Source organism: Candidatus Poriferisodalis sp. (assembly GCF_965237655.1).
Lineage (GTDB): Bacteria > Actinomycetota > Acidimicrobiia > Acidimicrobiales > Poriferisodalaceae > Poriferisodalis.
The window spans coordinates 56,822-113,824 of sequence record NZ_CBDEGB010000002.1 but is presented as its reverse complement, the minus strand read 5'-3'; the positions used below and the strand labels follow the sequence as shown (position 1 = coordinate 113,824).

The window sequence follows — 57,003 nt, the reverse complement described above, 5'->3', positions numbered from 1 at the left end:
CTGCCAGCAGGCGCGTCCGTGACTCCTCGGCCTCTTCGGGTTCGAGCTCATCTCCTTGCAGCAGCGCGATGGCTTTCGCCATGACTTCGTTGAGCTTCTCCTCGAATTTGCTGTCGCTGGTCTGGCTCGCAGTCCCTGAGAAGCTGGCCCCGACGAGCCTCATAGCGAGCGAGTGGCATGTCAGCACCATCACGCCGTTCGCGTCATCACCGACCAGTTCGCGCAGACGCCGTCGAACGTCGGCCGCTGCATGCCGGTTGTAGGCGAGCGCCAAGATGCCCCGCGGGTTCTGGCGTTTCACCCGAATGAGATACGCGATGCGGTGCACCAGCACCCGGGTCTTGCCTGAGCCTGGACCCGCGAGCACCAACACATTCGTGGTTTCGCGATCATTTGCCACGATCGCTCGCTGCGCGCTGGACAGGTTCCCAACGATCGACTTCCACGACGCCGCCGTGGTCGGACGGTCGATCTCGGTGCGACGCCGAGGCAGCCAGCGGCGCACGAACTCGTCCTCGCCAAGCTCGAAATAGTCGAGCGACAAGCGCAACGCGTCGGCAACCTTGGTGAGGCCCTGCTCGGCGAATTCGGCCATCACATGGATCTGCCGCACAGTGCCGCCGTAGTGATCGTCAAGTTCGGTGAAGTCGGTTTGCCTGAAGCCTCGTGTCCCCGGCTCAAGCGAGATAGTCATCGCGGGGCGAAACACCGTGAGGCCTCTGTTCAGTCTGACAACCTCCTGTTCGTGGAGCCACATCAGTGCCCGCTCCATAAGCCTGCGGACATCCTTGGTGCCAGCACGCAGCGTCGAGTCAACCTCGATTGCCTCGTCGACGGCCTTCTGCAGGTCGCCGAGTGTCGTGGAGACGAGCAAATCGTTGCCTCGGCTTCCCGGCGGCAGTTTCGACAACAGGTGCTTCAGGAGCACGCCGGCTGCGCCACGGCGGCGCTGGGCGATGCTCTCGAGCGAGGACCATTCACGCTTGAGCGTCACCAAGACGCTTTCAACTCCGTGCTTGCGCACAGTGACGCTGCCTCTGCCGCCGCCATCGCCACGTCCGTCCTGGGCAATGCCCCCCAGGGTGCGGACGATGAGCTCAGGTCGTGCGTCGGCGAAACCTGCGTCGTGAAGTTCCTGAGCGGCTACCCGCAAGTTCAGCGGAGCAGAACCATCCAGAGGAAGATCAGGCGCCGACTCTTGCATCAAGCCGATCAGGGTTTCCTCCAAGCCGGAGGCCTCGGTGAGGCGGCTGTGAGACGGCCGTCGCACGCCGACATGAACGAACGCCGTCACGACGGTGTCATTCGTGGCGAGCCCGCGTTGTTCGAGGTCGTACAAGGCAGCTCGCAGCTTGTCCGAATTGAGACCGGCGACTCCCATCAGCGCGTCCGTCGAAATGCCGTCGTCAGGGTCCGCGTCAATCAGCGCCTTCACGATTGCCAACAGCGCAATTCGTTGACCCTCGTTGAGGTCACCACCGCCAAGCCTCGTGCGGGCCTCCTCGACGGTGCTGACGCGCAATGACGAAGGAAACACGCTCACCCGGTTCTCTTCGCGGGTCAGCAACTCCGCTTCTTCGAGCCATGCCACTGCTGTTCGCACCCGCGTGTCATCTGTTGATGAATCGCGGGTGAAGTCGTCCGCTTCATCCTCGGTGAGGATCTCACCGGACGTGGCCACGACCTCACCGGTTCGTCCGCTTCGGCGGTCGAGGGCGCGCAGCGACCGCAGCACCCCGTGGATCTCGCGCCGGGTGAGACGCGACCTCGCCGACAACCCGAACTGGCGCTCCACGTCATCTTCGGTGTAGAGCAGCACACAGTGCGCCTGCTGCTGGTCCCGGCCGGCCCGGCCTGCTTCTTGCAGGTAGTTCTCCAGTGAGGACGGGATATCGGCGTGGATGACCAGTCGCACGTCAGGCTTGTCGATGCCCATCCCGAACGCATTGGTGGCGGCGATGACCCGAAGCTCGCCGCCGATGAAGCGCTGTTGGATGGTCTTCTTCTCTTCGGGTTGCAAGCCGGCGTGGAAGCGGTCAGCGTCGATTCCTTGCGCCCCGAGGAATTCGGCGACCTCGCTGGTGCGCCTGCGGGTCGCGCAGTACACGATCGCCCCTCCCCGCAGGTGCTGCGGCAGATGGTGCTCCAGGGTCATCTTGATGTCTGGAAGCTTCATCGCAGTTGTCGTCGGCGACACAACAAAGTTCAGGTTGGTCCTGCGGGTTCCGCCGTCGAAAACGCGCATTTCGATGCCGAGGTGTCTGCGGAAGTACTCGCAGATTTCGGTCTTGACCTCCGGTTTGGCAGTTGCGGTCAGGCACAGCACCGGCGGCGCTCGCTCACTGTCGGACTTTTCGCGGATGAAACGCCCCACATAGCGGTAGTCGGGGCGGAAGTCGTGCCCCCATTTCGACAGGCAATGGGCTTCATCGAGCACCCAGGCACCGATTTCGCGTTGCGCTATGGCGCTGCGCACCGATGGGCTGCGCAGCTGCTCGGGGGAGATCAACACAATCGCTGCATCACCCAGCCGGACCTTGTTGAGCGCATCGGCGCGCTCGGGCAGCGACATCAACCCGTTGACGGTGACGCACGAGGTGATGCCTTGCTTCTCGAGACCGGCCACTTGGTCCGCCATGAGCGCCACGAGCGGCGAGATCACCACCGTCACCGCACCCGTCTTGTCGTAACGGGACAGCGCCGGCAACTGGTAGCACAGCGACTTGCCTGCACCGGTAGGCAGTATCGCCAGCACATCTTGGCCCGCCATCGCTGTCTCGACGATCCGCTGCTGCAATGACTCATCGGACTCCGGGTCAGCGGGCTGCTCTCGGAACGAATCGAAGCCGAACCATCGCTTGAGTTCCTGCACAGAGTTGTGGTGAGTGCGACACCATGCGCAGCGCTCGTCGTTGCATGCGTTGTCGCGCAGGCTCCGAACGAGCCGACTGGCGCCCGGGAACTGGTGGCGCACCCACGGCGGCATCACGGAGGCTCCTCCCGACACCGAGATCCATGCCACCGCGAACGCGAGGACCCAGCCGTGCTCAGGGGCGTCAGCGATCGCCCGTCGAAGCTGTGTCTGGCACGCGTGGTCGTCGAGGCAGCTGCGGATCGCCTCTCGCGCCCCGGACGCGCTGGGGCTCTGCGAGCCTCGCAACGCAGCGAAGAACAGGTCGAAGCCAGCCGATTGGGGGTCTCTGGTGGTCAGCCAGTGCCAAGCCGCCAGCGTTTCCGGCGGCACTTCGTGCAACGCCTCACGCTGATCGATGAACAACTGCAACGCCAGCCGTGCGTCGAGGTATGGATCGTTGCGTTCGCTGAGCGTCAGCGGAGCGTCCTTGTAGTGCTTGACGAGATGGTGGTAGGGGTTCCGAGGAAACGCCAGAGGATTGATCCACAGCGTGTCCAAGGCGGGCAACTGCAACAATCGCAGTCCAGGATCTGCTGTTCGCAGGATCGGCAGATCAAACTTGATCAGATTGTGGCCGAGTACAAACTCGGCACCTTCGGCCAGTGCGTCTAGCTCCCGAAGTGCCTGATCGGCAGAATCGACCCGCCTTTTCCCGACGACTTCGTCACCCTCGGTGACGACGAGGTTCGCATTGTCGGGCGCAGTCGATCTTGCATTCTTGAGCCTTCGTCTTTTTTTGGGATTCGGGCTGCTGGGCTCGGCGGGGTCAGGTTAGTAGCAGGCCGCGGGCTTCGAAGTTGGCGTAGTTGGTGAAGCCGTGGGCTCGGCGTCGCAGGACTTGGAGCAGGTTGTTCGTTCCCTCGATGCGTCCGTTGCTGGGCCGTCCTGTGTGGTGCCAGTCGAGGATCTGGGCATGCCAGGCGAGGAACGTGTCGACGGTGTCGCTGAACTCGGGTATCTGGCCGGTGCTGTAGATGTCCGCGAACCGGTCCAGGGCTGCCATCGCGCCGTCGTGGTCGTCGGCGAGATAGAGCTGGTGCAGCTCGCCGAGCGCTTCCCAGGCTGCTTTGAGCCGTGGATGGGCGGCGAACAGGGCGTCAAGGCGGGCCTGGTCGGCGGCGTCGAGCTTGTCGGGTCTGCGCATCAGCAGGAATCTCGCCCGGAACACGTCGCGGTCGAAAGCGGGCTTGGAGCCTTCGGGGCGGCGCTGGACGTCTCGGCGGACCGCGGTGAGCCCTGCTTGGAACCATCTGATGACGTGGAACCGGTCCAGGACGTGGCGGGCATGGCCGAGCTGGGCGTCGATCGCTGCTTTGTACGCCGCCGAGCCGTCGGACACCACGACCTTCACCGCCCGGCACCATCGGTGCCCTTGGGCGGCCAGGAACCCTGACAGTGCTGCCTGGCTGCGGTGGGGAACCATGGCGAGCACCTCGCCGGTGTCGCCGTTCACCAGTACCGTCACATAGCGGTGCCGCTTGCGGATCGAGGTCTCGTCCACCAGCAGCACCCGACACCTTTGCCGGCGCCGGCGGTCGCCGACCAGACCTGCATAGGCGACCACCAGCGCGTTGACCAGCTTCCAGCCCACTCCATGACGGCGGGCCGCCGAGCTGACCGTCATCGCACGGGCGTCTTTGACCAGCCGGCGCGCCAGACGCGCCGTGACACGGCCCTCGAACGCCGGGTGGTCCTCCATGAACCGCCGGCCGCCGCAGACCTCGCAGACCATGCGCCGCTGCTCGAACACCAGCACCACCGGCCGGCCCGACACCTCCAGGTCGCGGATCTCCCGGTCCCGGCGGTCATGGGCCTTCCCGCTCGGGGTCCCGCAATCAGGGCAACACGGGCGGCGCACCGTCGAGCGCACCCGCACCACCAGCCGCTCAGGCGCGTCGACCACCACCCCCAGCACCTCGACACGCGGCAGCCACAACCGCACCGACATAACATCACGCTTCATCGAGGCCCTCCAGGGTTCGGCGTCTGCAAACACCGATCCCAGCAGGGCCTCGACCCCTACAAGCGGACCCTCAACCCACCCTCATCCCAACAAAAGACGAAGGGCCGCATTCTTGGCCCACACGACACTCTGGCCGGTGTCGGCGCGCACACCCGCGAATGCGTAGATGCGGCCGCCATCGCCAGCGACTTCGAGGTCTAACGCCAGGCATCGGGACAGCGCTTCAGAAATAGTGGGCATGACTACGACATCATCCCCGATCTTGTCGGGACGTGACCACATAGGCGACGACTTCGCCGATTAGCCACACCTCCAGACGCGCGTAACGGCTGGAACAACCAACGGGCACCCGTCAATCGGGCTTGTCGGCCGAGACTGACGCAGGACTTCTGCACGTCTCGAGCGTGGCAACCCAACCTCGAGACGTTCGGCGCTCGGCCAGACTGAGCTTCTCAAGTTCAGCCATCGTCACGATGTCGTCGGACACATGCCGACCATGGGGCCAGCCTGATCGGGTCAAGCGGCTGATTTTCGCTGACATGGGGTGCCGAGGCGGTTCGCGGGGTCCGCTAGCAGTGTGGGACGCTGGCTCATGGCACGCATCACGGTCATTCCTGACGATGACTGGGACGGCGCGCTCGGCGAGCTTCATGCCCAGATCGTGGGTTACTGATCGGTTCGGCGAAGCCGCGATGCCATTCGCCAAGGGCCTCGATGGCCGCTTGACGGGAGTCACGCGATGAATATCCCGAAATGAGGCGTTGAGCCTCGGGTATACGATCCGCGGCATGCGCGAAGACGAGATCCGTCTCCGAGTCGGAGGCGAGGTCACCATCGAGCTCTTGTCCGGCGCCTTGGCGGAATTCACCAGAGCGCTGGATGCCGTCGAGGCGAGCCATGGCGCGAGCGTCCGCTGGGTCGTTGCCGGGCTCGACCATGGCAGTGCCACCGCCGTGGTGCGAGCCGTCCCCGCTGACGATCGCTCCGAAGCGCTCATCTTGCGCATGTGCATGAGCGTCGTAGAGGCCGGGCAGGCAGTCATGAGGGGCGAAGCCGACGTTGCATTGCCCGTGACCCGCCACATGACCAAGTTGCAGGCCTTCGCGAGCGGCGATCGGCCAGTCGCGATTGAATGCGCCAGCGGGGCGGTTGAGTTCATCTCTGGCGAAGCCGCCAAGCGAGCTGATGCCGAGATGGACCGCTTCGTGTCGTTGGGCACGATCCGGGGCCGCGTCGAGATGCTCTCGCATCGGCGCCGCCTTCACTTCAGCCTGTATGACCTCGTCAACGACTCTGCCGTGGCCTGCTTTCCCGCAGAGGACATGGAGCCCACAATGCGTGACGTGTGGGGTCACCTTGCCGACGTGACCGGCACAGTTCGACGCGACCCGGCGACCGATAGGCCGCACTCGATTCGAAACGTCACCAGCGTCGAGATCGTCGACGAGAGTCCCGGCACGTCCTACCGCTCGGCACGCGGCGTGCTCCAAACGCGGGAACCGGCTGAAGAGCTCGTTCGCCGAGTGCGGGATGACCAATAGCAGACAGCGCGTCTACCTTGACGCCAACGTGATCATCGCCTACCTGGCTGACGAAGCCGGCCGTGCGAGCGTCGCGGCGGCCTTGCTTGAAGATGCGCAGCGCGGGAACATTGAGCTGCTGACATCAGTTCTCTCAGTGACAGAAGTCGCGTTCATTGCGAGCGATCACGCGTCCGATGCCTCGAATGCCGACGAGAGCGCGATCGAGGCGCTTTGGTCCCCAGGGTCTCCGATCAGGCTGACGGACATCTCGATACGTATCGCTGAACGCGCTCGCTCCATCATCCGGACTGCCCGGTCAAAGGGCATGAGAAGTGTCAAACCTGCCGACGCGATTCATCTTGCATCGGCCGAAATCCACGGATGTGAACGGTTCTTCACATATGAACGCCAGACGACCCGAACCCAATGGGATGAACTCGTCGCGCCTGCGATCGCTGAGCCGTTCACAGACAGCCCGCAACTCGACCTCAGTTAGCGGGCCGGTGCTCAAGCGTGGCGACGGCTCGGCTGAACGATGCGAGCAGGCGCTCGACCCCAGCGGGATCACGCAGCACGCCGGACAGCAACGGGTGCACCGTCCAGCAATGCAGCAACAGACAAGGTGCCGTCGGTCGCACGCCGGGTTACCGGTCAGACGGGGTGCTCTTCGGGCGGTGCCAAGTTGATGCGCAGACGTGATGCCAGTTGCAGCAACTCCTCGTCGGTGCGGTCGGCGCCGAGGAACTCCACCAGCTCCTCTTGGCGCGGCTGGCCGAAGGCGAGGCGGTACGCAGCGAGGGACTTACGCAACTGCGGGACCGCTGCTGCGTCTCGGCTGAATGGCAGGACCGGCACATGGCGTTCGATCTTCGCTGGCCCTCGGTGGAACACCCAGTACGGCACCATCTCTCCGTCGGTCGGCCCCCTAGTGGCCGCCGCTGCGGCGAACAGTTCGTTCCAGAGATCGACGCCGGGGGCCAGGCCATTCGTGAGGAGGTCCGGGCCAAGCGTCGCGGCGATGTTGCGCCGGACGGCGTGGCCCTTGTACCTGTGAACGCGTCCCTCTCGCTGCTCCAAGTCCACGGGGTTGGAGGGCAGGTTCCAGTGGACCACTGCGTGACACCAGAGATGGAAGTCGAGGCCCTCTTGCCCGACTGAGGTGGAGGTGAGGACGAAGGGCCAGAACGGAGAGTTGAACGCCCTGGAAACGGATTCGACCCGGGCCTCGCCGCCCCCGTCCAGCGTCTGGTTGCCGAAGGCGACAGCGAATCGCGTGCGCATTGTGTGTCTGTCCAGGGCGACGCCTTGGCCGTTCCGCTCTCGGCGGGGGATGTCGACGCGGAACGAGGAGGTGCGAAGATCTAGGGCTTCCGCGACCGCGTAGCCGATGTCATCGGCTGCCGCAATGCGTCGATCATCGTCGCTCAAGCTCAGATGGCCGAGCCAGTCACGAAGCACATGGGCGTGCTCATCGAGTACGGCTTGGAGGTTGCCGTCGATCGAGTGTCGCAGGACATCGCGCCAGTATCGGCCGACGCCGTCTTCGGAGTCAGACTCGTCCGGCCTCCCGCCGACGACGACGCCTGTGACTTCCGGGGCGTTGAAGAAACCCCTGAACGCTGCGGCGATCCATGCAGCGTTCGACACCGTCGACTCGTGAGAGATCGGGAGCCCGACGGCCGCACTGACCGCCCGCAAGGCGCACTGCGCGGGCCCGCCGAGCGCAACCTCGGCGAGCACCTCCGCGAGGTCATCGGGTGGACGGCCGAGAGCCGTGTGGCCGTACTCGACCATCGACCGCGCCTCGGCAAGATGCGCTCGGAACGCGCTCCCGTCTTGGTCGCCCTCCCAGTGCGAGGCGCCGTCAGAGGCGAGCAGGAGGTCGATCGCCGAGGGGTGCAACTGCTGGTCGAGGTACAAGGGCGCAGCCCAGTACCACCTTCGATCCACGACGCCGTCGGTGGGCCCAGACCCAATGAGCGGTGCGATGGCGTCCGCTACTTGAGCTGCCACATCGGTGAGCACGTCCGAGACTTGGCGGCGCTCGCCTTGCCCCGTCTGTCGCGGGTAGCCAAGCTCGGCGAGACTCGGACTTGGCCATACGAAGAGAAACGCTGTCATCGTCGCTGCCCGGCGGGCTGCCCGCGCCTCCCCGGGTCTGGCCTCACTGGTGAAGCGCTCACTTGTGCGGAAATCGAGGCGCTGGCCACCACGTCGCCCGTATTCGGCTGTGTAACCGTGGCTGCGTCCGGCGAAGGCGTGACGCTCGGCCTCGAAACTAACGAGCGACGAGACGACCTTCGGCACAACTGCCCAGCTCGAGAAGATCAGGCGCTTTGTGAAGCTGGCAGCCTCAGGTGCCTCGTACACCGATCGGGTGTCGTAGTACCGAAGCGACGGGGGCATCCAGAGCAGCTCAAACGCACGATGGCGCTCCAGATCGTCGAGCAGCCAGCGAAGCCGCCCGTTCTGGGGGTCGATGCACTGATACGCCTCGACGTCCTCCCAACTCAATAGGCCAGGACCAGGATCGAACTTTCCATCGTCGGCGAGCCGGCCCTCGTCCGCGGCTTTCACGACGGCCTGCTTCAGCTTGTACCGCTCCATGAAGTTGACGAGGTACGGCCCGGACTTCCAGTACTCGGTGGGCTCGTGATGCTCCACCGTCTCGGCGAGGTCACCGATGCGCAAATAAGCGCGAAGGTCATCGGGCTCCACAGCTACTTGAGCGTCGAGCTCCCGGAGCATCCCGTCGCGGTCCGGTGTGGCCGCCAGCCGCTCTGTTCGTGCCATCACGTCGCGCAGCTCGGACCCGATGTCACCGCAGATTGACTCCGCGCCGGCGAATGACTCGACGGATGTGAGCGCAGATCGCAGAGCGGCAAAATGGCTCTGCAGCCGTTCGACTCGCGCCGGATCTTGGAACAGGAACGAACACGTGTCAACAAAGTCCGCGTAGTGGTCGCTGTCGATCTCATCAGCCGTCGTGTACATGCGATACGGGGTCGCCGAGAGCAGCAGCGTTCGGGTGGCGCGGCCAGTCTCGGGATCCTCGTAGTCGAAGAGGCGGTGGGCCAACTCGGCAGCGAAATTGTCGGGATCTGGCTGCAACAGGTCCTTGAACCGCTGGAACTCGTCCAGCACCACGAGATCGGGTTGGAGCGCCGCGATGCCGACGATCGCCATGATTCGGCGAACCTCACCGATCAGCTCCCGTCGGAGGTTCCACAGATCGTCAGGAAAGGCCCGCTTCCATTTCAACCCATCGACAAGCTTGTCGAACAGTGCGCGCAGCGTTGGTTTGGCATGGCGATTGCGTGACTCGTCAACCACCCCGAGTTCCTCGGTGAAGTCCCCGAGCGAGCCTGCGATTTGTGACCGATACCAGCGCTCTTTGGCGCGAAGGCGCTCATCGGGATCACCAGCCGTGATGCCTTCCCAGAAGATCCATCTAGCCGGGGCGGTCATGACGCCGGCACCCCAATGGGCGCGCAAGAACGTGTACGCCAAGCATCGCTCCCGGAACGTGCCTGTGCTGCGGCCAAACTTCAGCGACGTACCGGGCGTGATCGCAAGCAGATTGACGCCGGTCTGTGTGCCGTCACCGTCATTCAACTCCGCCAGGGGGAGCATGGCGAGCCGGCCGACGTCCTCGAGCGGCTCGATGCCTTTGGGGACGAGCTTGCGGAGGTTCTGGCGGGCGATCGCCGCGTTCGAGCAGACATAGACGATGTCATGGCGTGCATCGCCGATGCTTCCGAGATAATCGATGACCTGGGCGATGACGCCCTTGGCGACATGGGTCTTGCCAAGACCGACCTCGTCGGCCACCAAGAATCGGACCGCCGGATTCTGCTCATCGAACATCCGCTCGAATGTCCAGCGGGCGGTCCGCTGCTGGAAGTCCTTGAGATCGCCGAGGACCGCTTGGACGTCGATGTGCTGTCCAGTCACCGGGCGGCTGCTCCTGCGATTGCCACGTCATAGATGGCCGCCCACAGCTCGGCGAAGCCTGGTGGGAGCGCGCCATCCTCGGCCAGGTCCGACACGAGCGGGTGGAGCCCAGCGAGCTTTGCCGGGTCTCGCCGCATCGTTCTCAGCAATTTCTCCAAGACCGGCAGGCTCGCAGCACCGTGCCCGTCGCCAGAGGCGTCTGCGCCAACTCTCTCCACCGCCTCCAACAGGTCCATCTGCCCCGAGTCCTCATCGAGCAGCGCCAAGAGGTACCGAAGAAAACGCTCCGCATTCCCGACGAGTGCGCGCAGCAAGAACCGCTCACGGTGCTCTGGCACGTCGACCAACGGGACCGGCATCACGAACCCGGTCAGGGTGCTGTCCTCGTGAGCGAGCTCGAACGCGAGAAATCCGCTGATGGCCTCGAGGCTGGTCTCGAAGCGCACCTCGAAGGGCTTGCCCATGGCAACTCGTCGCCGATTGCCGGCCGATGCGAGCGGCCAGCAGTGGATCTCCGTTCCGTCGACAACCGGCACCGGCTCGGCTGATCGGTAGGTGACGGCCCATTCGGTACCGCTCTCGGTGACGAAGCCCTCGATCGGAAGCCGAGCGATGGCGCGGCGTGCGCTGACAAGCGACGCTGCCTCGGACGGATTGTCGACCGGCTCGGGTCCGCCATAGGTATTGAACAAATCGCGGAGGCCACGTTCGTCCTCCGTGCCGCCGCAGAGCCGATCGATGCCGAGCACTGCTGTGGGTCCGACCAGTTCAACGAGGATCTCGACGTTGCTGTTGAATGCGGCCCAGGTTGCGTTGGCGGAGCCGACGAACAGGCGTGCTCGGCCCTTGTCCTCGAAGGCGAAGACCTTGGCGTGCAGTCCGACGAGTGGACGGCCCGGGTCTTGGGGCGATGATCGTCCTTCTTCAGCTAGGAGATCGGCTGCACTGCCGTCGTCGAATGTGTACGCCGTGGCCACGTTGGCGAGTGCGCCCGGCACAAGAAGGTCGAGGGATTCCGCCCTGCTGACCAGTTCGTCGACCGGTGCCGGGTGCACTCGTTGGAAGAAGCCGTCGCTGACGAACGGCGAGATGATCAGTGACCGCTCGGCAGTGCCGGGCAGCGGTGAAGGCTGTTGGGTGATGCCCAGCACATGAATCCGCAGATCCTTCACACCTGTCGGCAGAGCGAATGCTGCGGTCCGCAGCGCTGCTGAGAGCGAGTGCACGCGCTGTTGGTGAGCTGGCGAGACAGCGCCGACCGCAGCGGTGAGGAGAACCTGGAACAATTCCCCTACAGGCTCGAGCACGGCACCGGTCGCATCCGCTGTCTCATCGAGGCGGAGCACCGTGTCCCAACTCGTATCGAATGTGAGATTCCGGCTGGCGATCAGCACACGCAGCCGCTGCTGCGGTGCTTGGCCGTCCGCCGGTTCATCACGAGCCTCGTAGCGAAGTACCCACACCTTGGGATGCACAATTCCGTGGTTCGGGGCGTCGACGGGGACAACCGCCCGCTCAAGGAAGGCGAAGACCCGTCGCGAGGGCGGCATGGCGATGTCGCCGACCTGGCTAAACACGGTGATCTTGCCGGCGTGGGACCGCAGAGCGTGAAGCAGCTCGATGGGCTCGTGTTGGCTTCCGTCGGAGACGATGCCGTCAGGCCCTGTAAGCGCGAACGCAGCAGGCGCCGCCAAGAGCGCCCGCAGGTCGAGCGTGAAGGTAACAGCCATCGCCGACTCGAAGCAGAAGCCGGCCGGTGGCCGCATCGCGTCGATGAGGGTCAGCCGGTTCGTGGGCTGGAGCATCAGGCGCCCGCCGTCAAGCCCGCAGCAATGTCTGCGAGATAGCTCCGAGTGATGCCCCATCGGTAGTCGAACTGGCCGCCAAACGATGCCTGGTTCCAGTTCTCCAGAGCGGCCCGATGGGCCAGCCGGGCTCGCTTTGACTTGAGGCGGATTTCCCGGTCGCGGATGCGTCGGTGGACCGCCGGGTCGTCGACGAAGCCCTCAGGGTCGTCCACTGCTCGCGTGACCATTGCGGTGACGAAATCTCGGGCACCGGCGCTGACACCGTGTTCGGCCAGAAAGCTCCAGAACTCGGGCAGGTCTGCGGCCCAGGAGCGAAAGTCCTCGTGCCCGTCGGCAATCAGCTGCGCCCAGTCGACGAGATGGTCGAGCTGGCGCGATTCGAGTTCGTGTGTGTCCCAGCCGAACTCTTGTCTCGCCTTGCGCGCAAGAAGCACGTTGTAGACGTGCTGTGGGCCGACGGTCAGCTCGGAAAAGCAGCGGGCGTGGCGCAGGACCTCGACGAGTTGATCGGGCATCCCGTTTGTCGGCAGTTCCCACGGGTAGGCGACGTCGGCCGCTAGGCCCGGCATGCCGCACAGGACGGCCAGCAGCGTGCCTTTGTGATGCCGTCGGATGTGATCTGCCAAGAGATGCGCCTCATCGGGGCCAAGGTCGAAGGTGATGTCGCCTTGCAAGAAGTCCTCCGGGGCGGGCGGGAGTTGCGCCCACATTGCCACCGTCCGCTTCGCCGCGTTGTTGTCGTCATCGCGTTCGGGCCGGTGTCGCCCAAGGGTGGCTGCCATCTGGCCGTATTCAGTGATGCTGAAGTCGAGCCGTCTCAGGCCCCAAGTCCCCATGCCGCCCCAGTAGGCCTCGCTCGGCATGCGCTTGAGATCCCGGCCAGCGGTGTAGCCGATGACCCCTTGGTTGGAACCCAGGTGACGGAGGCAATCGATGAGCCGCGCCTCGTCTTCGCGGAGCCTGCGGCGGTACTCCGCCGGAGAAACGCGCTGGGTCTCGAGGCCGGCGAAGATCCATGGCAGGAAAATGAAGTAACGGAGCCTGGTCTGGATGGTCGAGGTGCCCGGGCTGAGTATCGCCGAGAAGGCGTCGCGTACCGTGCCGAGGCCCAGAACGTCAAGAGTCCCGGGCCCCTCGAGCGCTCGCAGCAGCGTGCCCACTCGCTCGCGTGCCGCGTCATCGAGATCGAGCCAGCCAAGCGACGATGCGGGTGCGTAGGCGGTTGTCATCTCCAATGCCTGGCTCCTGTGGTGCCGTCACCGATTAGGTCGTCAACCGAGATCTTGCCTCAATTCGGGACGATCTGCGGTGGAGAAGCGCGCCGACTCGAACCGCCGATGTCGCACCCCAAGAAGCCCGATCGACTGACATTGAGCGAGCCTTGGGGACTCAATAGACGTCACGACCCGTTGACCAACGGCAGCACCCACCATCCAAGGAACGCCGGGAGGCACACGTAGCTGCAGATGAGGCCTGCCATCGCAATGCGCCGGCCCTTCACTGCAAACTTCTTCGCTCGGTGTCGACCTAGGTGGCCCATGACCACACCGAAGGGCGCAGTCAACCCATTGCTCAGGAATGCCACGATCCCGAGGACGAGCGCCATGGTTGCTGTGGGATTGCTGCCCAGTCGGTCGCGACGCTCCTTGCCTCTCGAGCGGTAAGCGCGAACCGGGGACGTGGGCTCCTGGGGCGAGGGGGCATTTGGCGGTCGAGCATCATGTCGCGGGAAAGTGGGTTCGTGCCCCACCGCGATCGGGTCTTGGCCAATCGAATCTGGGCTCGGAAATGGCGCGGTCGAATTGGGGTGCGACGACGGAGCGGTGTTCGGAGCCTCCACAGATCTCACCGGGCGAGGCGACTTGCGGTCAGGTTGTGTTGATCTCCGTCGGCCGTCTTGGCTCTTATTCCAGGCACCGCCTTCCAAGCGCTTCAAGAGATTCGCCTTGGCGTCCCAGCTCTCGTCGAGCGCTGCTCCCATCTCGCTCGCGACACGCTGAGCCTCATCACCGACGACTTGCGCTACGAGCTCCGTGTTGTGATGCAGCCCCTGATTGGTCAGGTTGGCTGAACCTATGACGACGCCGGCCGGGCGACCTCCGGCACCGTGTGGCATCACCGCCCACGCCTTCGCATGCACGGTCCGGTAGCCACCCTTGCGTCGATACCAGTTTGTGACCTTCACGTCGGCACGCTTGATGAAGCGAATCGCCCCTGCACGGTCCGCTGGGGAGACCCTGTCAGTCGCGAACCCGGTTCGTGTGTCCCCAATCAGCAGTCGGACCGGTCGCCCGACGGTTTGTTCATTCAGCCAGCGCAGCCCTGCAGCCGAGGCATAGCCGACGAGAGCCCAGACCTCGCCAGTTGGACATTCCCTCATCAACCGCTCGATGCGGTCCACCGCCTGAGTCACGTGGGCGGAGTCTATGAGCGGAACCAAAGTGCTGATCTTCGGTTCCGCGAAGCGGAGCGCGCCCGTGTGAAACGCTGCACCATGGCACGCATCACGGTCATTCCTGACGACGCTTGGGACGGCGAGCTCGGCGAGCTGCATCCCCGGGTCGTGGACCGCACCTACGGCCGGGTCGACCACATCTTGGCCATCCACTCGCTGAACCCCCGCTCCATGGCAGCACACCAAAGCCTCTACGAATCGGCCATGGCCGGCACCGCGACGCTGCGCAAGGTCGAACGCGAGCTCATCGCCCTGGTCGTCAGCCTCGCCAACGACTGCCACTACTGAGTGGTCCACCACCGGCGCGGTCTGCGCCGGCTCATCAACAACGACGAACTTGTCGCCGCCGTCGAGCACGACTGGACCACCGCCCCGCTGTCGCCCAAGCGCACCGCCATGCTGCGCTTTGCGGTCAAGCTCACCGAAACCCCGGGCGCAATGAACGACGCCGACGCCGACGCCCTGCGAGCAGCCGGCTTCTCGGACCGGGACATCCTCGACATCGTCGAGGTCGTCGGCTACTACGCCTACGCCAACCGCATCGCCGACGGGCTCGGCCTCGAAACCGAATCCTGGATCCCCGAATGACCCGCAACATGACAAACGAAACAGCACGCTCCATCTCCGAGGTCGTCGCCAACGATCTGTGCATCGGCTGCGGGCTGTGCGAGGCGCTCACCGGCGGCAGGGTCGCGATGGTGATGACACCGGTGGGGTCGCTGCGGCCCTCGCCTACCGATGCGTTCACACGCCACGAGGAGACCCAGCTCATGGCCGCGTGCCCGGGCACCGTGGCGCAGGCTCGAGCCGAGGACGGCATCGCTGTCGATCCCGTGTGGGGAGCCCACCGGTGGATGTCCTATGCGTGGGCCGGCCGGCCTGACACGCGCCATCGCGCCGCGACCGGCGGCGTGCTGACCGCATTGGGCGCCCATGCGCTGAACACCGGCCGGGCGGATTTCGTGCTCCATGTCGGGGCCGACCCCGAACGGCCCATGCGCAGCCGTTGGGTCCTGTCGCCCGACCCCGACTCGATCCGGGCCAACACCAACTCGCGCTACGGACCGACTGCGCCGCTCTCCGGCCTCGCCGCAGCGCTGGAGCGCCGGCGTCGGTTCGCCATCATTGCGAAGCCCTGCGACCTCGGGGCCGTGCACGCCCTCTCGAAGTCTGACCCGCGTGTCGACGAGCTGTGCGTGATCCGCCTGGCGCTCGTCTGCGGCGGCCAGTCGCGCCTGTCAAAGTCGCAGGCGGTCCTCCACGAATTCGGCATCGACGAAGGCGAACTCACGCTGTTCCGCTACCGCGGGCATGGCAACCCGGGACCGACGGTCGTCGAGACCGCCGCCGGCGATCGCTACGCCAAGACCTACTTGGACATGTGGGAAGACGAGTCCGGCTGGGACGTCGAGACCCGCTGCAAGCTGTGCCCCGACGCTCTGGGCGAAGCCGCCGATGTCGCCGCGGCCGATGTCTGGCCGGGGGGTTCGCCAACCGGCGAGGACGAGGGGTTCAACGGCATCGTCGTCCGCACGGCAGTCGGCGAGGAACTTGTGGCTTCGGCTGTCGCATCGGGAGACCTCGTGCTCGGCGACCCCATCACGCCCCGCCAATTCGACGGCCTCCAGCCGCACCAGGTACGCAAGAAAGAGGCCCTGGCCGCTCGCTACCAGGGGCTGTGCGACTCCGGTGTCGCCCCTATCGAGACCCACGGCCTGCGGATTTCCGAACTCGGCCGGCGGACGGACGCAGAAAGGTTCGCACAACAGCGCTCCGGTGCCCAGCGAAGGATCGAAGCGGCACGATCCCGCCTGCTCTCAGACTGACCTGCGGCCCCGCCGCGCTTGAGCTGCCTACTCCTTGTGAAGCGTTATGTGTATTGCAAGATCACTGAGTCAATGATATATCTATACTCATTCAGATCTCATAATGATATATATATATATCAGAATATGCCAGCAGGTGACCTGTGCTGCGAGACCAACGAGCCCAATCACGACGCCGCCTCGACCAGCGTTTCAGTCGGCACGGCAACCTGTCCGAACTCGCCCCACCCACCCAAGGATGGATCCGAACGCTGCGTGACGCGCTGGGGATGACCAGCGGCGACCTGGCTCGCCGCATGGGCGTTCACCAGTCACGCGTCCCCGCAATTGAACGCGGTGAACGGGAACAAACCATCAAGATCGACACACTCGCCCGGGCTGCCGATGCCATGAACTGCGATCTCGTCTACGTACTCGTGCCTCGCACCGGCCTCGACGAAATGGTCGCTGATCAGGCCCTGCGCAGGGCCATCAAGCACCTGCGAAACGTCACTGCTCATTCACGGCTTGAGGACCAAGAGGTCACTCCCGACGAACTTGAAGCTCAGATCGCGGACCTCGCCGCTGAGTTCCGACAGCGGCGTGATCTCTGGCGAACTGCGCACGACAACCGCCGATGAGCGACCTCTCCGCCCCGCTCGGGGACGGACATACGCTGCTGCCCGACGATGACCGAGCCGGCCTGCTTCAGCCGGACATCGCGACACGACAAGAACTCTTCGCCGCTGAGCAGCGCAACATCGCCACGGCCCTGCTGCGCCCGCAGCCGACACTGCCGGTGCTTCTCGACGACAGGTACCTACGCGGCCTTCACAAAGCCATGTTCGGCGAAGTTTTGGCCCGGGCTGGCCGGTATCGGCGGTCGGAAACCAACATCGGCATTCCACCGACGTACATCACTGAGGAAGTGCGGAAGGTCGTAGATGACGCTGCCACATGGGTGGAGCACAAGACGTACGAGCCTGACGAACTTGCAGTCCGATTCCACCATCGTCTTGTCGACATCCACCCCTTCGCCAACGGCAACGGCAGGCACAGTCGCATCAGCGCCGACTTGCTCATTGCGAACCTCGGCCGGGCCGCATTCAGCTCGGGCCACAACCTCGGCTTGCCGACAGAAACACGCCGCCAGCGCTACCTCGCAGCGTTGCACTCGGCCGATGCGGGTGAGATTGACGACCTCGTCTCATTCGCCCGCAGCTGAGCCGAGACGATCGTCAGCGTTGTTCTCGTCGACCGTGTCGGGCAAAGTCAGCTTCAGGACGAACGTCGGCGACACGTCGGCGGCCGCTCGGCCCGCGCACGAGATCACCGTGCATCTGCCGCCTTTCGGAACTCATCGATTGACCTCCAGGGTGGCACTAGCTTTCGCGGCCATGCTCCGCCTGATGTCTCGATCCCGTCATGCTGTGCTGGTCGTCAGTCTCGCCGTTGCACTGTTCGCGGCCCCCTGCTCGTCCGATGCAGCGGATGCTCCCGTCGAACCTGATGATGCCGAACAGCTCCCGTCGGTAGTTGATGCGGTGGTCCCCGCCGAATCGCCGCCCTCCGAAGCGCGCATCGAAACCCTGCTGGCGACACCCGATCCGGTCGCTCCGATTCGCGAGCACACCGTGAGCCTGTTCGAAGGGGCTTACGAGTGGGTGTTCGCAAACGGGACCCGCGTCGTATTCGCCCCCTCCGATCTCGAGTCCAACTACGTGGACATGACGGCGCAGAGCCTGGGCGGCTAGTCGCAGCTGCCGGTGGGCAGCGCAGGGCTGCGCGACGCCATCACCGGCGCAGTCAACACCAGCGTCATGGTCGACTACTACGAGTGGGAATTCGACGAGAATCCCGCCGGAACTACGGCTACAACAAGCTCCACGGGGTCAAGTGCGCCCGCTTCTCACCGAGCAGGTCGAAATCCTGCAGACCCACAAGGACAACTACGACAACAACCCGCATTGGACCGCCGTAGTCGAATTGGACGACGCGCGCTACCAAGACAGCCCCTGGTACCACTTCAACCTGACCCAGGAAGAGATCGACGCTGATGACAGGCATTCGGGCCTCTCCCTGCAGTTCGGCGCCGAAGTGCCAGTCACGGTGAAGACCATGGTCATTGCCGATCTCATATCCACCCTGCTGGACGACCTGCTCGAGAGCGCTGTCCGGGAGGAACTCGGCGAGCCCTACACCGTCGGGGCCTCCTTGTGGCCGCTCATCGAAGTCGGCATGTGGGACAACTACCTCAGGGCGTCAGTCCCCACGGAAAGCCTCGAGCAGACCAACTCGACGGTCGTCGAGACCGTCGCCGCGTTAATCGCCAGCAGGCCAGCCGAGGCCGACCTGGCCCAAGCAAAATCGGCGCTGCGGGACCGCTACCAGCTCGACCGCAACAGCGAGATTATCGAGGCGCTGCTGCAACGCCGCCACCTCGACGATGCACTCGTCGGCACGCCCGAACATCGGCTCGCGGTCCTCGACGAGATCACCACCGCCGACGTCCAGCGGTACGTGTCACTGTTCTTCAACCTCGACAACCGCATCGAACTGTTCCTCAGCGCCGAATAGCAGGACGAAGATATAGGGCCATGGCACGTTGGACCGACTTCGGAGTCCGCCACAACCCGCCGATGAGCGGGCGCACGGTTGTCACCGAGATCGCTCCACCGCTGATTCCCTTCGTGGACGAGCGGGTCGCCCTGCGCGGCAGCCCGTTCCTCGGCATCACCACCGACGGGAACCCCCGGCGAGGGCTCTTCGAGCTGAAGCCGACCGGGAAATCGCTCACCCCGCTCGCCGAAGCCGCAAGTGCCTTCCTGGACGGGCTCACCAGCGAGCAGCGGGCTCGCGCACAACAGCCTCTCGAAAGCGAGGACTGGCGCGCGTGGATCAACGTGCACATGAACTTCTTCCGCCACGGGGTGATGCTCGAGGACCTGGACCTCGCAGGGCGCCAGCGGGCCCTCGACCTGCTGCGTGCGACGCTGTCGGCGCGGGGGTTCGGCCAGGCCCGCGACATCATGCGCCTGAACGAGCTCCTCCGCGACGTCACCGCAAGCCCAGACGAGTTCGGCGAGTGGCTGTACTTCGTGACCGTGTTCGGCAACCCCTCCTCGGACGAGCCGTGGGGCTGGCAGATCGACGGTCACCACCTGGTTGTCAACTGCGTCGTCGTCGGCGATCAGATGGTCCTCACACCGACGTTCATGGAATCGGAGCCGCGGGCTGCCGACGCCCGCCAGCACGACGAGCGGAGCGCCCCCACCGCACGCTGTCGCCGCGGACGAACGCCGGGGGTCAGTGCTTCGGGCGATCGTCTTCGGAGTCGTCGTCATGCAAGACCGCGTGCGTGACAGCTTCGCTGTCCGGCTCGGGCACTTCGAAGTGGCCGAGAGCATGGGCGATGAGCGCATCGAGGGCTGCCTGCCGCTCAGCGACGACATGGTCGACGAGCCCGTCGCGCTCCAGATCGGCGGCGTCGGCGGGGTCGGCCGCCCAAGCGAGCACCGCTATCTCAGGGTTGTGCTCACGTGCGACGCGGGCGAATTGTTCGACGGCGAACGGCGGGCTGTCCACGGCGAGAGCAACCCGGGCGTCACGCAAGCCTGCCCGGTCTGCGATGAATTGACGCGACACGTCGCCTGCCACCACCGTGCGGCCTGTCGCGGCTGCCCATTGCTGTGCTGCTGGGTCCATCGAGACGACGGTGTGGGGCACGTTCGCCAACTCCAGGGCAGCCACGATCCGGCGGGCCCGGGGCCCGAAGCCGTTCACGACAGCGTGGTCGCGCAGCGGCTCGTGCTCGCCGGGATCTGGTTCGCGGGCGGAGTGACCTAGCGGGCGATCCTTCCAGTCGTCGCTGTCGCCTGTCTCGAGCCGCGCCGCGAGAGACTCACCGAAGCGCACGCTGTAAGGGCCAAGTGCCATCAGCAGAACGGCAACCGATATGAAGGCATCGGTGCCGTCTTGCAGACCCGCAGGCATCAGCCCGACTTCCTCGCCGGCTCGTTCGAGCACGAAGGAGAACTCGCCGATCTGGGCAAGCACCATTGCCGAGGAAACGACTACGGCTCGGGGCTGCCGCAGCAGCACTCCGGCGACTGCAGTGGCGAACAGCTTGACGGCGACAACACCGAGCGCCAAGCCGATCACCAACGGCAGGTTGCTCGCGAGAAATCTGGCGTCGACGAGCATGCCGATCGACACGAAGAACGTCGCGGAGAAGAGAATCTGCAGCGGCATCACCTCGCCGAGGGCCCTCGCCGCGACGCGACTCTCGCTCACCATCAGCCCCGCAAGGAACGCGCCCAATGAGATCGAGACATCAAGCAGGCTGGTCACGTACGCGGTCCCGAAACAGATCGCCAAGATGGTCAGCAGGAACACCTCTGTCGACTGGTGCCGTGCCAAGAGCCTCAGGATTGCGGGGACCAGCGTGCGGGCGACGAAGACCACGGCGACGATGATCCCGACCGCTTTGGCCAACGCGACCCCCACGTCGGCGGGACCCGTCGTCTGGCGGCTCAGCAGCGGCACGAACAGCACCATGGCGACGATGGCCAAGTCTTGAAAGATCAGCAGGGCGACCGACATATTGCCCATCGGCGATGTCGTGGCACGCCGCTCAGCGAGCACCTTGAGCACGATCGCCGTGCTGCTGAGCGAGACGAGCAACCCGGTGAAGACCGATGTTCGCCAATCGACGCCGAAGGCGGCGACGATCGCTGTGACGACTCCGGTGGTCAGGACCACCTGAATGGCGCCGCCGCCCAGAAACAGCGACGCCAATCGGCGTACCCGATCGAGACTGAATTCGATCCCGAGGGTGAACAGCAACAGCATCACGCCGATGTCCGCTGACTGGTCAACGAGATCGATGTCGCCGATGAGGCCGAAGCCGCCGGGTCCGATCACCACACCCGCGATCAGGAAGCCGACGATTGGCAAGACACCGAACCGCGAAGACAGGAAAGCGATCAGCGTTCCTGCTACCAGCAGAATCGCAAGTTCGGTCAACAGCGGTGGTGCTGACGCAGCCATCAGCATTTGTCTTGGAGGCTATTGGTGCCAGCGTCAGCCGTGGAGCCCGCATCGGGCGACCGCAAACGCGGCTCGTCACGCCGGTTCCGCCTGGCTCGCGGATGCCAACTGCATCGCCGACGGGCTCGGCCTCGAAACCGAATCCTGGATCCCCGACTGACCCGCAACCCAACCCAGCCCACAATGAGAAGAGCCTGGAAGCACGGCTAGCTCGGTTCGTAGAACTGGACGTAGAACTCGGCGCTCGCATCGGGCTCGACGTGGTGGCGGACGCGGGGAACGATCGGGACTCGACTGCCGGCCGTAGCGACGATCCGCCGCGGTGTCTCGTCGACGAAGAGCACCGAGCCGGCGAGCACAACGAGTTCGGCCCATGTGGTCGTGACGTGTGCCTTCGTCAGCGCGGCAGGCACCGTGTCCAGGCTGAATGTGGGTGTGCGGCGCCCTCGGACCGCCGAGGCCGGGACTTCCGGCCCGTCGCTGCTCTCGATCACCGAACTCGCCCGCGACTGGTCACGAAGCGCGTGCCACGACACGAACGTCGGCGTCGAGAGCAGCTGCAATTCGTTGCAGTGTGCGGGTGGTAGGACTTGTCGCACCACGTTCGATCCGACTGATGTCAGCCTGATCGATGCCGCAGCGCTCAGCCAACTCAGCCTGGATCAGATCGTGCTGTTCGCGCAGCGCCACGACCTGCAACCCGATCTCGTACGCCTGTGCAAGCACCTCGGCCTGCACCGCAGCGTCTGGGCCAAGTCGCGCTCGGCGTGCCGCAGTCGCTTCGTCGTATGTGCGCGCCATCAGCGGATGCCTCCTTGCCGACCAGTATGGGTAATTCCCCATGCGCTGCCAACCGTTCGCTGATCTGGCACGACGCTGACGCTGCTCGAGGTCCGCGATGGCGCCCGAGGGTCGGCCACCACTCGACAGCATGTGCGCGACGGTGCCGAGATTGAGCTTCCGCCTACCCTTGGAAATGCAGCGCAGGCCAAGTTCGAGCGGGAGTAGGGTGCGCGCCATGGCGACGAGAATCAGTCCACGGACCGGTTACCTGTTCGCTGCACCGAGCGGGTTGCACGGCGCTGCTCGGATCTTCGACTTCTGGGGTGTCTACGACGACTACAACCTCAGCGACGAACCAGAGAACGACCTCCTGCTCGCGATATTCCAAGACTGGCTGACAATGGAGGAGGATGCGCACGCGGCGCTCATGGCATCGTCGGGAGTCCATCCCGAGTGAGCGATCCGAGTTCGGACGCTGACGACTCCGACGACGCACTCCCTGTACCGGCTCAGCCCGAGCCCACCGAGTCCGAGGCGACGAAGCCCGACGTGGGACACGAGACCTCGCTGACCGCGATCTCGATCAGCCAGATCACGCGCCAGGTGCAACTGTTCGTGCCGTCAATGATCCAGGTCATCGGCGACGTAGCCGACAGGCATCCGGATATCGCACACAAGATCGTCGACGACATCATCGACAAGGGTCAGCACCGCCAAGAAATTGAGCGCGTTGTAGTCCGAGGAAACGACCGGCGTGCAGACCGGGGCCAGCTGCTCGCATGGATCTTCGCTGTTCTCGCGTTGTTCTGTGGATTCGTCCTGATCATGACTGATCGTTCGTCCTACGGCATCGCCGTCATTGTCACAGCTGTCGCGCCACTGGTCGGTGTCAACCTCATCGGCCGATATGTCGCGCAACGGGAACGTCGTCGGAAGATGACTCTGCCTGTGATTCAAGACGTGGACGAGGAGCCGCCGGAACCCGATGAAGGCGACTGAACGGCGCGCTCGGCGAGCTTCATCCCCGGGTCGTTGATCGCACCGACGGCCGGGTCGACAACATCGGGGACATCGTCGAGGTGGTCGGCTACTACGCGTACGCCAACCGGATCGCCGACGGGCTCGGCCTTGAAACCGAATCCTGGATCCCCGACTGATCCGCAACCCAACCCAGCCCACAATCAAGAAGGCCCGGAAACGTTGCGCACGGGCAGGCTCGACGGCTTGTGTTCGGCGACTACGGATCGATTCGAGGGCCTGCTGTACTCCGGCACATCACACTTGTTGCGGAGCCCGGCCAGACAGGGCGACGTCCTCGCGGCCGCCTGCTGCGTCACTCTCGGCCAAGGCCATGGCCCGCCGGCTCGAAACGATTCCCATCACCCCCAGCGGCAAATACAGCAACGTACCGACGTGCCGCCAGGTGTACGCGAGGCCGAACTCAGGGGCGCTCGTGTGCCCGGACAGCCATTCACGAGCAACCAGAGCGCGAAATCGGGCATGCGACACCAGCAACAAGCAAGCAGACGCCACCATCAACAGCACCAGAACAAGCCTGCCATGAGGCACCGCTGCGCTCGTCGGAATACCCGCCTGTCCGTGCAGCCAGAACCCAGCGGCGGCCGAGAATCCCACGATGAACTTGACCCAATTCGAGATTCCGTCATCGCGCGGACCGATCAGCCGTCCGTCCGCCCAGCGAGGCCGGCGCCATACGGAGCCACGTCGAGAACCGTCGAGCCGACGACGGTCTCCGCAAGCGCGTCGCAGCGTCGATGGAACCCCTTCAAGGGATTCTCGGCCGACTGGCCAGCTAGGGCACACGAATCACCTCGCACTCGATGACGTCGTGATGATCGCAGCAGCAGTCCTTCGCATCGAAACCGAACTCTGAACTACCCACTGATCCGCAACCCCATCCAACCACGAAACAGACAGCCCGCGGCCGGCTAAGTTCCCAGCCCCAACACAACCACAGCCGCAGCCTGTCCGTTCCGTCGACCCGTCGGCCATCACAGGGGTCGCCTCACCACGGTCAGCCATCACACGAATTCCAGATCGGCAGTCGTATCCTGCGGGCACGACCGCTCTGCGCTCCCCCGTGCTGGTGGTGTCAATCGACGGATTGGCTCCCCGCCACATCACGCGTGCCACCATGCCCGCGCTGACCACCCTGGCGCTCGAAGGGGCGTCGTGCTTCAACGCACGCACTGTGACGCCGCCATGGACACTCCCGGTCCACGCCTCGATCTTCCGGGGCGTTGATCCCGCCGCCCACGGGTTGACCGACAACACGCCGGCGCCACTGCGCACCGACGCGCCCTCGTTCCTGAAAGCGGCCCGGCAGGCCGGTCGCTCCACCGCGATGTTCGTCAGCTGGCTGCCGCTCGACACTGTGATTGAGCCCGACGCGGCCAACCAGCGGTTCGTGATCGACGGCGGCCATGACCTTGACGACGACCGCCGCACGGTCGACACCGCGATCGCGGCCATCACCGACGGTCGCCACGACCTCACGTTCGTGTATCTCTGCCGGCCCGACCTCGACGGTCATGCCCATGGCTGGGACAGCGCCTCCTACATCGCCGCGGCCACGCAATCAGACACAGCGCTGGCCCGGCTGCTCGACGCGGCCGGACCCGAGGCATCGGTGCTGGTGAGCACCGACCACGGCGGGCTCGGCACCAACCACACCGACCAAGTCCCCGAAGTGCTGGACACCTTAGTGGTGGTGCGGGCGCCGGGCCGCGTCCCGGCCGCCTCGGGCTGGCCGACCGCTTCGCCCCTCGATGTCGCCCCGACCGTCGCCGACCTGTGCGGATTCGCGCCCGACCCCCGCTGGGAAGGGTCGACGCTGCTTGGCCGGGAACTCCCGCTCGCCGACGTCCTGATGGACCTGCTGGCCGCTACCGCCCTCGAGTCCTACGGCGAGCAGGTGACGATGCTCGACCACGCACTGCAGACCGCCGCCGGGGCCGCTGCGGACGGTGCCGGCGATGAGATGGTGCTCGCCTGCCTGCTGCACGATCTCGGACACATCCTGGGCAACGCCGGCGAGTGGGGTCTGCCCAGCCACGCCGAGGTCGGGGCCCGGGCCCTCGGACCGCTCCTGTCCCCCGCTGTCGTCGAGCCCATCCGGCACCACGTCACCGCCAAGCGGTACCGCGTGACAGTCGAGCCGGCCTACCGCGAGCGCCTCAGCAAGGCCTCGCAGATGTCGTTGGCCGAGCAGGGAGGCCCGCTGGGTCCAGACGACACCGAGGCGTTCGCAGCCGGCGCTTTCGCCGCCGAGGCAATTCGGCTGCGCGCTTACGACGACGTCGGCAAGGTGGACGGTCTCAAGGTCGACGGCGGGGCCAAAGCTCCGCTCGAGACCTACCGGGGCCTGATTGCCGCAGCGCTCGCGCCGCAGCGTCCGATCGATCCGGCGTGGGCACGCGACGCCTGCCGGTGCGCCGAGTGCCGCGACTCCCGCAACGATCAACACCTCATCGATGCCACGGTGTTGGAGGGATGGACCGTGGTCCGTACCGACCGCGCTGTCCGTACCGACCGCACCGACGACGAGCTCACCGTCACCCTGCATCACCGTTCGGGTGAGCGGCACGTCTGCCGCATTCCCGCCACAGAACTCGCCGACGTGCAAGCCGAGCCGTGGCCGCCGGCGTTCGCAAAGCAGCTTCGTGCCGACGCCACGAGCTGGACCGGTGATTACGTCCCGTTCGTCGACCAACTCGCCCGGCGCGGCATCGCCCTCTTCGGTGATTGCGGGGTCGAGCCCGCAACGGTCCTCGAGGTCGGCAACACCATCGGGTTCGTGCGAGATACCAACTATGGCGCCCTCTTCGACGTCATCGCCGAACCCGACCCCGTCAACCTCGCCTACACCCCGCTCGGCCTGCCCGCCCACACCGACAACCCGTATCGCAAGCCGTGCCCGACCGTGCAGTTGCTGCACTGCCTGACCGCGGCCGCCGACGGCGGCGCCAGCCGGTTCGTCGACGGCTTCGCCGCTGCCACGCACCTCCGACAAAGCGACCCCGCCGCGTTCGGGACGCTGACGACGACCGACGTCACCTTCCGCTTCCGCAGCGCGGAAGCAGATCTGCAGGCCCGGCGCCCACTCATCGAACTCGACCGCGACGGGACAGTGCAGGCCATCAGCGTCAACAACCGCTCGATGGAGCCCCTGCCGGCCAACCGAGCCGAAACCGCGACGTTCTACGGCGCGTACCGCACCTTCATCGACCTCCTCGACCGCGACGACTTCGCGATCGAGATCACCCTGCGCCCCGGTGAGCTAGTGGGGTTCGACAACCGTCGGATCTTGCACGGCCGGCGGGCGTTCCGATCAACCGACCACCGGCACCTGCAGGGCTGCTACATCGACATCGACGCCATCCGCTCGGCCGCACGACTCGCGAGCATCGGACGAGTTCGGCCCACGTGGTCGTGACGTGTGCTCTCGTGAGCGCAGCAGGCACGGTGTCGCGGCTAGATGAGGGTGTACAGCGGCCACTGCCCCCGCGCGGCCGGCCAAGCGCCCGGCGCAAACGCAAACACGCAGGATGCACAGAACCCCGTGAACCAGATCATCCGCAGCCAGGCTCGTACCGAGAAGTGGTTGGGCAGCCGCTGCACGAAGGGTGCGAACGCGGTCAAGCTGAGCGACAGCACGAGCACTCCCATCACCAGGCCCCAGCGGCTGGCGAACGGAACCACCAGCTGATCGCTGCGCCGAGCAGCATCGCCGGCACGCACACCAAGAACCAGTGCCCCACCCCCGTACGCCAGCGCATCTGCAGTCCGCGACCCTTCGGCGTCAGCGGGCGGCGCGGGCTCGGCTTCGACCGATCGTGCGCTCGGACGCGGCTGTCGTGGCACGATCAGTCGTGGCTCGGTTCGTTGGGACGGTGACGGCGAGCCACTGAGCCCGCGATGGTCCGCAGCGGCGTGGCCGAGATCTCGAAGACCGCTCCGACGAGCTGCGCCGGTGCGCGGGCGGCCTCGATGAGGCCTCGACCCAGCACGTCTCCGGCGGTCCGGCCCGAGGGGCGACGAATCCATCCCACCGAGACGAAGACCCCGAGCGACAGGGCTGCAACCAGCACCATGAATGCTGTGACCCAGATCCAACCGCCCGGCCGACCGAGGAGGGGGAGGTCGGCGAAGTTCATGCCGAAGAAGCCGACGACGAGCGTCAACGGCAGCATGATCGCCGCGTACACGGTCAGAACCTTGGTCACCTCGGTTGCTTGGCGGGCTTCGGCGCCCCGGTAGGCGTCAAGACTCTCCGCGAGCGCGGTTCGCGCCCCGTCGACACCTTGAGCGGCACGCGACGCCGTGTCGAAGACGTCCGAGAAACGGCGCCGACCCGCGTCAGTGACCATCGATGAGGTGGAGCGTCGAAGGATGTCGAGTGCTTCGCGCTGGGGATGCACGGACCGGCGCAGCGCCGCCAAGTCGGCGCGGACTGCGGTGATCTCGTGGAGGAAGTCGGCATCGGCCCGCAATGCGAGCCCGGTCAATTCCTCGTTGCGGTCGTCGAAGACATCCAGCACCGTGACGAGCCGGCGAGTGGCGACATCGGCCAGCCGGGCGAGAGTCTCGTCGGGGCCGCCGTTGGCGACTTCGGGCTGGCACATGACGCCGTCCCAGAGCACATCAACCGACGGCGACTGCCCGCTGTGAATGGTGACAAGGCACCGCTGCGAGAGGAAACAGCTCAGTTCGTAGCAATCGATGCGCTCGCCGCTCAGCGCATGCAGAACGACGAACACCGAGCTGCCGAAGTCGTCGACCTTGGGAAGATCGGTGTCCTGGACTGCGTCGCGGACGGCAAGCGCATCCAGCCCCAGCACGTCGGTGAAGGCGCTGACTTCTTCCTCTTCGTCGGGCGCCGCCGTGATATCGATCCACACCCAGCCGGATCCGGGCAGCGTCGTCGGCGGCTCCATAGCTTCGGCGCACTCACTCGCGCCGAACCGAAGCGCTCGAATCAACACTGACACGATGCTGGCACGCCCGCACAGCGAACTGGCTGATCCGCGTTCAGGCGGGACGACAAGCGGCGGCGTGGCGTCATCCAGCCAGCCAATAGCTTCGAGCAATGAGGATCGCGATCGTCTACAACCGCGACAGCCGCAACGTCATCAATCTGTTCGGCATGCCGAATCAGGAGAAGATCGGCCTCAAGACCATCAAGCGGCTCAGCGACGCACTCCGAGCCGGCGGCCATCAGGTCACGGCGCTGGAGGCGGACAAGGAGCTGATCTCCAATCTGGAGTCGTTCATGCCCAGGGTCGTCAAGGGCGAGCGGCCTGGCATGGTCTTCAATGTCTCCTACGGGCTGCAGGGCCAGGCCCGCTATACGCATGTCCCGAGCATTCTCGAGATGATCGGCATCCCCTATGTGGCGTCGGGCCCGCTGGGACATTCGCTGGCGCTGGACAAAGTCGTGACGAAGATGATGCTGCGCCAGAACGACATCCCCACTCCGGACTTCGTGGTGCTCGACACACCGGGGAGTCCCGTTCCCGACGATCTGGCGTATCCCATGATCGTCAAGCCCAAGAACGAGGCCGTCTCGTTCGGGCTGGCAGTGGTCAACCACGAAGCGGAGCTGCGGGACTCCGCGCAGGTCATCTTTGACCGGTTCCGCCAGCCCGTCCTCGCCGAGCAGTACATCGAGGGCCGGGAAGTGAACGTGGGGGTGCTGGGCAACGCCCCGCCGGAGGCCTTCCCACCCGTCATGCTCAGCTTCGGCACCGACGGGCCCCAGATCTACACCTACGAGGACAAGACCGGACGCAGCGGGCGCACCATCCAGCCCCTGTGCCCGGCTCCGATCTCCGATGAGCTCTCCCAGCAGGCCCAAGACATCGCCCTCCGCTCGTTCTCGGTGCTCGGGCTCTACGACTGTGCCCGTGTCGACATGAGAGTGGATGACGACGACAACATCTACGTGCTCGAGGTCAACAGCCTGCCGAGCCTCGGCGAGCACGGGTCGTACCTGGTGGGCGCCGCCCATGTGGGCATGGACTTCACTGCGTTCGTCAACCGCTTGGTCGAGGTTGCCAGCGCCCGATACTTCGGGACGCCGCAGCCGCCGCCGGTCGACGCCAAGGCGGCCGATCCGTCCGAGCGTGCGTTCGCATTCATCACCCAGCGCCGAGACCACATGGAGCGGTCGCTGCAGCAATGGGTGGGGCTTCCCAGCCACACCGACGATCCGCTCGGGCTCGCACGTGCCGCCGAGCGAGCCGGGCGGATCTTCACTGAGATCGGCATGCGGGCGGTGCCGGAATTCACCGATGAGCCCGAGTCGTACATGTGGGAAACGGCACGGGGGTTCGGCGGCGGTGTCCTGTTGCTCGCCCACCTCGATGTGCCCACGACGGGCAGCACGCTTCGCCAGGGTTACCGCCGAGACCCTGAATGGCTGTACGGCGAGGGTGTCGGACGGTCCCGTGGCTCGCTGGTGATGCTCGAGTACGCCCTGCGGGCGCTGCGCAACGTGCGGACGCTGCGACGAGTGCCGCTGGGCGTGCTGCTGTACACCGACGAGGGTCGCGATGCCACCCAGAGCCAGGAACTCATCAGGCGGGCTGCGGCGCGAGCGGATCACGTGCTGGTGTGCAGGCCGGGCACGGTCGGCAACGGCATCATCACCGAGCGACGCGGAAGCCGCCGCTATGAATTGACCGTGGAAGGCCAGAGCCTCAGCCCCGGCCAGGTCGGGCGCCGGCGCACGGTGGTCAACTGGACAGCCGAGAAGCTCGTGGCGATCAGCAAACTCAACGCCCCGAACAAGCGCCTGTCGATCGCTGCGCTCGATGTCCGAACCGAGCGGCACGCGATGTTCGTGCCCCATCGAGTCGAGGCGTCGCTGTTGATGTCGTACCTGGACGCTGCCCAAGCCGACGAAGCCGAAGCATCGATGCGGTCGATTCTCGGACGCCGCGGGCCCAGGTGGAATCTCACCCGGCTCACCGACCGGCCGCCGATGATCGACCGACCCGCCAACCACGATGCCGTCGCGGCGCTCGAAGCCGCAGCATCCAAATGGGACATCCCCATCGAGCACGAATCGTCGGGCTGGTCCTCGGTGGCCGGACTCGTGCCCGACCCCACGGCCGTAGTCTGCGGGATCGGCCCGATCGTGAAAGACCGGGGTACTCCCGACGAGGCCGTACAGCGCATCAGCCTCGTCCAGCGCACGCTGCTGCTGGCGGAGTACCTCATCGGCCGGCTCGAACGATGACCGCATGATCGAACGCGAGCCACAATCCATCCCGGCCGTTGCCGAGCCGCCGGCCGCGAGACCGCGCAGGCGGCGCGCTGGGTCGGTCGATACCTCACTGCTCGAGCTGTCCGACACGCGCATTCACGAGCCGCAGCGCATTGCCGCATCCGAGCACGGGATGGTGAGCACCGCTCACTACTCGGCGACAGCAGCGGGCGTGCAGATGCTCGAACGCGGCGGCAACGCCATCGACGCCGCCGTGGCGGCAGCGCTTGCGCTCGGTGTGTGCGAACCGGCAGCGTCGGGGCTCGGCGGCCAGACCATGATGGTCATTCACGACGGCGCCTCGAACCGCACGATCGCCCTCGACGGCTCCTCGAGGGCGCCGAATCGGGCACTCGTCGAGCGGTTCGCAAACCTCACCGAGGACCGCAGACGGGGCCATCTCGCCACCACCGTGCCGAGTTCGCCCGCCGTGTATGCCCATGCGCTGGCGAACTACGGCAAGCTCGACTGGTCGACGGTTTGCGAGCCGGCGATTGTGCTGGCCGAAGAGGGCTACGAGGTCAGTCTTCTGCAGTACCGCCTCACCCGGCGCGAACGCAGGCGCCTGGCGGCTCATTCAGGCAGTCAGTTCTTCCTCCAGGACGGGCGGCGGGCGTACCGCGCCGGCACGATCATCACCCAGCCGGTCTTGGCTCGCACGCTGCGCCGTCTGTGCGAGCAGGGCTTCGAGGACTTCTACCTCGGCGAGACTGCTCGCCTCATCGGTGAGGACATGGAGGCCAACGGCGGGATCGTGCTCGCCGACGATCTTGCCCAGATACCCCATCCCATCGAACGGCGGCCGCTGTCGGTTCGCTTCGGGCGCGACCGGGTGCTCACGATGCCGCTGCCGGGCGCCGGACGCACGCTCGTGGAGATGCTCAACATTCACCAGAGCCTCCCGCGGGAACTCCAGGACATCGACACGCCTGAGGGCGCTGTCTGCCTGGCCGAGACGATCCGGCTGGCGCTCATCGATCGCAAGGACCGCCCCTTCGATCCGAATCTGTACTCCCCGGCCTCGGACAAGCAGATGCTCAACCGCGAGTACGCCCGGGCTCTCGCCAGCGGGGTGGCGCAGCGCTTCGGACACGGTGAGACCACTCACCTGTCGGTCATGGACGCGCACGGCAACGTCGTGGCGCTGACCCAGTCGATCGAGAACGTCTACGGCTCCTGCGCTGCATCTTCGGAGCTCGGATTTCTCTACAACAACTACATGAGTGCCTTCCAGACCACCGATGTCACCCACCCGTACTACCTGCGCCCCAACGCCGTGCCGTGGGCCAGCGTGGCCCCGACGATCGTGTTCCGGTCCTCCGAGCCGTGGCTGGCGATCGGCTCACCGGGCAGCGAGCGCATACCGCCCACGATCCTGCAGGTGCTGCTGCGTCTGCGGAACTCTTCGCCGATGGCAGCGGTGGACGCGCCCCGCATCCACTGCTCGCTGCAAGGCGAGGTTTCGGTGGAGGCGTCGAGGATTGCCACCGATGTGCTCGCGGCGCTGGAGGGTGCCGGCTTTGTGCTGAATCGCCGGGAGCCCTATTCGTTCTATCTCGGCTGCGCGCAGCTGGTGATGAGAGACGGCGGGCGGCTCATCGGCGTGGCCGATCCGCGGCGCGACGGCGCCGCGGCTGGTCCTGCGTATCTGTGCCTGCGTCTGTGCCTGCGTCTGCCTCGACGCCCGGTACCGGGTCCGGCCCCGCCGCTGCACCCTCGCCTGAGCCCACATGAAAAAACTGCCGCTGGTCATCTCGGTGCCTCACGCCGGCTTGCGGGTTCCCGCCGAAGTCACCGACGTGTGCTCGCTGTCGGCCCAGGAAATCGCCGACGACGGCGACGGCGGCGCTGCGGAGATCTACTCGATCCAAGCCGAAGTCGAAGCGTTCGTCACCACCGACGTGGCCCGCGCCATCGTCGACATGAACCGGGCACCGGACGACCGCCGGCCCGACGGCGTCGTCAAGATCCACACCTGCTGGAACGTGCCCGTCTACCGCCGACCGCTGCGGGAATCCGAAGTCGAGGGACTCTTGGGCGCCTATCACGCCCCCTATCACGACCAGCTCAGCGAGCTGGGGCGGAGCGGCCGGTGGCCCCTGGGTGTCGACTGCCACACGATGGCCGCGAACGGGCCTCCCGTTGGACCCGACCACGGCAAGGAGCGACCGTGGATCTGCCTGAGCAATGGCCACGGAACCTGCCCGCCGACCTGGATTGACGGCATGCGGGCGTGCTTCGCCGAACTCCTCGACGGACCGGTGAACATCAACGATCCCTTTCGAGGCGGCTACATCACCCGCTCACACGGAGCCGAAATGCCATGGATGCAGCTCGAGATCTCCAGAGCACCGTTCATGACGAACCACGGCAAGTGCCAAATGGTCCTGACCGCATTCAGCAACTGGGTCAACTCACATCTGTAGGCGCGGAAGGCCACTGCTCGACGTGTCTTGCGTGTCGGTCGATTCCGGTATGCAAGACGTGCATTCGCATTTGCACCGAATTCGAAGTGCCCGATCCACAAGAAAGTGACATCATGTTTTGGTGAGAGCGGCCACTTTGACCGTGGGCACAGATCAGTCCACGTCCCCTCCGATGCTTGGCTACTCGCGGGACAGCTAGGTTCATGAACGCCGAGGACGTACGAGCCGCCGCCGGAAGGAGCCTCGACGGCTCACTCCCGTTGTCTTGCACCTGCTCTGCTCCGAAATGCGGGTGACGCATGTCGACCAAGGTCAAGATCGAGAATGTCGTCAAGATCTTTGGTGACGAGCCGGACGGCGAAGCGCTGACGCTGCTGAGGGCCGGCTACTCGAAGGATGTGATTCGAGAGAGCACTGGCCATGTGGTGGGTGTGAGCAACGCCAACATCGACATCTCCGAGGGCGAGATATTCGTCGTGATGGGCCTGTCCGGCTCGGGCAAGTCCACCTTGATCCGTTGCGTGAACCGGCTCCATGAGCCGACCGCCGGAAGGGTCTTTGTCGACGACACCGACATCACTGCCCTCGAACTCAAAGAACTCCAGGCCTTTCGCCGTGACAGCACCGGGATGGTCTTCCAGCACTTCGCCCTGTTCCCGCATAAGGACATCCGCTCCAATGTCGCCTTCGGGCTCAAGGTGAAGGGCCTCGATGTCGACGGCCGGAACGCTACGGCCGAGAGGGCCCTGGCCCTCGTCGGACTCAGCGGTTATGAGTCCAGTTATCCCCGCCAGCTCAGCGGAGGCATGCAACAGCGAGTGGGGCTGGCCCGGGCACTCGCCACCGATCCCGACATCCTGCTCATGGACGAGGCCTTCAGTGCTCTGGATCCGCTGATCCGCCGCCAGATGCAGGACGAGCTGATGGCGATACAGGACCAGCTCCACAAGACGATCCTGTTCATCACACACGATCTCAACGAGGCACTGCGCGTGGGTTCTCGGGTGTGCATCATGAAAGACGGCGCAATCCATCAGATCGGCACGCCCGAAGACATCCTCATGCGGCCGGAGACCGACTACGTGGCCGAATTCGTCCAGGATGTCGACCAAGGCCGCGTGCTGGCGGTCGAGACGGTGCGTGAGGACGCCGCGGCGATAGCGGAGGACGCCTCAGTCGCCGAAGTACTGAGCGCTATCGATCGTCTCGGTGTTGAAGCGGCTCACGTGGTCGATGCGGACCGGTCAAGAGCATCTCAGAACAACTCGAGCTCGCCAAGACGCAGGGCGCCCCGCAACAAGCCAGACGAGGTGCTCGATGCGGTGGCGGCGCGCGGCGGCGTGATCGGATGCACGCTCTACCCGCTGTTCATGGGCGGGGCCGACGTTCCCCGGCAGGAGTACAGCGCCATGATCGCCCGGCAGATGCCAGCGCGATCCCAGACTTTCCCGAATGGCCTGCGTGGTTTCGGGGCCCCAGGGACTTCGCATCGCTCGCCGCCGGCATCGACGACGCCGGGTTCTCGCCCGCCGAACGCATCGCCCACAACGTCACGTTCGCAGAAATCCATCACGGCGCGGCAGTGCGCGCGTTCTGCGAGGCGCTTGAGATCCATGCGCTCCCGGCTTCGGCGTGGGTGGCCGCGCTTGGCGCGCTCGCGGCAGCCGAGCTCGCGGCGCGCAATGGCGGCATCGCATCGACCACGTTCGAACCAGGCGTGCCGCTGGCAGCGATCGCAGGGACCCTTCAGCAGAGTCTGGAACGGGGCGTGGCTCCCACCCGAGTTGACGCCGATGCCCGGGGCGACACGACAGTGGGCACCATCGAGCTGCGCTTGATCGACGACGACTGCTCGGCGTTCCACGCCTGGCTAACCGCGGTCACGATGTTCTGGTAGCCGGTGCACCGGCACAGGTTGCCTGACAGCAATTCGGTGATGCGTTCGGGCTCTCGCCAGTCTTCGGGGTCGACGCTCTCGAGCGTCATCAGGAACCCAGCAGTGCAGAAGCCGCACTGCAAGGCGTGGTGATCGTGGAACGACTGCTGCATCGGCGAGAGGGAATCGGAGCCCGCGGGGGCGAGGTCCTCGACGGTCCGGATTTCGGCGCCGTCGGCTTGGACGGCAAACATGAGGCAGGATCGCACGGCGTCGCCGTCGACGATGACGGTGCAGGCGCCGCAGTAGCCGTGCTCGCAGCCGACGTGGGTGCCGGTGAGGTTCACGACGTCCCGGATGTAATCCGACAGCAGCAGCCGGACTGGGACGCGGTGCCGGCGAGGCCGGCCGTTGATCGTCACCTCGACGTCGACTTCTGAGACTGGCTCGATTGCTGTCATGGGGCCTCCTGTTGGGCCAGCGCGCCCCGTGCCGTCCTCACGACCAACGCCGCCAACGCTTCGCGGCGGTACCGGCCTGAGGCGTGGATGTCGTCGAAAGCGTCGGCGGAGTCCTCCATCACGGCTTCGATGAGTCCGCCCTCACGGTGTCCTGTTGCCCAGCCCGAGATCGCGGCTTCGGTAGTTGGCAGGCGGGTGGGCACGCCGCCGACACCGAAGCCAACGAGGCGTGCCGCGCGCACTGCGCCGCCGTCGGTATCGACGACCGCGACCAGCCCGGCGATGGCGAAGTCGCCGGCGCGACGGGAGATCTCGTCCACCACGGTCACTGAGCCGGCCGCAGGGGACGGAAATCGCACCTCGGTGACCAGCTCGGCGTCGCCGAGCGCGGTCCAGAAGGGCCCACAGAAGAAGTCGGATGCGGCGACAGCGCTGTGTCCGTCCGGCCCCGCAACTCCGATCACGGCGTCGGTGGCGACGGCGAGGGCGGGCAGCTCGGCAGCGGGGTCGGCGTGGGCGATGCTGCCGCAGACGGTGCCACGGTTGCGGATCTGGTGGTGCCCCACATGGCGCAACGCAGCCCGCAGGCCGGGTACGGCCCCCGCAGCGTCGTCGTCGCCCAGCACCTGGCTCTGGGTCGCCGCCGCCCCGACGACCACCCCGTTCTCGTCGGTGTCGACGCCTTCGAGGCCTGCCACGCAACGGATGTCCACCAGCAGCGAGATGTCTGTCAGCCGGAAGTTCATCGTCGGTATCAGGCTCTGGCCGCCCGCCAGCACCCGGCTGGACTCATCGGAACGGAGAGCCTCGACCGCTTCGGCCACGGTTGCTGGCCGGCAATAGTCAAACGGTGCAGGTTTCACGGGCTTGTGACCGCTGCATCGCCGAAGGCTCCCTTGGCACGGAGAGCATCGCGGACCGCGACCGGCGTGACCGGGCACGCTGTCACGTCGATGTCCCATTCCGACAGGGCGTCGGAGACGGCGCCCGCCACCACCGCAGGCGGGCCAACCGTGCCGCCCTCGCCGCAGCCCTTGACCCCCAGCGGATGCTCCGGCGCGGGCGTCTCGATGTGATCGACCTCCATGTGCGGTATTTCCGCACACGTCGGCACGAGGTAGTCCATGAACGACGCAAACCTGGGGGAAGCGGTCTCGGAGTCGTACTGGAAGTGCTCGTACATTGCGCCGGCGATCCCCTGGGCCACCCCACCGTGGACCTGGCCCTCCACGATCGCCGGGTTGATGATGGTGCCGCAGTCGTGGACCACGATGAAGTCCTCGATGGCCACTTCGCCGGTGCTGATCCGCACGCTGACAATCCCGATGTGCGTGCCGTTCGACCAGCCGGCGGCCGAATTGACCCTGCCGGCGCCATCGCGCTCGTGCTGCAGGTTCGCCGGCTGGAAATGGCCAGACATCTCCAGGCCAGCCTCCATGCCGTCGGGGAGGTCCACCGTGCGGACCCAGGCTGCGGTGGCCACCTCCGCCCAGCTCACCGTGGGCCGGCTGCTGCCGGCCACTCCGAACGCACCGTCGGTGACCACCATGTCGGCCTCGGCCGCCTCCAACATGTGCGCTGCGATCGCACGGGCTTTGTCCATCAACCGCTGCGAGGCCATCAGCACCGATCCGGTGAGCATCATCGCTCCCCGGCTTCCCCATGAGCCCAAGCCGTACGGCGAGCGCTCGGTGTCGCCCAGCACGACGGTGACGTTGTCCGGCGAGACGCCCAGCGCGTCGGCCGCGAGCTGAGCGGCCGCGGTCTCTGCGCCTTGGCCGAACGCGCTGAGCCCGGCTGCGATCCGCACCGAGCCGTCGGGATCGACCCTCACCGTGGCCGCGTCGCCGCCCGCCCAGTGGCCGGTCGTGAGGAAGTAGCTCGGCGAGGTCGGCTCGATGTAGTTGGCGTAGCCCACATCGACTCGCACATCGGGATCGTCGGCGTGGGCTGATCGAGCCCGCGCCAGCGCGGGCTCGGCCAACTCCAAAGCCCGCTCAAAGCACTCGGTGTGCGAGCCGGAGTCGACGCGCCCGCCGCCGTGCATGACATAGGGCAACTGCCCGCGCCGCAGCAGCATCCTGCGCCGCAGCTCCACCCGGTCGGTCCCGGTCAGCCGGGCCACCCGGTCGATGATGCGTTCCATCACGAAGGTGCTCTCGGGAACCCCGAAGCCGCGGCCGGTGCTTGAGCGATCGTGGTCCGCACGATGTGAGGGCTCTGCGTGGAGGACCAGACCGTGAGCATTCCGTCGGCTGCGTCCGCCACCACGCCCCTCGTCTCCATCGGCAGCCCCGACTGGCGCTGGCTGATGTAGGTATCGGTGAAGGTGTGGTCCGCCTCGTCGAATGCCCGGTCCACCTCGGGCCTGTGGACCGCTTGATCCACCGAGCAGTTGTCGTCCCAGTGGTCGTACAGCTTCGGCGCGCCCGGTGCAAGAGCCTGGTCGAGGTCTGCCACGGTCGGCAGTGACTCGAACTCCGTTCCGGCGGCCACCAAAGCGGCCGCGTCCTCTGCGATGTAGCGGTCCAACGCCACCACCACGGCGTACGGGGCGCCGACGAAGCGCACCCTGTCGGAAGCGAGCGGCCGTTGCCCCACCGGGCCGATGTATCCGATGTAGTCAGGGAAGGCGTTCACCTCGGCGAGGTCCTGAGCGGTGACCACCGCCATCACGCCGTCCGTGGCCAGTGCGTCTGACGTGTCGATCGAGACGATCCGGGCGTGGGCCTCGGTGCTGCGGACGAAGGCGACCTCGGCCATCCCGGCGATCTTCAGATCCGCGATGTACCGGCTCCGTCCGGTGAGCGGGCCGCGGTCCTCGCGCCGTGGCACCGAACGCCCGACGTGACGGGTGCTCACGGGGTTGACCAGCGGGGCGACAGGCGGGCGAAGGGACGTATGTCCAGTTCGGTTTCGAGTTGCTCGGCGAGGGACAGCAACTCGGTGTCGCCCCCGTGCCGTCCAATGAGCTGAATCGCGACCGGCAAGCCGTCGACGAACCCGGCGGGCAGTACCACCGCAGGATGTCCGGAGACGTTGAAGGGCACCGCGAACGGGAAGGCCCCCCACAGCCGGGAAACCGGCTCTCCGGCGATGGCCGTCGGGCGGCATCCCAGCTCGAAGGCGGTGGTGGCCGTGGCGGGAGTGACGATCACGTCGTAGTCACAGAAGTAGCGGTCCAACCGCTCCCGGTACCGAGCCAAGGCGGAACGGGCCGCCGTGACAACACGCAGGTCGAGGTGCTCGGCCGCCACCAAGGACCGCCGGTGATACCAGGTCAACTCATCGGGACCACCAAGCAGGTGGCCGCGGCGCTCGCCCTCCTCGGCCAGCACGAGCGGACCGAATATCTCCTCCCAGCCCCCGAAGTCCAGTTCTGTGGGGCTCACCTCGTGGCCGCAGGCTGCGAGCCGTGTCACCGCGGCTGCAACCACGTCGCCGACGTCGGCGTCGATCGGGCGTCCCTCGGGCTTGGGACACCAAGCGATGCGGCGTCGGCCCCTGCCGGCCGGGGCGTCGTTGGTCCCGGTGCCGTCGGCGGACAGCGCCGAGTGCAGGCTGCGGGCGTCGGCGACGCATCGAACGAGCGGCCCGGCGGAGATGAACGGGCTGAACGCGCGGAACCCTCCGTCGTCGTCGATGGTCCCGTAGGTGGGCTTGAAGCCCACGAGGCCACAGAACGACGCGGGGATGCGGATCGAGCCTCCGCCGTCGGACCCGAGGCCTCCGGTGCAGGTGCCTGAGGCCACCGAGGCCGCCGCACCGCCGCTGGATCCGCCGGCGGTTCGACGAGGGTCGAAGGGATTGGCAGTGTCGGGGCCCAGCAGGTTGTCCGTCGTGGCTGACTGGCAGAACTCCGAGACGTTGGTCTTGCCGACGAAGACTGCTCCGGCGCGGCGCAGGCGGCGCACTGCACCGGAGTCGTGCCGGGCCACGTCGCTGGCGTGGGCAAACGAGCCGAGCGTGGTGACGTGTCCCTCAATGTGGAAAGCGTCATTGATCGAGACAGGGACACTGGCGAGAGGGCCGGCGTTGCCGCTCCGGTAGGCGTCGACAAGCCGCTGCACCGGCCACCACAGGGGTTCTTCATCCACGAGCCGACACGCCTCCAGAGACGGTGAACACCTCGCCGGTCACATAGGTCGCCTCATCCGACGCCAGGAACGAGACCATGCTCGCGACATCGTCGGGCTGCCCGATGCGGCCCAGGAACGCCTTGTCTGACAGGTAGCTGTCGAAGAACTCCTGCGGGTAGATCTTGCGCAAGAAATCGTTGTAGATCAGGCCCGGAGCCACCGCATTCACCCGCACCCCGTGGACTCCGTTCTCGGCGGCAGCCACCCGGGTGAGTGCGAGTACGCCGGCCTTGGCCGCGGAATAGGCGGCGCCGTGCTCGGTTGACATCTCCCAGGCCGCTATCGACGAGATGTTGATGATCGAGCCGCCGCCTGCGGCGATCATCGCGGCGAGCGCGTAGCGCATGCACACGAACGTGCCGGTCAGATCGACGTCGAGGCAGCGCTGCCAGGTCTCCAGAGACATCTCGGCCACTGGCTCGATCTTCGACCAGCCCGCGTTGTTGACCAGCACATCAAGCCCACCCTTGTCGGCCGCTACTTCTGAGATGACGGCCTGCACCTGGGTGTGGTCGGTCACGTCGAGGTGATAGGCGCTCACCTCACGCCCGACCTCGTCGGCCAGGACGTCGGCGAACTCGCGGCACCGGCGCTCATGGGCATCGGTGACCACGACGTTCAGCCCGTCGCGAGCGAGCCGTCTCGCAACCGCCGCTCCGATGCCGGCGCCGGCGGCCGCGGTCACCAGTGCGACCCGCGGGTCGTTCCCCATCAGCTTCCTCCCTCTGTTTCGACGGCACCGATCACGGTGTCTGCCAGCTGGGCCAGGCGCTGCTCGCGCCCGCCCGACAGCAGCGCGAACGTGATCCGGTCGATGTCGAGCTGCCACAGTTGACGGAGCCGGTCGACGCACGTGTCGAGGTCGCCCACCAGCGCCACCGACTTGACGAACTCATCGGACACCGTGTGCTTGTGCCCCGCCTGCAGCGAGAGGTGGTCGACGAGGCCGTACGCGCCCGCGGCGCGCGCGAACTCGGGACGGAACCTCTCCCACGCGGGCGGCATCCGCTTCCATGGATGGAAGGTGGCCGCCTGGCTGGTGGCCCATGCCCTGACGTCGTCAATGGCACTCGCCTCGTCGTCGCCGATCGACATGGTGACGAACAGGTCGACGGTCAGCTGACCGCGGTCGCGTCCGGCGGTCTCCAGCCCCTGGTGGATGTAGTCGAGCTGCCAAGAGCAGAACTCGGGGTCCGCAGCGCCCATGAGCACGGCTCCGTCACAGGTCTCGCCGGCGAGCCGCAACATGGCGGGCTGCGAGACGGCGAGGTAGACGGGAATCTGGCGTTTCGCAGTGGCCAAGCGGACCTCGTTGCCGTCGAGATCGCACGGCTCTCCGCTGAAGAGTCGGCGGAAATCATCGATCCCCGAGCGCAGCTCGGCCAGCCTCGACGGCGTGCCTCCGGCGCCGAGCACGGCTGACCAGCCTGCGCCGAGGCCGAGCACAGCGCGGCCGTCGGAGAGTTCGTCCAGCGCGGCGGTGGCATTGGCGGTCACTGTGGGGTGGCGGGTCACGAGGTTGGTGACACCCGCCCCGATGAGCACGTTCTCGGTTGACAGCGCTGCCAGGTTCATCGCCGCGTACACGTCCTTCATGCCGAGCTGGAAGTCGATGTACCACAGCGCCTCGAAACCTCTTTCGTCGACGGCGCGGGCCAGTTCGGCCGTGCGGCTCAAGGGCTCGCGGGGGCTGACACCCAGGGAGATGCCGTAGCGGTGCCTCATGGGAGTCCCCTCTCACCCAAGATCTGGGCGAGCAGCTTGCCGTAGGAGTCGGGCTGGTCGACGGAGACCAGATGACCGGCGCCGGCCACCTCGTGGTACCGGCAGTCGTCGACGCTCTCGACGATGATGTCGGATGCCCGGCGCGGGCAGAAGACATCGCCCGATGCCCCGATGACGTCGACGGGGACTTCGATCTGCGCCAGCAGCGGGTTCAGCGGCTCGGAGCGGATCCCGACCATCGCTCGGGCCGCGTTGATGTAGCCGTGGCCGTAACCGACGGCGTCTCTCCGCCGGGAGGTCACAGCGTCAATGTCGGCCTCGGTGACGATCTGGCGGGCCGTGTCGTCGCGCAGGCCAGCGGCGAAGCCGTCCGCGTCGTGAGCTTCGAGCTGGGCGATGCGGCTCTCGAAGAATTCGGCTGCGGTCCCGCCGACCACCGACGACGTGGCCACCACGATCAGGTGACCGATCAGGGTTGGGCTAGCGCTCGCAGCCTTGAGCCCGATGGTCCCGCCCAGCGAATAGCCGACCACGGCGGCAGGACCGGTCTCGGCGCTCAGGAACGCCGCCAGGTCGTCGCTCAGCTGCGACAGGGTGCCAGCGCCCTGCCCGGGAGTTGTTCGACCGTGTCCCCGAAGATCGATTGAGTAGACGGTGAACTCGCCGAGATGGGCCGCGACGGCGTTCCAGGAGCGATGGTCCTCGGCCAGCCCATGCAGGAGCACCACCGGCGGCCCCGAGCCTTGCCGCCGGTAGTTGACCACGATGTCGCCCAACTCGACGGTGCTCATCGGCCTGCGTCCCCATCCCAGCCTGCGCTGCCGTCGCCCGCTGCGGCAGTCACGGCGGAGGCGCTGACGAGTTCATCACGAAGCTGCTGTTTGCGTATCTTGCCTGCGGCCGTTCGTGGGAATTGATCGACCTGCATCAGCCGTTCGGGCCAGTACCGCCGCGGCAGGCCCTGCTCAGCGCAGAACGCGACGACATCGTCGAGATCGAGAGGAACGCCAGCCTGCACGACCGCGCAGATGCGCTCGCCGAGACGCTCGTCGGGCCACCCGATCACGGCCACGCCGACCACGTCGGGATGGGCGGCGATCGCATTCTCGGTCTCAACGGGAGAGATGTTCACGGCCCCGCGAATAATCAGGTCCTTGTGCCGCCCAGTAATGGACACGTAGCCGTCGGAATCGATACGGGCGAGGTCGCCGGTGCGAAAGAACCCGTCGCCGATGATGAGCTCGGCGTACAGCTCGGGTTGGCCGTGGTAGCCGTTGAACACGCCCGGCCCGCGCATGACGAGCTCGCCAGCCCCCGAAGCCTGCAGCCCCATGTCGGCGTCGAGGGTTCGCAGCTCCAGCCCGGGCAAACCCACCCCGACCGTGCTCTCGACCTGCGTCTTTGATGAGCCGGTCACACACGTGGTGAGGCCGCCTTCGGTCATGCCCCACAGGGGTGTGACGAACGTATTCGACAGCTCGGTTCGGCAGCGACGGATGAGGGCCGGCGGCACTTGGGCTCCACCGCACAGGAAGCTCCGCAACGGTGCCAGCTTGGGCTCGCAGTCAGACCACCGGGCATTGACGAGGTCCAACAGGAACGGGGTCGCAGCCGCAGTGAAATCAGCGCGGTGGCGGGCCACCAGCTCCAGGGCGTTGAGAGGGTCCCATTCGTCTTGGAGAATGAGCGGTGCACCCAACAGCAGCGACAGGCGGGCGCCGTGAATGGCGCCGACGCTGTGGCCGAGCGGTGACGGCATGAACACGGGCGTGTGATGGTCGAGTCCGAAACGCTCGGCGAACTGCACGTTGAGAGCGGCCAGCGAGTCCTCGCTGTGACTGACGGCCTTCGGGGGCCCGGTCGTACTAGACGTGAACATCAGGTGTGCGGTGGTGTCGGGCACGTCGACGGTCCCCGCTGTGGGGACCACCGGGCCGTGCACCGCCAGCCGGGATCCGTCTGCCACAGCCACAGCGAGCTGGGTGGAGACCCGGGCGGCGGCCCGCCGGATCACCTCATCCGGCGACGCCCGCCGGTTCCGGCTTGCGCAGATAACCATGGCCGGCTGAATCAGACCGAAGATGTGGCGCAGGTGGGCCTCGGGCGTGGAGACCGGGGGCGTGGCCGGAACGTGGCCCGCCCTCAAGGTGGCCAGGAACATGACGACCCAAGCCGTGCAATTGGGCAGATGGATCACGACCACCCGCCTGCTGGCGCCGACGACCGAACGGATCTCGTCGGCGGCCTCGCCGGCCGCGTGCCACAGCTCGGACCGGGACAGGGTGCTGCCCCCACTCACCAGGGCGAGCTCGTCCGGCCCCTCGGTGACGTGCGACTCGAAGCGGTCGACTAGCCGGCGGCCGGTCCACCATCCAGCGAGCCGGTAGCGCTCTGCGACGTCATCGACCACTGCTCTTCACCATTCCCGATATGGCTCACTCGGCGCAGTACTGCAGATTCGCCAAACTATCACAAGACCGACATCGCTTTTGTTTAGTTGGGGCGCGTACGGGGCGGTAGGATCGAAAATTGCGGGTATCCAGCCCCGATACGACCCGCGAAGCGACCACCAACGCAGGGACCAGTCAGGTGCCTCACACCGCACACATGTCTTCCGACGACGCAGGCGCCCATGGCCATTGAGCCGACGACGCCCAAGGGTCAACGGACACGACAGACGATCCTCGACGCAGCATCGAAGGTTTTCACCAGAGACGGCTACGTCGATGCCCGCATGAGCGATGTCGCTGATCAGGCCGGGCTCTCCCTTGGCGGCCTGTACAGGTACTTCGAGAACAAAGAGGACCTCTTTAGAAGCGTTATCCGGGACATTCACGAGGAGCTCTTCCAGCAGAGCCGGTCCTCGACGCCCATCGCCGAGGACCCCGAGGCCGCTCTGTTCGAAGCAAACCTCGGATACCTGCAGCATTACCACGCCAACAGCGGCGTGATGCGGGCCTTCATCGAGGCGACGACGGTGGAGGGGCGCTTCACCACGATCTGGTGGACCATGCGCGAGCGCCACGTCGCCCGGTTCGTTCATGCGGTGGAGAACGACGACCGCGTCCAGCTCGACGGGTTCGATCCAGCCACGGTCGCCCGGGCCATGGCCTCCCTGGTCGAACAGACCGCTTACACAACGTTCGCCCACGCCGCGCTCAACACGATGCCGGTGGACGTGGAGACGGTCGCGCGCATCGTGACGAGGGCCTGGTATCGCAGCTTCTACGGCGACCCCGCCGCGCACGGTGGGGGCAGAAAACTGGGCGAAACTCGGCTACTCAAACGATGAACCCCAAGCCTGTGGGTGCCCATAATTCGGTCGTGGGCACTGACCAGCGGTTACGCGCTCCATCCTGGGACCAGGAATCGGTACGAGATTCGGGACACGAGGACTCAGCATCGGCCCCATCGCGGCAGGTCAACGACCACGGCAGAGTTTCCGGCACCCACAACGCCCACTAGCCGAGTTGACAACCTTGTTGGCCGTTACATCTAGATGATTGGTTCCGCGGGATCAGTGATCGCAGGGGGTGAGTGAGCGTGCGGGTCGGTGGTGGTTGGTCTGGTCGTGCCGGATGGCTGCGGTGAGGGCCAGTACCCGTGCGGCGACGCTGGCGCGGATGCATACGTGATGGCGTTCACAACGCTCGCCGCCGCAACATGGCCTGACGAATAGTCCGTCCGGTTGGGCACTATCCGATGTAGTCCCCAAACCGAGCAACCGTCGGCTGCGTCGCGCCAAAGCATCGCCGGGTCCTTACATCCGCCCTTTCGTCCCATGACCGGAACGTTGGATTGCCGGCGACGACGGAGAGTCACATCAAATGCTCAGGACATTGCCTTGAGTGTGCCCGCGACTAGACGGTCCACGACACTCGCCCTTAACGCTCGCCAGCGTTCAACGCCACACGGGCCACTTCGTCGCGGACTCCTAGGTCACGGACGACTGAACTCATGGACCGGTAGTTCGCACCGGACACTGACAGCGACACGTGCCTGTTGACGCCCTCGTCCACCAGCTGCATCCCGCGGACCAATCCTCCGGACTCTCGCAAGCCTCGAAAAGCTACTTCGAGGGTCCCGTGCCCACGCTCGTAATCGATTTCGAGATTCATCAAGCCCCGGCGCCGAAGCAAGAGATCGGCGAGATTACCAAGTCCGAACAGGGCAATGAACGTGAGCAATCCTCCGGCGGCTGCTACCCAATACGAACCGACGCCGGCCGCGACACCAAACGACGCGGCCATCCAAAGACTTGCCGCCGTCGTGATGCCTGTCACTGTGAGCCCACTGCGCAGGATGGCGCCGCCGCCGATGAAGCCGATGCCGCTCACGACCTGTGCGGCGATCCGGGTGCGGTCCGTGAGCGGGTCGTCGGTTCCGAGAACGACCCCCGAGACCGTAAACAATGCAGCGCCAAGCGCGACCAGCGAATGAGTCCTCGTACCGGCTGCCTTGAAGCGAGCTTCGCGCTCAATGCCAAGAACCGCCCCTAAGCCGAGGGCGAGCACGAGTCGCAGGATAAGTTCCCAAGCCGAGACGTTCACCTCATCCACCGCCAACAGACGACGGGCGCCGACAGAGTTTCAGTTCTCGCACACGCGACTCCCGCTGGCAGATACTCGACTCCCCTGGCCAGATTTCGGACGAAGTGGCGAGGGTGTCCTCGGTGACCGCTGTCCCTTCGGTCGACGAATTCCGGCGGCCTGGAGCGGTCTCTTGATCCCATGAACTTCGGCTCCTGCTCGATCCTTGAGGTCGCACCTCGTCGTCTAGACGCAATGCCCATGGACCTTGTTGACGGTTCTGGTGCTGTGACGAGTTGAGCCTCCGTGGCAGTGTGGGGTCTGTTGGAATCCCATGCTGCGAACGGAGGCTCAGTGTCGGAGGGTAGTTCAATCAGGGTTCGTGGGGTGCCGCGGCCTGCGCTGTCGGTTCGCTCGCGGCTGGTGCTGGTCGAGCGGGTGGCAGCAGGCCAGTCGGCGACGGCGGTGGCGGCGCAGATGGGCTGTTCGCGCCAGACCGTGCACAAGTGGGTCAAGCGCTTCGACGAGGGGGGCGTTGCGGGCCTGGCGGATCGTTCCAGCCGGGGCCCCTCGTAGCTCGCCGGCCAAGACGCCCGAGCGGGTCGAGGAGCGGATCTGCGCGTTGCGGCGCCACCGCCGCTGGGGTCCGGTGCGGATCGGGGCCGCGACCGGGGTGCCGGGCTCGACGGTGCATCGGGTGCTGTGCCGCCGCGGGCTGAACCTGTGGGTGCCCAAAACCGTGTTGTGGCTGGTCAGGCGGCATGTTTGTATTCGTTGATGAGGCCATCGCAGCGGGTCGTTCGGACGAGTCGAAGGGGCAGCGGGTGGTCAGTCGTGTTGTCGTCGGGGTTGGTGTGTCGGGGTGGTCGCTGGTCTAGCGAGCGGTGGGGCCGGTGGGTGTTGTAGTGGTCGATGTAGTCGATCGCGAGCCGCTGAAGCTGGCGTTGGTTCCAGATGATGGTGCGGTCAAGGAGTTCGCGTCGCAGGGTGCCGATCCAGCGTTCGGCGAACGCGTTGGCCACTGGGAAGCGGACCGGGGTGCGCAAGATCTTGAGGCCTTCGCTTCGCAAGATCTCGTCGAAGTCGTTGACGAACTGGCTGGCGCGGTCACGAACGAGTGCTCGGGTGTGGGTGAACCGGTCGCGATGACGCACAAAGAGGTTGCGCGCGGCTTGGGTGGTCCTGGCACCCGTCGGATTGGCGGTGATACCGCCGTAGAAGACCTCGCGGTTGGTGACGTCGATGAAAAACAACAGGTAGTAGCGGCGCAACAGGGCCGTGTCGACGGTTACGAAGTCACAGGCAACGGCGGCCTGGGAGCGCAGGAACTGGGTCCAGGTCAGGCTCGTGCGCTGCGGAGCGGGGTCGATGCGGTGCTGTTTGAGGATTCTCCACACGGTGGAGGCGCCAACGCGGTGACCGAGGCCGACGAGTTCTGCGGTGATGCGGCGGTAGCCCCAGGTGGGGTTGTTGGTGGCTATTTCAACGATGAGGCGACGAAGCGGGCCGGAGGTGGATGGCCGGCCCGGCGTCCTCGAGGGTTGGGTCCAGTGTCTGGTGATTCGCCGCCGACAACCCCAACAGTGACACTCGGATGTTCTGTGTAAGCGGGCCGGTCGGTTGGTCATTTTGGGTGAGCGGGAGTCGTCCTGGGTAGCGGACGGCGAGCTGGTTCAAGCAGCGTTTCCATCCGATGGTTCCTGTTCGTTGTGGTCCTGCTGTGTTGGTGGTGATGTTCCTCATGGCGAGGCAGAGCAGTTTGAGGGCGGCTTGCTCGTTGGGGAAGTGCCCTCGGTTCTTGGTGACCTTTCTGAGCCGGCGGTTGATGGACTCGATCATGTTGGTGGTGCAGATGACCCGGCGGGCTTCTGGGGGGCAGTCCAGGAACGGGATGAACTGTTCCCAGCTCGACCGCCACAGGCTGACCACGGCGGGGTATCTGGCGCCGATGCCGGCTTCGAACTCGTCGAGCGCCGCCTCGGCGGCTTGGGCGTCGACGGCGGCGTACACGGGCCGCAGTTCCTTGGCGACTTGTTTGGGGTCGTTCCAGGTGACGTAGCGGTGCGAGGCCCGCAGCAGGTGCACCACGCAGACTCCTGTTGTCAACCTTGGGCCTGACGCTGGTTGTTTGGGGGCAGGCGCGCTGGCGGGGCCGACGTCGTTTCGGTCGGCGACGGAGCGAGGGTTGTGGCGTCAGGTCAGCGGGGCGTCTGGGGTCGGTGGATCGCCGGGTCGTAGAGAGTGCGGTCTTGCCAGCAGCGCCACAGGACGCGCATCCAGCTCGAGGCGACGGCACGCAGGGCAGTGTGCTTGGTGGCGCCGCGTTGGCAGGCCCGGGCGTAGCGATCTGCTGAGATGGGGTCGATTCGCTTGAGCACGTAGGCCCAGCTCGTGGTGGTTGCTCGCAGTCGGCGGTTGCAGGCTCGCCGGATCCGGACCCGTTCGATCTTGCCCGACGACAGCGTCACCGGTGCTGCGCCGGCTTCGGCGAGCAGCGCCTGGGCTGTGGGGTAGCGGCCGCGGTCCTCGCCGATCTCTGAGATCAGCTCGGCCGCGGTGACACGGCCAACGGCGGGGAAGCTGTCGACGATCTGATGGTCGGGATGGTCGGCGAGGAGTTCATCGAGGCGCCGGTTGTAGGACCGGAGCTGGTTGTTCAGCAGCTCGAGCTGGTCAGCCAACGCCAGAGCCGCGTAGCTGTGTCCGGCGACGCTGCCCTCTGCTGCGGTGAGCAGGTTGGTGCGGAGCCGCTCGGCGAGCACAGCAGGCGGGACCCGGCCCGAGTAGCCCGTACGGCGACAGAAGCCGGCCATGCGCGCTTCGCCGACCCGGCCAGCAGCCGCCGGGGTCGGGTAGTCACGCAGAAAGGCAAGCGTGACGTCGCGGTCAACGCTGGAGAACAAGCCGGTCACAGAGGGGTGATACGCGATCAGGGTCTCGCGTAGCTGCGCCTCCACGGTGATCTGGTTCTCGACACACTGGCGTCGATGCCGGGTCACGGCCCGCAGCTCGGCCCCCAGCGCCGACGCGGGCGAGAGCGGCCGCCATCTCCAGCTGTCGGTTCGCATCAGGTCGGCCAACACGAATGCGTCGAAGCGGTCGTTCTTGCGAACGGCGGCCTGGTGCCGTTCGCGGGCAGCTGCTGAAACCCGCGGGCTCACCGGGAACACTGCGAAGCCCTCGCTGTGGAGCCGCTCGACGAGCAGCCCCTCGCTTCGCTCGATCGTGACTCCAACGAGTTCGTCGTGACCGCGCAGCACAACGACGAGCTCGTCGATGCCCGCTCGGTCGTGGGCGAAGCGCTGGTTGGTCAGCTCTCGCCCGATGTCATCGACGACTGCGGCTTGGTGATGAGCCCCGCCCCAGTCGATGCCGGCAAAGGTTGCCATGTGTTGTCCTCCGTCGAGGTCGGCTCATCCGCCTCGACAGGCCACCACCGTCACTCGTTTCGGCGCTCGCAGCGCAACTCCTGATTGCAGTTCGAAGCCCGCCATCGACGGAAGGAACAGGTCTGCGTCTGGACCTCCCGGGTCGGTCTGCACTGGTTCTCTTCCGCCGATGCGGATGACACCCGGAACCTTTCCGGGCCCGCCCATGATGAACCAACGAGGTCTGCACCGTGGCCGCGGGCCAGGTCGCCCGGATCGACTCGGGCAGACCCCGCAGACCGTCGCAGCACACGATCAGCACGTCTTCGACGCCTCGGTTGCGCAGCTCGGTGAGCACCCCCAGCCAGTACTTGGCGCCCTCGCCGTCGCTGTCGCCGATCCAGATGCCCAGCACATGCTTGCGGCCGTCGAGATCGACGCCCACGGCGAGATAGGCGGGCCGGTTGGCGACGTGGCCGTCGCGGATCTTGACGTTCAGCGCGTCGATGAAGACGATCGGACAGACAGCGTCGAGGGGCCGGCTGCGCCACGCCTCGAGCTCGTCGAGCACCCCGTCGGTGACACGGCTGATCAGGTCACCGGACACCTCCACGCCGTAGATCTCCCCAAGATGGGCCGCCACGTCGCGCACGGTCATGCCCCTGGCGTACAAGGCGATGATCTTGTCGTCGAACCCTTCCAGGCGCGTCGCGCCCTTGGGCACGATCCGAGGCTCAAAGGAGCCGTCGCGGTCCCGGGGAGCGTCCACGTCCACGGTGCCGACGTCGGTGTGCACACGCTTGGGCGCGGCGCCGTCGCGCGAGTCCCCCCAGGGTCGCCCTTCTCATAGCCCAGATGACCGGTCAACTCCTGCGCCAGCGCCCGCTCGAGCACCGCCTTGGAGAGCTGGGTCAAAAGCCCGTCCGCGCCGAGCAGCTCGGCGCCCTCGGCGCGGACGCGTTCCATCACCGCGTCCAGCGCCCCGTCACACACCAACGGCGTCGTGTCCGCCGCCGACCTCGCCGGCAGCCTCTCTCGATCAATCTCAATCATTGCGGTCCTTCCTGTCGCCCCGGCATCCAACACCGACACGACACTCTCAGACCAACCCCCTTACACAGAGGATCTGACACTCTCAACAAGGTCTCTGGTGTGACGAGCCAGCCAGCTCGCCGCCGTCGGGGCAGGGCCGCCGCGATCGCACCCAGCAGCGCCCAGTCCTCATCGGCGAGGGCTGGTCGGTTGTTCTGCCGGTGCAGGACTGCGAGCTGATGGCGCAACACGATGATCTCAAGGTCCCTCGAGCGTCCCGAGCGCACCGCCAAGCGCGCCAACGACACCAGCAACAGGTACAGAATGCGACACATAGAACCTCAGGATGCAAGCGCATCATGCCTGGTCAGCGCACACGACCATATTTTGGGCACCCACACGCACGCGGCCCGGTTAGTCACCTCACACGCCATGAACGAGGCAGACCGCCGCTGAGCCGTCTGCTTCTTCGCGTCCCCACACCGACAGCGCAAGACACGCGTCACGCGAGTTGCCCCACTCGGCGCGGTTGAGCGGTTCAACACCCGCCAGAACGCGCAAAAACGGGCCGAAACGGCCCGATTTCATGGATACTGGCCAACAAAAATACAAATATTGGCCAACGTCCCTTGGTGGGATGTTGGCCAGTCGCGTTGGCCCAGGTCAGAGGTGGCAAATCCTAGCCGACCCGTGAATCTCCACACGAAATTCGGCGAATCTCCACATTGGTCGCGAAGGGGCAAAACGCCTGGTCAGAGGGTCGCGCGCTGCTCCTGTGTCGACCAAAGTCAGCGCTAATGGGCTTTCAGAAGACCAATTTCGGGGCGAAATTGCCGTTTTCGGCGGTTCTGAGCGCTCCAGCGGCGATCAGGGTTATGAGTACACGGCGCGCTGCGGTTCCGGCCTTACGACCCATCCGCATCACGCGCACACAACCTCACGCGAAGCGACAACTAGAGAACCTCCCTGCTTGGACGTCCTTGTCGGTGCATGAATCGCTCGAACGAGGCAGGATGCATCGGGGCAGCAGGTGTGACAGTCATCTTCCATACGAACGTCGAGATGCCGGTGCTTGCTGGCGACATGCTGGTGTCGACGCTCGGGCCGCAGCGGCACTCGCAATTGAGGCTCCCGTCCCAACCGAACGGGATCGTGACCCCCGATGGCTTCGTGCCGAGTCAGTATCCGTACTCGTTGCGACGAAAGACATTCGTCATTGGTGACCGTCTGGCTGTGGGTGCGGCTGGCGCCGTAGAGCACATCAGATTGTTCTTGCATGCTCTGACGAGTCGATTTCGCGACCTGACCGGATTCATGCGGGGTGAGATCACACAGTTCTTGCGAGACTACGCCGGGGAGCCTGCGGGTAGAGCGGTCATGCGGGAGATCGGTGTGATTCTTCTCGTCGAGGCTGACGACTGGCGAGGATCGCTCACAGGAGGAGCTGTCGCGCGGCGCGAAGCCATGAGTGAACGATTCGGCAAGGTCATCTCCATCGGCTCGGGCGCCGAGCGCATTCTCGAAGAGATCGGGCAGCTCGACGCCTACCGCGTGGGCGCGACGCAGACTCCCGAAGGCCGAGCGGACTATCCGGAGTTCCACACTCTGATGGCCAATCTGATGCTGTTGGCGAATGTCTACTGGCAGGAGTTCGCGGCGCCCCAAAGAGTCTTCGACGCATGGGGAGGCGCATACGACCTGATCTACCGGGACTCTGCCGGAGCGTTCCGACACCTGGACGACTACACGATGGTGCTGCGTATGTGGGACGCGGAGCACCCCGATCAGGGGATGCAACTGGCGAACCTCTTCAAGTACGAGCGACGAAAGGACTTCTCTTACGTCGTTATGCCGACCAGAGACAGGCTTGAGTTCTTCGGCGCTAGGGACATCACCGCGGACGACAGACCCTGGCGCACCGAGATACACGCCGAAGACCTGTCCATGAACTCGCAGATCCACGTCTCGATCATCGCGGTCCACAAGGGCAACATGTTCATGCGCCCGCTGATTCAGATCGACGGGCTGGACCCGAGCGGCTCGGGACGACAAACGGTCTTCACGGACTTCGATGACGAGGGACACTTGCGCATCCTGTTCCACGCCGAGCACGACAAGTGGCTCGAAGAGCAGGTGAAGGAGTACTACGGCCAGAACGCCCACAGAATTCCCTAAGTGGTCAGCACGTGGCGCTGTGCACGTTGTCGGCGCTGCTGAACGCTCGCGGGCATCACCGGGCGAAATGACCGCTCAGGATCTGTGTCAGATATGCAGTCGCTTCCGTCGGCACGGCGTGAAGGCCGCACGAAACTGAAGAACCTCAACCTGCCTCGGGACTTGCCACACTGGAACTCCGACATGGCAGCTTCAGTCGATGATCCCAACCTTCCGATCTGCGCTCGTGATCAGTGTGGGCGGCACGTCATGGACGGCATCGTGCCCCCCCAAGCCGGCCACAAAGTGGGGCGACATCCGATACTGCAAACAGCACACCTGCACCAAACCGACATGCATCGCAGAACGAGTCATCGGCAACGTCTGCTGGGAGCACGCCAGCCAGAAGCAGCGGGAACGGTTCATCAGCGGTCAACTTCGATCGAGCGCCGTTGACCGGCGCGGCGACGGTCCCATCTGACATCGCGGCGACTCAACAGAGAGCAAGCCCTAAGCCGCCTGACCCCGCCGGCGAGCTTGCAGTTGCGAGCGAGAAGCGGCGTGCTGTCCCTGTCGCAACGAGACTGCGACGCCGAGCGGGTCAAGGTCCTTGCTCCACCATCGGCGGCCCACCCGCATCACGCGCACACAACCTCACGCGAACAGACACCGTGCTGCCGGTCGTCACTGGCCTCATCGCCGATGGCTCATGGAGAGCACAAGCAGCACGGCCACGGGCATTACCGGTCGACAACGGACAGATCAGCACTACGTACGCGCGACCACAATGACCTGCTCAACGCCTCGGCTTTGAAGCGCACGGCAGCCAGAAGTCGCAGACCCTACAAGGCTCCTGAAGCATCGTTCGCGTACCACCACAGTCAAGTCGGCATCCCGCTCAATCGTTTTCCAATTTTGGCAAGATCGCCTATCAACCGGGGCTTTCGCGAATCTCTGACCAGCGATTAAGGAACTTCACACCAACGCTCTCCCGAAGGAACCTCGCAATTCCAATTCCCCACCGCCAATACTCCAAGACTGGCGTCATACTAGGATAAAAATCCTTCGTGACTGAACTGTGGTTGACTACTCCCGCGCAGTAGATGCCCATGAAGGCCGCGGGCCCTGAAATTCAGAATCATGACTAATTCGATGCGCTTCAAGTTGCTGCACTGTAGATGCCGGCAGCAACCAACGTTGTCGCCAATATAGCGAACGACGTATAAAGCAGTTACGCGCGTCGTGAGTCAGAGCTGCTATTCTATTCTCAACCGTGACCTCGTGCTTAGGCAGTCGTACGACGTCAAGAAGATCCGCATACATTGGTTGCCCGAACTGTTCATGGTCAGCTACAGGTGCCATGTAATACGTGTGGGCCATTGCCACCAGATTTCGACCCTGTTCGTCCGTGCGCTCGCCCACAACTATCAGCTCTTGATACTTCCTACTTTGATCGGTCAGTAGGCGTACTCGACACACTTGTATATGGTCTACTTTGCCTGTAACGACATCGCAGCTCGGATGCACTACTATGCATCCGTGCCACTTGCGCCCTTTCGAATCTAGGCAGGTAGACCCGGAAATTAGGAGATCTCCCTGGCGAACCGGAATGTCACCGTTTGCTGCTGTATCATAGTAATCCTCCGATTCCGGATACCAGTACTCAGTCATTCAGCAGCTCGACGTCTCCATCGTCAAATGCTTCCATTGGCACAAGATCTGCAGTGAAGAAATGCAACGGCTCACCATCCTCGCCATGTGTAGCTCGAATCCCTTCAGCATATTGTCGCTGATTCAGAGATTCCCAATCTATCAACGCATGTCTACCACTGCTAGTGGCTGGGTGGGGCACGTAACGTTGCTCGATTTCTAGCGCAAGTCGCGATGCTAGGTTTGCCAGTATTCCGACCCGACCGTATTCGTCAACATCGGAGTGGATCGAAGAAACACTCCCACGGAGGAGACTATCGAGGACGCGACGGCACTCGGAAATTGCATCGTCTAAACGCAATCCGGACGGGTCCGACAATTCCGGCGTCGATGGCGCATGCTCAAGGACAGGTTCGTCGAGAGTCCAGTACAAGGCCCGAAGAGGTGAAGCATTCGAATCCATCCACTTGCTGCGATTGCAACGAGGAGCTACATAGTAGTCATCCTCAGGTAGAACAGAGTCGATTGAGCCGGGTAAGAGAGGTAGAAGTTCGTCCTCGTATGTGCCCCAGGAAAGCGTCATCAATGTGTCTCCTCATGTTCCACTATCATTAATTCAGCGGCGCGCGCGATTTGAGCAAGTGATTCGCTTTTTTGCAATGCTCGCTCAATAGCCTCCTTTAGTTCAGCTAGTGCCTTCCCACCAATAGAAATCTGAATCGACTCTATACGCCCATTTTCATGCACATTGAATCTCAATGTGTGACGGATCAGGGCGGCAATAGGTTCTGCATCCTTATCTTTCGAAAATAGCGGCCTCAGATCAGAGAGGATCCGTGACGTGCAGTACAGGCGGTCATCCTCGGCACGTAGTGAGGCTGCATGAGCGAGGAGTCGGAGAACGGGAGTCTCAAACAGATCGACGAGGCGTTCTGCAAGTATGTCTTGGCTACTGGATTGTATATCTAGAACATCTGATTGTGCAATATCAGATGCAACGCGCTCGCGGCTTTGTGTTGTTCGGCGGTCATATAGGCATGCGCCAAGTAGAGCGTCTAGCATTGCTTCACCATCGGTGAGTGATCCGTGCAGATCTTCCAGCCGAGCGATGATTGCTGATGTCACAAGCGTTTCGTCTAGATTGAGAAATTTCTCATATAGATCGTTGTATTCTTCGGAGTCCATTGACGCGAGGCGTATTAGTGGTTGTCTGTGAAGCAGAGGTATCCGAAGGTTGGTCATATTTGGTTGCGTTCTCGTTTCATGCGGCCATTTTAGCGAGGGTGACTCTTGATAGCGCCATAAGGTGCTGAGGACTTTACCCGGAACGTGTGTTCTGAGAAACTACATCTATGTGAGTTGGCACGGAGTCCAAGCTTGTCACTCTCCGATGGTTTTCGAGCTCTCCGAAACGGCGCTCGTTGAATCGCGGGTGTAGTGCCTGGGTGACCGGTTCTCATTGGTCCATCGCTCATCGTCCGGATTCCAGTGCCTCTTTCAGCTTGCTTCCAGCCAGCAGGATGAGCGCGCTCCTCGAGTCACTCGCGCAGCGCCGCCGTGCAGCACCGAATCCCTCAGGTGCCTCACCGTTGTGTCGACCGGTGCCACGAGCAGATCTCCGAAGAATCGTTGACCCCTGCTGATCACAGGTGAATTGTGCACGATGGAGCCGACGGATTGTGGTCATTTGTGGCGCGGCGGCATCTGGCCGTTGTGGGGCCATTTGCCTTGATGTCCCCGAGCGGAGAATCTACAAGCCCCTCGGCAAGGCAGCGCGGAGGACTGCAGAACGGGGCTGGTGCAATTTCGCGTAACCGCTGGTCACAGGGCCGTCAGTGGAAGGCTGTCAAGGGCCAGCGGGATCTGCCCAGTGGCGGACAGTAGGACTGCCCGTTCGTGGCCAACAGAACTGCCCGGTGGTGGCCAGGTGTTCTGCCCGTGGCTTAGTTGGTCAGTGGCGTCACCCCCTTGCCGGCGGTGGCTTGGGTGAGGCGGATGCTGTCGCCGGCGGTCATGACGACGTGGGCGTGGTGCATGAGCCGGTCGACGGTGGCGTTGGCGATGGTCTTGGGCATGAGTTCGTCGAACCCGGCGGGGTGCAGGTTGCTTGACAGGGCGATGGAGCGTTTCTCGTAGGCGGCGTCGACGACCCGGTAGAGCGCCTCGGCGGTCTCGGTGGCGACGGGGAGCAGGCCGATGTCGTCGATCACGATGACGTCGGCGCGCATGATCCGCCGGATGGCCTTGGCGGCGGTGTCGTCGGCGCTGTGGCGGCGCACGAGCGCGCCGAGGTGCTCGAGACTGAACCAGGAGACCTTGTGGCCGGCATCGACGGCGGCTTGGCCGAGCGCTTCAAGGAAGTGCGTCTTGCCTGTGCCTGATGGTCCGCACACGACGAGGTTCTCGTGGCGGTGGATCCATTCGAGGGTGCGCAGCGCCCGCTGGGTCGGGGCCGGGATCGATGACACTGCCGCGTCCCAGGCGTCGAAGGTCTTGCCGGTGGGGAACCCGGCCGCTTTGCGCCGGGCCCGGATTGAGGATGCTTGGCGACCGGCGAGCTCCTCGGCCAGCAGTGCGCGCATCGCTTCGGCCGGTTCCCAGCGTTGTGCCTTGGCGGTGGCCAACAACTCCGGTGCTGCGGCGCGCATGTGGGGCAGGCGCAGGGTGCGGAGCAGGTCGACGACCTCGTCGATCGGCGCTGGGTTCATCGGTCGTCTCCGAGGCGACCCCAGGCGGCGGTGCCGGGCTGCAGCGAGTGCACGTCATCGGCGCGTCGGCGTTGTCCGGGCGGGTCAGCGGCCAGGATCGAGGCCAGGTCGCCGTCTGCGAAGCGGCCGAAGGTCGCGGCGTGGCCGAGCGCCCAATCAACGCGGATCTGGCCGTGGAGGCGGGCAAGGGTGACTGCTTGGGCCATCTTGACCTTCACCCGGCTCGTGCCCGCGGCAGCTGCTTCAACGAGCCAGGTGCGGGCGCCGTCTCCGATGGCGAGGAACTCGGTCTCGGCCGCGCTCGTCGGCTTCGGACGCCGCGCGAGCGGCCCAGCCGGGCGCGGCGGGTAGTGGGCGTCGTCGATCATCGGATGCCCAGGCGTCGAACGCT

The 57,003-nt window shown here is 65.3% G+C and carries 51 protein-coding genes and 2 pseudogenes (2 of these 53 only partly in view); 22 read left to right on the top strand and 31 right to left on the bottom strand.

All coding sequences use genetic code 11. The features are described 5' to 3' along the window. The 3 genes from ACPXYO_RS08465 to ACPXYO_RS08455 all read right to left on the bottom strand — a co-directional run. Window positions 1–3,427, bottom strand: the 5' portion of a protein-coding gene (locus tag ACPXYO_RS08465; protein WP_423918975.1) for a RecQ family ATP-dependent DNA helicase. 1,445 nt of this gene lie to the left of the window's left edge; only the first 3,427 of its 4,872 coding nucleotides appear in the window; it begins with the start codon at window positions 3,425–3,427; the stop codon falls past the left edge of the window. Between the two features lie 253 nt (window positions 3,428–3,680). Continuing rightward, the gene (locus ACPXYO_RS08460; protein ID WP_423918973.1) at window positions 3,681–4,877 is read right to left on the bottom strand and encodes an ISL3 family transposase; all 1,197 of its coding nucleotides are present in this window, start codon (window positions 4,875–4,877) and stop codon (window positions 3,681–3,683) included. Between the two features lie 81 nt (window positions 4,878–4,958). Beyond that, complete coding sequence (locus ACPXYO_RS08455) at window positions 4,959–5,159, bottom strand: hypothetical protein (protein ID WP_423918970.1); 201 nt, start codon at window positions 5,157–5,159, stop codon at window positions 4,959–4,961. 506 nt (window positions 5,160–5,665) lie between these two features. Between ACPXYO_RS08455 and ACPXYO_RS08450 the strand changes: the two genes are divergently transcribed. Beyond that, a complete protein-coding gene (locus ACPXYO_RS08450) occupies window positions 5,666–6,418 on the top strand; it encodes a hypothetical protein (protein ID WP_423918967.1) in 753 nt (250 codons plus the stop codon). Further along, window positions 6,408–6,896 (top strand): type II toxin-antitoxin system VapC family toxin, encoded by a 489-nt coding sequence (locus ACPXYO_RS08445; RefSeq protein ID WP_423918964.1) that lies wholly within the window; start codon window positions 6,408–6,410, stop codon window positions 6,894–6,896. Before ACPXYO_RS08450 ends, ACPXYO_RS08445 begins: the two co-directional genes overlap by 11 nt. 155 nt (window positions 6,897–7,051) lie before the next feature. Here ACPXYO_RS08445 and ACPXYO_RS08440 read toward each other — a convergent pair whose 3' ends face one another. The 4 genes from ACPXYO_RS08440 to ACPXYO_RS08425 form a co-directional block, all read right to left on the bottom strand. Further along, a complete protein-coding gene (locus ACPXYO_RS08440; protein ID WP_423918961.1) occupies window positions 7,052–10,354 on the bottom strand; it encodes a DEAD/DEAH box helicase in 3,303 nt (1,100 codons plus the stop codon). Beyond that, window positions 10,351–12,159, bottom strand: coding sequence for a phospholipase D family protein (locus ACPXYO_RS08435; RefSeq protein ID WP_423918958.1), 1,809 nt, complete (start codon window positions 12,157–12,159; stop codon window positions 10,351–10,353). The genes ACPXYO_RS08440 and ACPXYO_RS08435 overlap by 4 nt, the downstream gene beginning before the upstream one ends. Further along, the gene (locus ACPXYO_RS08430) at window positions 12,159–13,391 is read right to left on the bottom strand and encodes a DUF6361 family protein (RefSeq protein WP_423923788.1); all 1,233 of its coding nucleotides are present in this window, start codon (window positions 13,389–13,391) and stop codon (window positions 12,159–12,161) included. The genes ACPXYO_RS08435 and ACPXYO_RS08430 overlap by 1 nt, the downstream gene beginning before the upstream one ends. 170 nt (window positions 13,392–13,561) lie before the next feature. Continuing rightward, window positions 13,562–14,575, bottom strand: coding sequence for a DUF4190 domain-containing protein (locus ACPXYO_RS08425; RefSeq protein WP_423918956.1), 1,014 nt, complete (start codon window positions 14,573–14,575; stop codon window positions 13,562–13,564). Window positions 14,576–14,656: 81 nt separating this feature from the next. On the opposite strand from ACPXYO_RS08425, the gene ACPXYO_RS08420 reads away from it, so the two are divergent. From ACPXYO_RS08420 to ACPXYO_RS08400, 5 genes are all read left to right on the top strand, one after another. Continuing rightward, the gene (locus ACPXYO_RS08420; protein WP_423918953.1) at window positions 14,657–14,905 is read left to right on the top strand and encodes a carboxymuconolactone decarboxylase family protein; all 249 of its coding nucleotides are present in this window, start codon (window positions 14,657–14,659) and stop codon (window positions 14,903–14,905) included. Beyond that, complete coding sequence (locus ACPXYO_RS08415) at window positions 14,906–15,205, top strand: peroxidase-related enzyme (protein WP_423918950.1); 300 nt, start codon at window positions 14,906–14,908, stop codon at window positions 15,203–15,205. Between the two features lie 8 nt (window positions 15,206–15,213). Continuing rightward, window positions 15,214–16,443 (top strand): Coenzyme F420 hydrogenase/dehydrogenase, beta subunit C-terminal domain, encoded by a 1,230-nt coding sequence (locus ACPXYO_RS08410; RefSeq protein ID WP_423918947.1) that lies wholly within the window; start codon window positions 15,214–15,216, stop codon window positions 16,441–16,443. 143 nt (window positions 16,444–16,586) lie between these two features. Next, complete coding sequence (locus ACPXYO_RS08405) at window positions 16,587–17,063, top strand: mobile mystery protein A (protein ID WP_423918945.1); 477 nt, start codon at window positions 16,587–16,589, stop codon at window positions 17,061–17,063. Beyond that, entirely contained in the window at window positions 17,060–17,647 is a 588-nt protein-coding gene (locus tag ACPXYO_RS08400; RefSeq protein ID WP_423918942.1) for a mobile mystery protein B, read from the top strand. Before ACPXYO_RS08405 ends, ACPXYO_RS08400 begins: the two co-directional genes overlap by 4 nt. Here the strand turns inward: ACPXYO_RS08400 and ACPXYO_RS08395 are convergent. Continuing rightward, window positions 17,630–17,755: a hypothetical protein gene (locus tag ACPXYO_RS08395; RefSeq protein ID WP_423918940.1), complete on the bottom strand. Its 126-nt coding sequence runs from the start codon at window positions 17,753–17,755 to the stop codon at window positions 17,630–17,632. The two genes, ACPXYO_RS08400 and ACPXYO_RS08395, sit on opposite strands and share 18 nt — an antisense overlap. A 64-nt stretch (window positions 17,756–17,819) precedes the next feature. Between ACPXYO_RS08395 and ACPXYO_RS08390 the strand changes: the two genes are divergently transcribed. The 3 genes from ACPXYO_RS08390 to ACPXYO_RS08380 all read left to right on the top strand — a co-directional run bounded on the left by ACPXYO_RS08390 (window position 17,820) and on the right by ACPXYO_RS08380 (window position 19,784). Then, window positions 17,820–18,176, top strand: coding sequence for a hypothetical protein (locus tag ACPXYO_RS08390; protein ID WP_423918937.1), 357 nt, complete (start codon window positions 17,820–17,822; stop codon window positions 18,174–18,176). 142 nt (window positions 18,177–18,318) lie between these two features. Next, entirely contained in the window at window positions 18,319–18,999 is a 681-nt protein-coding gene (locus ACPXYO_RS08385) for a hypothetical protein (protein ID WP_423918934.1), read from the top strand. A 20-nt stretch (window positions 19,000–19,019) separates the two neighbouring features. Further along, complete coding sequence (locus tag ACPXYO_RS08380) at window positions 19,020–19,784, top strand: DUF3500 domain-containing protein (protein ID WP_423918931.1); 765 nt, start codon at window positions 19,020–19,022, stop codon at window positions 19,782–19,784. Here the strand turns inward: ACPXYO_RS08380 and ACPXYO_RS08375 are convergent. The 3 genes from ACPXYO_RS08375 to ACPXYO_RS08365 form a co-directional block, all read right to left on the bottom strand. Further along, a complete protein-coding gene (locus ACPXYO_RS08375) occupies window positions 19,729–21,477 on the bottom strand; it encodes a cation:proton antiporter (RefSeq protein WP_423918928.1) in 1,749 nt (582 codons plus the stop codon). The two genes, ACPXYO_RS08380 and ACPXYO_RS08375, sit on opposite strands and share 56 nt — an antisense overlap. A gap of 200 nt (window positions 21,478–21,677) precedes the next feature. Further along, the gene (locus tag ACPXYO_RS08370) at window positions 21,678–21,965 is read right to left on the bottom strand and encodes a DUF1971 domain-containing protein (protein ID WP_423918925.1); all 288 of its coding nucleotides are present in this window, start codon (window positions 21,963–21,965) and stop codon (window positions 21,678–21,680) included. 19 nt (window positions 21,966–21,984) lie between these two features. Next, complete coding sequence (locus ACPXYO_RS08365) at window positions 21,985–22,272, bottom strand: helix-turn-helix domain-containing protein (RefSeq protein WP_423918920.1); 288 nt, start codon at window positions 22,270–22,272, stop codon at window positions 21,985–21,987. Between the two features lie 217 nt (window positions 22,273–22,489). Here ACPXYO_RS08365 and ACPXYO_RS08360 point away from each other — a divergent pair, with 217 nt between their 5' ends. Together ACPXYO_RS08360 and ACPXYO_RS08355 are read left to right on the top strand one after the other, a co-directional pair. Next, complete coding sequence (locus ACPXYO_RS08360) at window positions 22,490–22,711, top strand: hypothetical protein (RefSeq protein ID WP_423918917.1); 222 nt, start codon at window positions 22,490–22,492, stop codon at window positions 22,709–22,711. Then, window positions 22,708–23,253 carry a hypothetical protein gene (locus tag ACPXYO_RS08355; RefSeq protein WP_423918914.1) on the top strand — a complete coding sequence of 182 codons (546 nt, stop codon included), beginning with the start codon at window positions 22,708–22,710 and terminating at the stop codon, window positions 23,251–23,253. Before ACPXYO_RS08360 ends, ACPXYO_RS08355 begins: the two co-directional genes overlap by 4 nt. Before the next feature lie 276 nt (window positions 23,254–23,529). On the opposite strand, the gene ACPXYO_RS08350 is transcribed toward ACPXYO_RS08355, so the two are convergent. Then, on the bottom strand, window positions 23,530–23,799 hold the full coding sequence (locus ACPXYO_RS08350) for a hypothetical protein (protein WP_423918911.1): 270 nt from the start codon (window positions 23,797–23,799) through the stop codon (window positions 23,530–23,532). A 556-nt stretch (window positions 23,800–24,355) separates the two neighbouring features. Here ACPXYO_RS08350 and ACPXYO_RS08345 point away from each other — a divergent pair. Beyond that, a complete protein-coding gene (locus ACPXYO_RS08345; RefSeq protein WP_423918908.1) occupies window positions 24,356–26,710 on the top strand; it encodes a TauD/TfdA family dioxygenase in 2,355 nt (784 codons plus the stop codon). Between the two features lie 38 nt (window positions 26,711–26,748). Here the strand turns inward: ACPXYO_RS08345 and ACPXYO_RS08340 are convergent, their stop codons facing one another. Continuing rightward, window positions 26,749–27,138, bottom strand: coding sequence for a hypothetical protein (locus tag ACPXYO_RS08340; RefSeq protein WP_423918905.1), 390 nt, complete (start codon window positions 27,136–27,138; stop codon window positions 26,749–26,751). A gap of 2 nt (window positions 27,139–27,140) precedes the next feature. Beyond that, the gene (locus ACPXYO_RS08335) at window positions 27,141–28,211 is read right to left on the bottom strand and encodes a magnesium transporter CorA family protein (RefSeq protein ID WP_423918903.1); all 1,071 of its coding nucleotides are present in this window, start codon (window positions 28,209–28,211) and stop codon (window positions 27,141–27,143) included. A 152-nt stretch (window positions 28,212–28,363) separates the two neighbouring features. Between ACPXYO_RS08335 and ACPXYO_RS08330 the strand changes: the two genes are divergently transcribed. From ACPXYO_RS08330 to ACPXYO_RS08315, 4 genes and pseudogenes are all read left to right on the top strand, one after another. Further along, a complete protein-coding gene (locus ACPXYO_RS08330; protein WP_423918900.1) occupies window positions 28,364–30,517 on the top strand; it encodes an ATP-grasp domain-containing protein in 2,154 nt (717 codons plus the stop codon). A 4-nt stretch (window positions 30,518–30,521) separates the two neighbouring features. Continuing rightward, window positions 30,522–32,159, top strand: a pseudogene (locus ACPXYO_RS08325) (gamma-glutamyltransferase family protein); the annotation flags it as partial. 115 nt (window positions 32,160–32,274) lie between these two features. After that, window positions 32,275–32,970, top strand: a complete 696-nt coding sequence (locus tag ACPXYO_RS08320; RefSeq protein ID WP_423923786.1) for an N-formylglutamate amidohydrolase — start codon at window positions 32,275–32,277, stop codon at window positions 32,968–32,970. Window positions 32,971–33,269: 299 nt separating this feature from the next. After that, window positions 33,270–34,808 carry a quaternary amine ABC transporter ATP-binding protein gene (locus ACPXYO_RS08315; RefSeq protein ID WP_423918897.1) on the top strand — a complete coding sequence of 513 codons (1,539 nt, stop codon included), beginning with the start codon at window positions 33,270–33,272 and terminating at the stop codon, window positions 34,806–34,808. On the opposite strand, the gene ACPXYO_RS08310 is transcribed toward ACPXYO_RS08315, so the two are convergent. From ACPXYO_RS08310 to ACPXYO_RS08270, 9 genes are read right to left on the bottom strand one after another with little or no spacing between them, the layout of a single operon-like run. Beyond that, on the bottom strand, window positions 34,717–35,307 hold the full coding sequence (locus tag ACPXYO_RS08310; RefSeq protein WP_423918894.1) for a (2Fe-2S)-binding protein: 591 nt from the start codon (window positions 35,305–35,307) through the stop codon (window positions 34,717–34,719). The genes ACPXYO_RS08315 and ACPXYO_RS08310 overlap by 92 nt on opposite strands. After that, window positions 35,304–36,269, bottom strand: coding sequence for an FAD binding domain-containing protein (locus ACPXYO_RS08305; protein WP_423918891.1), 966 nt, complete (start codon window positions 36,267–36,269; stop codon window positions 35,304–35,306). Before ACPXYO_RS08305 ends, ACPXYO_RS08310 begins: the two co-directional genes overlap by 4 nt. Then, the gene (locus ACPXYO_RS08300) at window positions 36,167–37,453 is read right to left on the bottom strand and encodes a xanthine dehydrogenase family protein molybdopterin-binding subunit (RefSeq protein WP_423918888.1); all 1,287 of its coding nucleotides are present in this window, start codon (window positions 37,451–37,453) and stop codon (window positions 36,167–36,169) included. The genes ACPXYO_RS08305 and ACPXYO_RS08300 overlap by 103 nt, the downstream gene beginning before the upstream one ends. Then, window positions 37,453–38,169: a xanthine dehydrogenase family protein molybdopterin-binding subunit gene (locus ACPXYO_RS08295; RefSeq protein ID WP_423918886.1), complete on the bottom strand. Its 717-nt coding sequence runs from the start codon at window positions 38,167–38,169 to the stop codon at window positions 37,453–37,455. Before ACPXYO_RS08295 ends, ACPXYO_RS08300 begins: the two co-directional genes overlap by 1 nt. After that, window positions 38,166–39,404, bottom strand: a complete 1,239-nt coding sequence (locus ACPXYO_RS08290) for an amidase (protein WP_423915638.1) — start codon at window positions 39,402–39,404, stop codon at window positions 38,166–38,168. The genes ACPXYO_RS08295 and ACPXYO_RS08290 overlap by 4 nt, the downstream gene beginning before the upstream one ends. Beyond that, complete coding sequence (locus ACPXYO_RS08285; protein WP_423915639.1) at window positions 39,397–40,158, bottom strand: SDR family NAD(P)-dependent oxidoreductase; 762 nt, start codon at window positions 40,156–40,158, stop codon at window positions 39,397–39,399. Before ACPXYO_RS08285 ends, ACPXYO_RS08290 begins: the two co-directional genes overlap by 8 nt. Then, window positions 40,158–41,171, bottom strand: a complete 1,014-nt coding sequence (locus tag ACPXYO_RS08280) for an LLM class flavin-dependent oxidoreductase (RefSeq protein ID WP_423915641.1) — start codon at window positions 41,169–41,171, stop codon at window positions 40,158–40,160. Before ACPXYO_RS08280 ends, ACPXYO_RS08285 begins: the two co-directional genes overlap by 1 nt. Beyond that, on the bottom strand, window positions 41,168–41,962 hold the full coding sequence (locus tag ACPXYO_RS08275) for an alpha/beta fold hydrolase (RefSeq protein WP_423915643.1): 795 nt from the start codon (window positions 41,960–41,962) through the stop codon (window positions 41,168–41,170). The genes ACPXYO_RS08280 and ACPXYO_RS08275 overlap by 4 nt, the downstream gene beginning before the upstream one ends. After that, window positions 41,959–43,581: an AMP-binding protein gene (locus tag ACPXYO_RS08270; protein WP_423915645.1), complete on the bottom strand. Its 1,623-nt coding sequence runs from the start codon at window positions 43,579–43,581 to the stop codon at window positions 41,959–41,961. Before ACPXYO_RS08270 ends, ACPXYO_RS08275 begins: the two co-directional genes overlap by 4 nt. A 222-nt stretch (window positions 43,582–43,803) precedes the next feature. Between ACPXYO_RS08270 and ACPXYO_RS08265 the strand changes: the two genes are divergently transcribed. Beyond that, a complete protein-coding gene (locus tag ACPXYO_RS08265; protein WP_423915647.1) occupies window positions 43,804–44,463 on the top strand; it encodes a TetR/AcrR family transcriptional regulator in 660 nt (219 codons plus the stop codon). Window positions 44,464–44,724: 261 nt separating this feature from the next. After that, window positions 44,725–44,850, top strand: coding sequence for a hypothetical protein (locus ACPXYO_RS08260; RefSeq protein ID WP_423915649.1), 126 nt, complete (start codon window positions 44,725–44,727; stop codon window positions 44,848–44,850). A gap of 205 nt (window positions 44,851–45,055) precedes the next feature. Here the strand turns inward: ACPXYO_RS08260 and ACPXYO_RS08255 are convergent, their stop codons facing one another. Then, the gene (locus ACPXYO_RS08255) at window positions 45,056–45,730 is read right to left on the bottom strand and encodes an MgtC/SapB family protein (protein WP_423915650.1); all 675 of its coding nucleotides are present in this window, start codon (window positions 45,728–45,730) and stop codon (window positions 45,056–45,058) included. 357 nt (window positions 45,731–46,087) lie between these two features. Between ACPXYO_RS08255 and ACPXYO_RS08250 the strand changes: the two genes are divergently transcribed. Further along, window positions 46,088–46,276 carry a helix-turn-helix domain-containing protein gene (locus ACPXYO_RS08250; RefSeq protein WP_423918884.1) on the top strand — a complete coding sequence of 63 codons (189 nt, stop codon included), beginning with the start codon at window positions 46,088–46,090 and terminating at the stop codon, window positions 46,274–46,276. A gap of 176 nt (window positions 46,277–46,452) precedes the next feature. Here the strand turns inward: ACPXYO_RS08250 and ACPXYO_RS08245 are convergent, their stop codons facing one another. The 4 genes and pseudogenes from ACPXYO_RS08245 to ACPXYO_RS08230 all read right to left on the bottom strand — a co-directional run. Continuing rightward, entirely contained in the window at window positions 46,453–47,097 is a 645-nt protein-coding gene (locus ACPXYO_RS08245; RefSeq protein ID WP_423923784.1) for an integrase core domain-containing protein, read from the bottom strand. Between the two features lie 85 nt (window positions 47,098–47,182). Then, window positions 47,183–47,788 carry a transposase gene (locus tag ACPXYO_RS08240; RefSeq protein WP_423918881.1) on the bottom strand — a complete coding sequence of 202 codons (606 nt, stop codon included), beginning with the start codon at window positions 47,786–47,788 and terminating at the stop codon, window positions 47,183–47,185. A gap of 110 nt (window positions 47,789–47,898) precedes the next feature. After that, window positions 47,899–49,089 (bottom strand): IS110 family transposase, encoded by a 1,191-nt coding sequence (locus tag ACPXYO_RS08235; RefSeq protein WP_423915653.1) that lies wholly within the window; start codon window positions 49,087–49,089, stop codon window positions 47,899–47,901. Between the two features lie 196 nt (window positions 49,090–49,285). After that, window positions 49,286–50,121 (bottom strand): annotated as a pseudogene (locus ACPXYO_RS08230) (IS256 family transposase); the annotation flags it as partial. Between the two features lie 1,011 nt (window positions 50,122–51,132). Here ACPXYO_RS08230 and ACPXYO_RS08225 point away from each other — a divergent pair. Next, window positions 51,133–52,275, top strand: coding sequence for a hypothetical protein (locus ACPXYO_RS08225; RefSeq protein WP_423918879.1), 1,143 nt, complete (start codon window positions 51,133–51,135; stop codon window positions 52,273–52,275). Between the two features lie 199 nt (window positions 52,276–52,474). After that, window positions 52,475–52,735 (top strand): hypothetical protein, encoded by a 261-nt coding sequence (locus tag ACPXYO_RS08220; RefSeq protein WP_423918876.1) that lies wholly within the window; start codon window positions 52,475–52,477, stop codon window positions 52,733–52,735. 1,751 nt (window positions 52,736–54,486) lie between these two features. Here the strand turns inward: ACPXYO_RS08220 and ACPXYO_RS08215 are convergent. The 3 genes from ACPXYO_RS08215 to ACPXYO_RS08205 all read right to left on the bottom strand — a co-directional run. Beyond that, window positions 54,487–55,089 carry a hypothetical protein gene (locus ACPXYO_RS08215; protein ID WP_423918873.1) on the bottom strand — a complete coding sequence of 201 codons (603 nt, stop codon included), beginning with the start codon at window positions 55,087–55,089 and terminating at the stop codon, window positions 54,487–54,489. 758 nt (window positions 55,090–55,847) lie between these two features. After that, the gene (gene istB / locus ACPXYO_RS08210) at window positions 55,848–56,612 is read right to left on the bottom strand and encodes an IS21-like element helper ATPase IstB (RefSeq protein WP_423918870.1); all 765 of its coding nucleotides are present in this window, start codon (window positions 56,610–56,612) and stop codon (window positions 55,848–55,850) included. Then, on the bottom strand, window positions 56,609–57,003 hold the 3' end of the coding sequence (locus ACPXYO_RS08205) for an IS21/IS408/IS1162 family transposase (protein WP_423918867.1). Its footprint extends 1,090 nt past the window's final position; only the last 395 of its 1,485 coding nucleotides appear in the window; the start codon falls outside the window, past its right edge — the gene reads right to left on this strand; the stop codon is at window positions 56,609–56,611. The genes istB and ACPXYO_RS08205 overlap by 4 nt, the downstream gene beginning before the upstream one ends.

What these genes read in the sequence shown, in the direction of transcription:
- ACPXYO_RS08275 (WP_423915643.1), bottom strand. Translation starts at nt 41,962, where the DNA reads ATGAGCACCGTCGAGTTGGGCGACATCGTGGTCAACTACCGGCGGCAA.
- ACPXYO_RS08330 (WP_423918900.1), top strand. Translation starts at nt 28,364, where the DNA reads ATGAGGATCGCGATCGTCTACAACCGCGACAGCCGCAACGTCATCAAT.
- ACPXYO_RS08445 (WP_423918964.1), top strand. Translation starts at nt 6,408, where the DNA reads ATGACCAATAGCAGACAGCGCGTCTACCTTGACGCCAACGTGATCATC.
- ACPXYO_RS08315 (WP_423918897.1), top strand. Translation starts at nt 33,270, where the DNA reads ATGTCGACCAAGGTCAAGATCGAGAATGTCGTCAAGATCTTTGGTGAC.
- ACPXYO_RS08280 (WP_423915641.1), bottom strand. Translation starts at nt 41,171, where the DNA reads ATGAGGCACCGCTACGGCATCTCCCTGGGTGTCAGCCCCCGCGAGCCC.
- ACPXYO_RS08455 (WP_423918970.1), bottom strand. Translation starts at nt 5,159, where the DNA reads ATGTGGTCACGTCCCGACAAGATCGGGGATGATGTCGTAGTCATGCCC.
- ACPXYO_RS08310 (WP_423918894.1), bottom strand. Translation starts at nt 35,307, where the DNA reads ATGACAGCAATCGAGCCAGTCTCAGAAGTCGACGTCGAGGTGACGATC.
- ACPXYO_RS08360 (WP_423918917.1), top strand. Translation starts at nt 22,490, where the DNA reads ATGGCGACGAGAATCAGTCCACGGACCGGTTACCTGTTCGCTGCACCG.
- ACPXYO_RS08220 (WP_423918876.1), top strand. Translation starts at nt 52,475, where the DNA reads ATGATCCCAACCTTCCGATCTGCGCTCGTGATCAGTGTGGGCGGCACG.
- ACPXYO_RS08285 (WP_423915639.1), bottom strand. Translation starts at nt 40,158, where the DNA reads ATGGGGAACGACCCGCGGGTCGCACTGGTGACCGCGGCCGCCGGCGCC.
- ACPXYO_RS08235 (WP_423915653.1), bottom strand. Translation starts at nt 49,089, where the DNA reads ATGGCAACCTTTGCCGGCATCGACTGGGGCGGGGCTCATCACCAAGCC.
- ACPXYO_RS08460 (WP_423918973.1), bottom strand. Translation starts at nt 4,877, where the DNA reads ATGAAGCGTGATGTTATGTCGGTGCGGTTGTGGCTGCCGCGTGTCGAG.
- istB (WP_423918870.1), bottom strand. Translation starts at nt 56,612, where the DNA reads ATGAACCCAGCGCCGATCGACGAGGTCGTCGACCTGCTCCGCACCCTG.
- ACPXYO_RS08320 (WP_423923786.1), top strand. Translation starts at nt 32,275, where the DNA reads ATGAAAAAACTGCCGCTGGTCATCTCGGTGCCTCACGCCGGCTTGCGG.
- ACPXYO_RS08375 (WP_423918928.1), bottom strand. Translation starts at nt 21,477, where the DNA reads ATGCTGATGGCTGCGTCAGCACCACCGCTGTTGACCGAACTTGCGATT.
- ACPXYO_RS08365 (WP_423918920.1), bottom strand. Translation starts at nt 22,272, where the DNA reads ATGGCGCGCACATACGACGAAGCGACTGCGGCACGCCGAGCGCGACTT.
- ACPXYO_RS08265 (WP_423915647.1), top strand. Translation starts at nt 43,804, where the DNA reads ATGGCCATTGAGCCGACGACGCCCAAGGGTCAACGGACACGACAGACG.
- ACPXYO_RS08435 (WP_423918958.1), bottom strand. Translation starts at nt 12,159, where the DNA reads ATGCTCCAGCCCACGAACCGGCTGACCCTCATCGACGCGATGCGGCCA.
- ACPXYO_RS08335 (WP_423918903.1), bottom strand. Translation starts at nt 28,211, where the DNA reads ATGGAGCCGCCGACGACGCTGCCCGGATCCGGCTGGGTGTGGATCGAT.
- ACPXYO_RS08305 (WP_423918891.1), bottom strand. Translation starts at nt 36,269, where the DNA reads ATGGGACATCGACGTGACAGCGTGCCCGGTCACGCCGGTCGCGGTCCG.
- ACPXYO_RS08420 (WP_423918953.1), top strand. Translation starts at nt 14,657, where the DNA reads ATGGCACGCATCACGGTCATTCCTGACGACGCTTGGGACGGCGAGCTC.
- ACPXYO_RS08410 (WP_423918947.1), top strand. Translation starts at nt 15,214, where the DNA reads ATGACAAACGAAACAGCACGCTCCATCTCCGAGGTCGTCGCCAACGAT.
- ACPXYO_RS08215 (WP_423918873.1), bottom strand. Translation starts at nt 55,089, where the DNA reads ATGGACTCCGAAGAATACAACGATCTATATGAGAAATTTCTCAATCTA.
- ACPXYO_RS08450 (WP_423918967.1), top strand. Translation starts at nt 5,666, where the DNA reads ATGCGCGAAGACGAGATCCGTCTCCGAGTCGGAGGCGAGGTCACCATC.
- ACPXYO_RS08300 (WP_423918888.1), bottom strand. Translation starts at nt 37,453, where the DNA reads ATGGAACGCATCATCGACCGGGTGGCCCGGCTGACCGGGACCGACCGG.
- ACPXYO_RS08430 (WP_423923788.1), bottom strand. Translation starts at nt 13,391, where the DNA reads ATGACAACCGCCTACGCACCCGCATCGTCGCTTGGCTGGCTCGATCTC.
- ACPXYO_RS08390 (WP_423918937.1), top strand. Translation starts at nt 17,820, where the DNA reads ATGCTCCGCCTGATGTCTCGATCCCGTCATGCTGTGCTGGTCGTCAGT.
- ACPXYO_RS08400 (WP_423918942.1), top strand. Translation starts at nt 17,060, where the DNA reads ATGAGCGACCTCTCCGCCCCGCTCGGGGACGGACATACGCTGCTGCCC.
- ACPXYO_RS08380 (WP_423918931.1), top strand. Translation starts at nt 19,020, where the DNA reads ATGGCACGTTGGACCGACTTCGGAGTCCGCCACAACCCGCCGATGAGC.